The organism is Lysobacter sp. CCNWLW3 (assembly GCF_036697405.1).
Taxonomy (GTDB): domain Bacteria; phylum Pseudomonadota; class Gammaproteobacteria; order Xanthomonadales; family Xanthomonadaceae; genus Lysobacter.
Map to the genome: position 1 here is coordinate 1 of NZ_JBAHWA010000025.1, position 43,024 is coordinate 43,024.

Genomic DNA, 43,024 nt, shown 5'->3' on the forward strand with positions numbered 1-43,024 from the left:
TTTTCGAATGGACATCCTTGTCCATTCGAAAAACGGCGCGCGTCCTGCGCGCCGCCCTTCGGGTCTACGGTTGATCGCGTGGGTGCGGGGCTATGGATTCCAATGCTGGGGCAACAGCAACAGCAACAGCAACAGCAACAGCAACAGCAACAGCAACAGCAACAGCAACAGCAACAGCAACAGCAACGGCAACGACAACGGCAATGGCAACGGCAACAGGGCAGTCGGCGTTGCGCCGCCTGGTGGGCGTAAAGGGGCGGTGCGCCGTTCTCAGATCAGATGCAGGTAATGCGGGTGGACGATCGGCAGCGCGTACCAATGGCGCTGCGGCCTCCGTTGCGGAATGAACTCGCCCAGCGCGAACACCCGCAGCCCGATGGGCGGCGTCTGTGCCAGCGCGGCCAAGCGGGCCTGCAGCGCGGTGCCGGCGCTGCCGTGCTGGAAGCTGATGCTCTGGACCCAGATCGTGAGATCGCGGCCGTCGGCGTTCTTCTCGGTCAGGGTCAGCACGTAACCGGTCTTCACCGCCAGCACCGTCGCCAGCACGCCGCCGAAGATGCGTTCGCCCACGCCGACCACGTCGGTGGTCGGGTGGTAGCCGATCGAGTGCACCGCCGAATGGTAGGTGCCGCCGGGATTCCACGGCGCGGTCAACGGCGTGGAGCGCTGCAGCGTCGCATTCATGGCCAGCCATTCGTCGGCGAAGCGTGCGACCAGGGCCGACTGGGGCTGGCTGGTGCCCGAGCCGTGGCCCAGGCGTCCGGCGCCGCTCTTCCCGGATCCGCCGCCGCCGCTGGGCGCGCCGGCCACCACGGGCGAGCCCGGCATGGCGGGAGGGATCCATACGGTCGGTATCTGGCCGCGGTTCGGGCTGGCCGGAACGGCCGCGACGACCGGCACGGGCGCCGCCATCGTCGCTACCGGCGCACGCGTGCAACCGGATTTGTGGCGGCCGCGGAAATAGGCGCCCGGGCTGGTCTTGCGGCCGGATTTGGACGGTGCCGGAATCACGCAGCGCACGCTCACGTTGCAGTGCTGATCGGCGCAGCGGAACGTCGCGGCGGCGTTGGCCGACGCCGAGTCGGCGTAATGGCGCTCGACCATGCCGATGGTAACCGGCGTGCCGGCCGCGCCGAGCAGTGGATGGTTCGCTACCAGGACCGCCTGTTCGTGCATCGCCCGATATCCTTATCGTCCCGGTCGGGAGTGTGGCATGGCGCCAATACGCGCACGAGAGCCGGTTCCTTGCGCGGCAATGCCGCGCCGGCGGCAAGGCTCGCAGGATGCGATGAGCCGCCGGCGAACCGCATCGCCGCGAGAGACCGGCGCCGCGATACGCCCTAGCGCTTGGGCGCCTGCGCGATGCATTCCACCTCGACGCGCGCGTCCATCGCCAGGCCCGACGCCGCCAGCGCGCTGCGCGCCGGATAGGGCGCCTGGAAATGGCGGCGGTAGACCTCGTTGAAGGCCGGCCACTCCTTGATGTCGGCCAGGAACACGGTGCACTTGATCACGTCGCCCATCGACGCGCCGTGGCGCTTGAGCACGTCCTCGATGCGTTGCAGGGTGCGGTCCGATTCGGCCGCGATGCCGCCGGGCACGAGTTCGTTCTTGCCTTCGGCGGTGCCGATCTGGCCCGACAGGAACAGCAGGTCGCCGCTGCGCACCGCCTCGGAGAACGGCAGGCTGGCCGCGGCGGGGTCGGGCGATTTCAGGAACTCGGGCCGTTCGCCGCTGCAGGCCGAACCGGCCGCGAACAGGGCGGCGACGAAGACGCTACGCGACAAGACGAGGGAGGCGGGCATGGGCGGGTCCTGGGGGCGGGGATTCGCACCATCCCGCAACCGTCGCGGACGCGCAATCCCGTTGCCGCTTGCGCCGTGCGCCGCTCAGGGCGTGGCGATCTGCAACGAAACTTGCTTGCGGCCCTCGGCGACCCATTGGGTGCCCACTTCGCTGAAGCCGAACTTGGCGTGGAAGCGGCTGGAGCCTTCGTTCAAGGGCTGGCTGTAGAACTCGCAGGCCACCGTGCCGACGCCGCAGGCGCGCGCGAACTCGAACAGATCGCGGTACAGCACGGCGCCCAGCCCGCGTCCCTGCTGGGTCGACGCCACCGCGATCCGGTCGATGTAGAGAAAGCGCGGGTAACGCGCCTGGAACCAGCGGTAGTTCGGGCTGTCGTAGCCGCAGCCCTCGCGGAATGCGAGCAGGAAGGCCAGTACCTGCTCGCCGTCGACCAGCACGCGCCGGTAGGCCGTCTCGTCCAGCAGGGCGCGCAGGCGCGCCGCGTCCATCGGGCTGAGCAGCGCTTCGGATTCCAGGTTCAAGGCCAGCACCGCGGCATGGTCGCCGGGAGCGATGTCGCGGATGCGCAGCGCGCGGTGTGGGTCCGAGGTCATGGCGGGGCTCAGCCTTCCAGCAAGGCCTTGATTGCGGCGAAGCCGGCGCTGGCGCGTTCCTGCTTGCGCGCCGCGTCGGCGACCGGGTCGGCGCCGTCGCGCTGCAATTCGCCCACCGGCAGTTCGTCGATGAAGCGGCTGGGCTGCAGGCGGATGCGGTCGCCCCAGCGCTGGGTCTCGCGCGAGTGCGACAGGTACAGCGCTTCCTTGGCGCGGGTGATGCCCACGTACATCAGGCGACGCTCCTCGTCGAGGCGGCCCTCCTCGATGCTGGCCTCGTGCGGCAGGTTGCCTTCCTCGACGCCGACGATGAACACGTAGCGGAACTCCAGGCCCTTGGCGCCGTGCAGGCTCATCAGCCGCACCTGGTTGCCGGCCTCCCCCTTGTCGGCGTGCGACAGCAGGGCCAGCTGCGCGGCCAGTTCGCCGGGGCCGGCGCCCTTGCCGCCGTCGAACCAGTCCGACAGCTCCTCCAGGTTCTGCTTGCGGCGTTGGAAGCTGGCCTCGTCCTTGCACTGGGCGCGGATCGAGGCGAGCAGACCGCTGCGCTCGCCCAGCACGCGTACCAGTTCGGCCGGGCTGATGCGCTGGGCTTCGCCGCGCAGCGAGCGCACGATGTTGACGAAACCGTCCAGCGCGTTGGCCGCGCGCGGCGGCAGCTGCTTGAGCGCGCCGACCGACTCGGCCGCGCGCGACATCGGCATGTGCGCCTGCTGCGCCAGTTCGGCGAGCTTGGCCAGCGTGGTCGCGCCGACTTCGCGCTTGGGCGAGGTGACCGCGCGCAGGAAGGCGGCGTCGTCGTCGGGGTTGGCGATCAGGCGCAGCCAGGACAGCGCGTCCTTGACCTCGTGCCGTTCCAGGAACGCGGTGCCGCCGCTGAGGTGGTAGGGCACGCGCAGCAGCTGCAGCGCCTTCTCCAGCGCGCGACTTTGGTGGTTGCCGCGGAACAGGATGCAGAAATCGCTCCAGGGCGCGCTGTGCTTCTGGGCCAGGAAATGGATCTCGCTGGCGACCTTTTCTGCCTCGTGGGCGCTGTCGCGGCACTCCCAGACCCGGATGCGCTCGCCGTCGGCCTGGTCGCTCCACAGGGTCTTGGGGTGTTCGTGCGGGTTGTTCGCGATCAGGGTGTTGGCCGCGCGCAGCACGCGGTTGCTGCAGCGGTAGTTCTGCTCCAGCTTGACGATTTCCAGCGCCGGGTAGTCCTTGCCCAGCTCCAGCAGGTTGTCGGGATTGGCGCCGCGCCAGGCGTAGATCGACTGGTCGTCGTCGCCCACGCAGGTGAACAGGCCGCGCGTGCCGGCCAGGCACTTGAGCAGGCGGTACTGGGCGTCGTTGGTGTCCTGGCACTCGTCCACCAGCAGGTAGCCGATGCGCTCGCGCCAGGCCAGCTGCAGGTCCTCGTCGGCTTCCAGCATCTGCACCGGCAGGCGGATCAGGTCGTCGAAGTCGACCGCGTTGAAGGTGCTCAGGCGCTGTTGGTAGCGCTGGTACAGCAGCGCCGCCTCCATCTCGCGCGGGCTGGCGGCCAGGTTCAGCGCCTCCTCGGGCGAGAGGCCGGCGTTCTTGGCGCGCGAGATCAGGTTGCGCATGTTGTCCAGCACGTCGGGCTTGCTGCCGGGCGGCAGCAGGTCCTTGATCTGGGCGGCGGAGTCGTCGCTGTCGAACACGCTGAAACCGCGCCGCAGCCCAGCCTTGGCGTGGTCGATCTGCAGGAAGCGCAGGCCCAGGGCATGGAAGGTGCAGATCGTCAGGCCTTCGGCGGCGTCGCCCCGGATGCGCTTGGCGACGCGCTCCTTCATTTCCTTGGCGGCCTTGTTGGTGAAGGTGATCGCCGCGATGCGCTTGGCCGGCATCCGGCCGGAGGCGATCAGGTGGGCGATCTTCTCGACGATCACGCGGGTCTTGCCGCTGCCCGCGCCGGCGAGCACGAGCAGGGGGCCGTCGGTATGCAGGACGGCGGCGCGTTGGGGGGGGTTGAGGCCGTGCATCGTTGTCATCTTTCGGCCGGTGGGCCGGTCTATCTAGCCCATGAGTTTACCCGTTCGGGCCGCCGCGACCGGTTAACCTGTCCCCTTGGGACCTACAGAAACGAAAAAGAAGGAACTGAAGCTAATGCGTATGACGATCCTCCTGCTGGCCTTGCTGCCGCTGTCGCTGGGGGCCGTCGCGGCCGAGAAACGGGCCGCGCCGCCGCCGGACCCGGTGGATGACCCGCTGATGATCAGCGCGGGCTTCCTCACCTATCACCCCGACCTGCGCTACCGGTTGCTCGGTCTGGACGCGTACAAGGCGCAGAGGTTCGAAAAGGCGCTGATGTTCTTCAAGCGCGCCGGCTACTACTCCGACAAAGCCTCGCAGGGCATGGTCGCCGAGATGCTCTGGAAGGGCGAGGGCGCGCCGCAGGACCGCGCGCTGGCGTACGTCTGGATGGATTTGGCCGCCGAGCGCGGCTATCGCGGCTTCCTCGGCTTGCGCGAGAAGTATTGGAACGATTTGAGCGAAGCCGAGCGCGCCCGCGCGCTGAGCGAGGGGCCGGAACTGTACGCGGTCAACGGCGATACCGCCGCGCGCGCGCGCCTGGACCGTGAGTTGCGCCGCGGCCGTCGCCAGACCACCGGCAGCCGTACCGGCGCCACCGGCAACCTGCAGATCATCGTGCCCGGTCCCGGCGGCAGCGAGCAGGTCATCTCCGGCACCAAGTTCTACGACGAACGCTATTGGGATCCGAAGCAATACGCGCAGTGGCACGACCAGATCTGGATGAAGCCGCGCGTCGGCCGCGTCGACGTCGGCGATGTCGAAAAGGTCGAAGCCGGGCAGGCGGTGGGTACCCGCATTCAGTCGGGTACGCCGAATATCGACGCGCCGGCGCCCGAAGTCCCCGACGAGCCGGCGCCCAAGCCGACGCCCTGAGTCGGGCGGGCCGAGCCCGCCCGACCACACGTCGGCGACGGCGCGAAATGCCGACGCCGGGCATTGTTCCGGCCGGCAGCCGGTGCTAAACCGGCCGACACGAACGCAGCCGCGTCCGTGTCGCGCCGGAGGCGCCCGCCATGCCGATACCCAATCGCAGCCGATGGCCGCTTCTGGCTTGCGCGCTTGGCTGGGCGCTGGCCGCGGCCGCGGCCGAGCCGCTCAAGCTCACCGACGCCCGCTACATGGACATCGATTCCATGGTGCTGGCCGCCAAGGGGCGTCCGAACGAAGAGCATCGCCTGTACGGCCTCAAGGCCTACGTGCAGGGCCGCTACGGCGAGGCCGACGAACGCTTCCGCCATGCCGCGCAATACGCGGACAAGTACTCGCAGCACTATCTGAGCCTGATGTGCTGGCACGGCGTGGGCCGCGCGCCCGATCGCGTGCAGGGCTACATCTGGGCCGACCTCGCGGCCGAGCGCGGTTCGCGCCGGCTGCTGGCGATCCGCGAGAACATGTGGGCGCAGCTCACCTCGGAGCAGCGCGCGCAGGTCGAGGCCCAGGGCGGCGACTACTACGCACGCTACGGCGACCAAGCCGCCAAGCCGCGCGCGGAAAGCCAGATCCGCGGCTTCGCGCGCGACATGACCGGCAGCCGCGTCGGCTATCGCAATCAGCCGCTGACCATCTCCGGCGCGCCGGTCAACGGCGCCTTCGCGGTCGGCGCCGGCAGCAACGCCGCCGCCTATGCGATCGCCGCAGCGGCTTCCCCGGACGAGCTTTACGGCAAGCAGGGCGGCCTGCAGCGGCTGGACGCGTACTGGAAGGAGCAGGACCGCCAGCTCGACCTGGGCACGGTCGAAGTCGGTAGGCCGAGCAAGGTTCGCAGCCCGCCCGATCGTTGAGCATTCACGGGCGGCAACGCACTCCGGCGACGCCGCCGTCCGACCCTAAGAGCTTCGCCGCGAACAGACATCCACAAGGAGCCGTAGATGAAAACCCGCCCGCTGCTGTTGCTGTCCTGCCTGTTGCCCCTGGCCGCCTCGGCCGCACCGTTGGCGCAGCAGCGCGAGCGCGCCACCAATCTGGACATCTACCAGTCCGCGATACTGCAGTCGGCGGGCCACCCGAACGAGCTGCATCGCTGGCACGGCATCTGGGCCTACGACAACGGCCGCCATGGCGAAGCGATCAAGCAGTTCCAGCACGCCGCGCGCTATGCCGACAAGTATTCCCAGCACTTCCTGAGCATGATGCACTGGTACGGGGAGGGCACGCCGCGCGATCCCGTCCTGGCCTACGTCTGGGCCGACCTCGCGGCCGAGCGCGGCGACAATCCCGAGCTGCTGGCGATGCGCGAGAAGATCTGGGAATCGTTGACGCCGGAGCAGCAGGTGCAGGTTGCCGTGCAGGGCGAGGCCCACTACGCCCGTTACGGCGACGCGACCACCCTGCCGCGCATCAACTCGCACATCCGCCACTTCGCCCGCAGCCAGACCGGCAGCCGCGCCGGCGCCCAGACCGCGCGCCTGGACGTGGGCCTGGGCAAGCCCGACATCTGGGCCGGCGGAGGCGGCAGCGCGGTCTCGACCCAGGCCCTGCGCGGCGTCAGCCCGGGCGAGTTCTATGGCCCGCACCGCACCCGCACCGACGCCTACTGGAAGGACCAGGGCCTGCTGCTGCGCACCCTGACCGGCCAGGTCGAGGTCGGCGAGGTCAAGAAGGTCGAGGCGGCGGAGGGCGAGTAGGGTCGGGTCGCAGAAGCAAATCCCCCTCCCCCCCCCTTTTCCAAAGGGGGAGGCAGAGCGCGGCGGGATCGTCTTCCCAGCACCTACCTCCAACCCCGGCGGTTCCCCCCTTTAAAAAAGGGGGGCTAGGGGGGATTTGCTCCACCCACCCGGCCGCACCCAAGCCGCTTCAACCCCCGCACAAGCACGCCCCCGCCCCCCGCGCAATCTCGGAACTTGCGCCGCGGATGCCTACACTAGGCCCATGGCCAAGCTCTATTTCTACTACTCGGCGATGAACGCCGGTAAGACCACCACCCTGCTGCAGTCCGCGCACAACTACCGCGAACGCGGCATGCGCGTGGCCATCCTGACCCCACGCCTGGACGACCGCGCCGGCAGCGGCACGGTGGCCTCGCGCATCGGCCTGCAGGCCGACGGCATCGGCTTCGGCCACGACCAGGACCTGGAGGCGCTGATCCGCGCCGACATCGCCGCCCACGGCGCCCTGCACTGCGTGCTGGTCGACGAAGCCCAGTTCATGACCCGCTCGCAGGTCTGGCAGCTCAGCGAAGTCGTCGACCAGTTGCGCATCCCGGTGCTGTGCTACGGCCTGCGCACCGACTTCCGCGGCGAGCTGTTCGAAGGCAGCCAATACCTGCTGGCCTGGGCCGACGAGCTCACCGAGATCAAGACCATCTGCCACAGCGGCAAGAAAGCGACCATGACCGTGCGCGTGGACGAACGCGGCCGCGCGGTGCTCGACGGCCCGCAGGTCGAGATCGGCGGCAACGACCGCTACATCTCGGTCTCGCGCGCGGAGTACAAGCGGGTGATGCGCGGCGAGGGGACGATCGAACCATTGCAGGCGTCGTTGCCGTTGTAGCGTTTAGCCGCTTGCACTGAATGTTTTGGAGTTAGCAACAACGCGGGAATTGAAGCTGTGAGCACGATGCTTGGTTCGAGTTCGCAGCGATAAAGATTTCGTGAGGGATGCTCGTGCGGGGTCTATCAGCTAGACGCCGCAATTCGCCCTGATCCCCTCGATCTCCCGCCCGATCACGCTGCCGTCCGGCCGTTGCGTGGATAGCGTGCGATGCAGGATGTCGAGGCGCTCGCGCGCCGGGGCGCGAGCGGTGCCGACGCAACGCACGCGCGCGGCGTAAGCCTGCGCCAGCCAGCCGATCTTGCGCAGTTCGGCGTCGGAGTTGGGCAGGGCCGATAGCGCGTCCAGTTGCGCGAGCGCAGCGGCGTCGCCGGCCAGGGCCTGGGCATTGGCCAGGCTGAGTTCGGCGCGGCGCGTGTGCGAATGCGTGCCGCCGTAGCCGCTGCGGGTCTGGCGCACCGCTTCGCCGAGCAGGGCCAGGCCGCGGTCGCGTTCGCCTAGGGACAGCAGCACTTCGCCTTCGAGGCGGTCGGTGTCGCCCAGCAGCGGGTGGTCGACGCCGTAGCGCGCGTCGCGCAGGCGGCGCGATTCGGTGAGCAGGGCCAGGGCTTCGCCGTTGCGGCCCTGTTCGTGCAGCACCATCGCCAGGTTGAACAAGGTGCCGGAGAGGCGGCCGGTGTCGCCGTGCTTGCGGGCGATCTCGATCGCGCGCCGCAGGGCGGACACGGCTTCGGACAATCGGCCGCGTTCCCAGGCGATCACGCCCAGGCTGTTGTAGGTGGCGCTGAGGTCGGTGTGGTCGGCGCCCAGGCGCGCGATGAGCAGATCGCGGATCTGGCGGAATTCGTCCTCGGCCAGGGCGAAGCGGCCTTGATCGACATGGATGGCGGCGAGTTGGCGGCGCGCGGACAGGGTGGTGGGGTGCTGGCGGCCGTTGACTTCCAGGGCGATCGCCAGCGCGTTGGCGGCTTCGCGTTCGGAGGCGTCGGTCATGCCCAAGTCGCGCTGGCGCGCGGCGATGTTCCAGCCGATCTCGACCAGCAGTGGGTGCTTCTCGCCGCCGTTCTGGCGCAGTTGGCTGCGCGCGCGTTCGAAGCCTTCGAGCGCGGCGCGGGTTTCGCCGACGTCGGCCTGCAAGCCGGCCAGGTCCATCAGGTTTTCGACTTCGCCGGCTTCGTTGTGCAGGACTTCGCGGCGTAGCGCCAGCGAGCGTTCGAACAACTGGCGCGCACCCTGGCGTTCGCCGTTGACGCGGCGACAGCGGCCGAGCTGGGAATAGAACTCGGCCGCCTGGGTCGGCAGTTGCGCCTGTTCGCGGCGCGCGCTGTCCAGCCAGGGCTGCATGAGTTCGATGCAGGTGCGCGATTCGCCCAGCAGGCGCAGCACCTGGCCGCGCTGGGTCAGCGATTCCAGGCGCAGGCTGGGCGGAATGTCGTCGGTGAGGTCGATGATGTTGGCCTGGCGGTCCAGCAGGACCTTGGCTTCGTTGTAGTCGCCCAAGCCCGTGCGCAGGCGCGCGACCACGCCCAGCAGCTCGGCGCGCGCGCGCGGCTGGCGCGCGAGTTCGCGGTTGCCGCGCGCGACCGAGGCGTCGAGCAGGCCGCGCAGGTCCAGGGCCTCGCCTTCGGGCGTGCCGCGTGCGTTTTCGAACAGGCCGACCATGAAGTCCTGCATCGCCTGCGCGCGGCTGGCTTCGCGCACGGCCTGGCGCGCCTGCCAGGCCACGATCGCCAGCGCCGCGCCCAGCACCAGGGTCACCAGGGTCGCGGTCGCCAGCGCCCAGCGATGGCGTTGCACGTACTTGTTGAAGCGATAGCCCAGGCTCTGCGCGCGCGCCTGCACCGGACGGCCGGCCTCGAAGCGTTGCAAGTCCAGCGCCAGCGCCTCGACCGAGGGGTAGCGCTGCTCGGGGCGCTTGGACAGGGTCTTGAGCACGATGTTGTCGAGGTCGCCGGCGAGCTGGCGCGCATGCCGGCGCAGCGCCGCGCTGTCCGGCGGCGGGCCTTCCTCGCCGGTGCTCTCGGCGTTGCGCAACACCGTTTGCGAAGGCCGCAGCGGATCGGCGGCCAGGATCGCCTCTTCCCACTCGGCGTCGGTCTGGCGCTTGAGCCGGTAGGGCTTGGTCTCGGTCAGCAGTTCGTACAGCACCACGCCCAGCGAGTAGACGTCGGTCATGGTGGTGACCGGCTCGCCGCGCACCTGCTCCGGCGCGGCGTAGTGCAGGGTGAAGGCGCGCACGCCGGTGCGGGTCTGCTCGGGCACCGGCGCTTCGCTGTCCAGCAGTTTGGCGATGCCGAAATCGAGCAGGCGCACGTCGCCGCCCGGCGTGACCATGATGTTGGACGGCTTGAGGTCGCGGTGGACGATCAGGTTGGCGTGGGCATGGCTGACCGCATCGCAGATCTGCCGGAACATGTGCAGCCGCTTGTCCAGCGGCGTGGACTGGTTGCGGCAGTAGTCGGTGATCGGTTCGCCTTCGACGTATTCCAGCGCCAGGTAGGGCAGGCCGTCGGTGCTGATGCCGGCGTCGAGCAGGCGGGCGATGTGCGGATGCGCCAGGCGCGCCAGGATCTGGCGTTCGCGGGTGAAGCGGATGCGCAGGTTGGTGTCGGCCAGGCCGGGGCGCAGCAGTTTCAGCGCGACCCGGCGCTGGTACAGGCCGTCGGCGCGCGAGGCCAGCCAGACCTGGCCCATGCCGCCTTCGCCGAGCATGCTTTCCAGCCGATAGGGACCGACCGTGCTGCCGGCGCGCGCGCCGGCCAGGGCCGCGACCAGCGGTTCGGCGAGGAAGTCTTCGTGACCTTCCTCCAGCGCGATCAGGGTCTGCAGTTCGTCGGCGAGTTCTGAATCTTCATCGCGCAGCTCGCTCAGGCGCGCCGCGCGCGCCGCTGGATCGAGCTCGAACAAGGCGTCGAGCAGGGGGGACAGCCGTTGCCAACGCTCGGCGTCCACGGGCGGCGATGCTCAGCTGTCTTTGAGCGACGCCAACAGGAACAGGCGGGCCTTCTGCCAGTCGCGGCGGATGCTGCGTTCGGAGCGCTGCAGCAGGGCGGCGATCTCCAGCTCCGACAATCCGGCGAAGTAGCGCAGCTCGACCACCTGGGCCAGGCGCTGATCGACCGCGGCCAGCTTGGTCAGCGCGGTGTCCAGGCCCAGGGTGTCCTCGTCCAGGCGCAGGCCGCCTTCGACGTCGTCGGGCAGTTCGGTGACCCGGTGCAGGTCGCCGCCGCGCTTCTGCGCCAGGCGCTGGCGGGCGTAGTCCACGACCACGCTGCGCATGGCCGAGGCGGCGTAGGCGAAGAAGTGGGCGCGGTCGTCGAACTGGGCCTCGCGGCGCCCGACCAGCTTGAGGTAGGCCTCGTGCACCAGCGCGGTCGCGTCCAGGGTCTGGCCGTGCTGGCCGGCGAGCTGGCGCCGCGCCATGGTGTGCAGCTCGTGGTACAGGGTCGCCAGGACGCGGTCCAGCGCTCCGCGATCGCCCTCGCGCGCGGCGTCCAACAACAGGGTGATGTCAGCGCTTTCGGCCATCGTGTTCCCCGGGGCAAGGCGCGACTATAACGTGTTCATCTTGGCACGGCGCATCCGCCGAGTTGGCATCAAAATTGCCTAGACACCCCTGCCAAGTCAACGTTGGCAGTGACCGCACCAGACCGTCGTACGTTGGCCCACGGAGGCCTGCTTCAGGGCCCGGCCGCAGCGCGGGCAGGGCTCGCCGCCGCGGCCGTAGGCGGCCAGTTCCTGTTCGAAGTAGCCCGGCGCGCCGTCGGGGCTGATGAAGTCGCGCAGGGTGGTGCCGCCGCGCTGGATCGCGTAGCCCAGGATGGTCTTGATCGCGCCGGCCAGCTCGCCATAGCGCTCGCGCGAGACCTTGCCGGCCGCGCGCAGCGGCGACACGCCGGCCGCGAACAGGGCCTCGGCGACGTAGATGTTGCCGACCCCGACCACCACGCTCTGGTCCATCAGGAAGGTCTTGACCGGCGCCTTGCGGCCGCGGCTGAGCTCGAACAGGTAATCGCCGTGGAAGTCGTCCGACAGCGGTTCCGGGCCGAGCGCGCGCAGCAGTTCGTGGGTTTCGCCGGGGCGCTGCCAGAGCAGGCAGCCGAAGCGGCGCGGGTCGTTGAAGCGCAGCACGCGCTCGGAATCCAGCAGCAGGTCGACGTGGTCGTGGGCGCGCACCGGCGTATCGGCGGGCAGCACGCGCAGGCTGCCGGACATGCCCAGGTGTAGCAGCGCGCTGCCGGCCGCGGTGTCCAGCAGCAGGTACTTGGCGCGTCGGCGCACGGCCGCGATGCGCTGGCCGGGCAGCTCGGTCTCGATCTCGTGCGGAATCGGCCAGCGCAGGTCGGGCCGGCGCAGGATCGCGGCGACCACTTCGCGGCCTTCCAAGTGCGGCGCCAGGCCGCGGCGGGTGGTTTCGACTTCGGGCAATTCGGGCATGGCGCAAGCGTACTATCGTCGCGCCGGACCGCCACCCGCGCGGCCGCCGTCGGAGCTCGCGTGTCGGACCCTGCCGCAGACAGCGCCGCCTCGTCCGCGAATACGCGGCTCGCGTTCGCGTTGCGCGCCTATGCGCTGGGCGAACTCGACGCCGCCGCCGCTCAGCTCGCGCGCCGCGGCGGGCAGGTGCACGAGGGCGTGCACCTGGCGCGCAAGAGCCTGCGCCGCGCCCGCGCCACCCTGGCCCTGGGCGATGCGGCCCTGGGGCCTGGGCAGGCCCTGGTCGACCGCGAACTGCGCCGGCTCAACCGCGGCCTGTCGACGTTGCGCGATGCCCATGCCCTGGTCGAGACCCTGGACCGACTGGCTGCGCGCAGCGCCGATCCCGAGGCCGTGCGCCTGCTGCGCCGCGCCCGCCGGGTGGCCGCGGGCGCGCGCGCCGAACGCGCGCGTCAGGCCCTGGCCGCCGATCCCGAGCTCGGCGGCCGTCGCGCCCTGCTGGCGGTGCTGCGCGCCGCCGCCGCCGCGCTGGCCTGGGGCCGGCTGGACTCCGAGGGCCTGCAGCAGGCGGTCGCCGCCAGCCGCGCGCGCATGGACCGCGCCGGCGCGCACGCCCGCGGCGACGGCGACGACGAGGCCTGGCACCGCTGGCGCCGGCGCGCCCGTCGCCTCTCGCAACAGCGGCGGGCGCTGAAGGCGGCCGGGCTGAAGGTGCGTGCTCCCGATCTGGACAAGCGCATCGCCGAGCGCCTGGGCGTGGCCCAGGACCTGGCCCTGCTGCTGGATCACTGCGGCCGCGGCTCGCCGTTCGCGCCCGCCGATCGCAAGGCGCTACGGCGCTACGGCCAGGACCAGCAGGCACGCGCCCGCCAGCGCATCGCGGCGGCGCTGCTGGAGTCGTCGGGGCCCAAGATGCATGCCAGAGCCGAGCCCGGCCCGGTGCCGGAAAAGCCGCAAGATCGCGGTAGTTGAGTCGAAATCGCGCGCCAGGGCGCTGAGTATCGCCGAAGTTGGCCGCTGGCCCTGCCCGGGCGATGGCCGGCGGCCCCCGCCCGCGCCGCGATCCCGAAGACCCTACGCAGGCTGAAGCTCAGGCCCCCGCGGCGCCTCGATGCCGTCTTGCGCGCCGGCCCGGCGACCCCCATCACAGAACCAGCCCGTACCGGCGCGAACGGTATGGCCGGGGTGGCATCATCCCGCGCGGGAGCCCGTCTCCAAGCGGCTCCCCTCCGGCTCGCACGCGGGCCGGTCGTCGGTTTTCAGATACGCCCCGGAGTTCCATCCAATGCCCGCTTCCTTGCTCGATTTCCTCGCCGGCGGCCTGATCCAGGCCAGCTTCTGGGAACTCGCCGTCTATTTCCTCGTGGTCACCCAGCTGACCATCATGTCGGTGACGCTGTACCTGCACCGCTCGATGGCGCACCGCTCGGTCGACTTCCATCCGGCCCTGGCTCACCTGTTCCGCTTCTGGACCTGGCTGACCACCTCGATGATCACCAAGGAGTGGGCCGCGATCCATCGCAAGCACCACGCCAAGTGCGAGACCGAGGAAGACCCGCACAGCCCGCAGTTCAAGGGCATCGACACGGTGATGTGGCGCGGCGTCGAGCTCTACCGCGCGGCGCGCGGCGAACGCGAGGACATCGAGAAGTACGGCAAGGGCTGCCCGGACGATTGGATCGAACGCAAGCTCTACACCCCGCACGCCACCAAGGGCCCGACCCTGCTGCTGCTGATCAGCTTCGCCCTGTTCGGCTTCGCCGGCGTGGCGATCTGGGCGCTGCAGATGCTGTGGATTCCGTTCTGGGCCGCCGGCGTGGTCAACGGCCTGGGCCACTGGTGGGGCTACCGCAATTTCGAAACCACCGACACCGCGACCAACCTGACCCCGTGGGGTTTCTGGATCGGCGGCGAAGAACTGCACAACAACCACCACGCCTTCCCCAGCTCGGCCAAGTTCGCGCTGCGCAAGTGGGAGTTCGACATCGGCTGGTTCGCGATCCGCGGCCTGGAGAAGCTGCGCCTGGCCAATGTGCTGCGCGTGGCGCCGTCGCTGGACGTGCGCCCCAACATCGCCATGCCCGACGCCGAAACCCTCAAGGCCCTGCTCGCGATCCGCTTCCAGGCCATGACCGATTACTACCGCAGCGTCACCCTGCCGGCGCTGCGCGAAGAGGCCGGCAACGCCGGCGACCGCATGCGCGCGCTGCCGCGCAAGCTGCGTAAGGGCCTGGCCGACGGCGGCCGCTGGCTCGACGGCGACGCCCGCGAGCGCCTGCAGAACTGGGTCGCCGAGCGTCCGCGCATGGCCACCCTGGCCGATTTCCGCCAGCGCCTGGCGCAGGTGCTCGACGATCGCTCGCACGACGCTCAGGCGACGCTGCAGAAGCTGCACGCCTGGTGCGCCGAGGCCGAGGCCAGCGGCATCCAGGCCCTGCAGGCGTTCTCCGCACGCCTCAAGGGCTACGCGCTGGCGCCCGCGCGCGCCTGATCCTGCCGCGCCGCAGCACGCCCTGAAGCCCGCGCAGCGATGCGCGGGCTTTTGTTTGCGCGCCGCGCGCCGTCGCGTCTTCACACCGAAGTCTCACTGTTGCGCATTCGGTTGCGGCGTTCGCGCGGGCGGTGTTAGCTTCGATGCAAGGACGCGATCGGCGCGGCATGCGCGCGATACGCAGGCGACAGCCACAGGGAGGTGCGTGTATGCGCAGGGAGAGCTATGCCTATGTCGCTTTGGCGCTGGCCTGCGCCCTGGTCGTGGCGCTGGGAGTGCAGAACCGCCAGCTGCGCCGCGACTACGCCGCACTGATCGACGAAGGCGTCCGGCCGCAGGTCGGCACCTGGCTGCCCAGCGCCGAAGCCGCCACGCTTTCCGGTGCTTCCGTCGTGCTCGGCCGCGCCGCGGGCGAGCGCCAGGTGCTGTATTTCTTCGATCCCAGCTGCCCGGTCTGCGAGGCCTCGGTGCCGGCGATCCTCGACATCGCGCGCGACCTGCAGCGACACGATCCCGCCCAGGTGCAGATGCTGGGCGTCGCGCGCCCGGATGCGCCGGGCCTGAACGCTTATCTGCGCGCACGCGGCTTCGGCTTTCCGGTCGCCCTGTCGACGCCGAAGATCCGCGCGCTGTTCAAGGTCAACCTGGTGCCGCTGCTGGTCGTGGTCGACCGCGACGGCCGCGTCGTCTATTCGCATGTCGGAAAACTAGATACCAAGGAGCAGGTACCCACCATCCTGACCGCGTTGCGCGCCACGGAACGGCATGTGGCGGTCGGATCATCGCAATGGAGAGAACGATGAAGGCTTTGTCTAAGCGTCTGCAGGCGGTCGCGTTCGCGATCGCTATCGTCGGCACCCTGGGATTCGGCGCCGCCCAGGCGTTCGGCACCGATCCCGACACCGGCTGCCCCACCAAGCCGGGTTGCAAGTACGGTGGTCACCGCACCGGCGGCTGCTGCCAGTTGCCGTAAGCGGCTGCGTCACCCGCTCCCCCAGGGCGATTCCCCTGTTATCGCCCACGTACGGCCGGCCCTCGTGGCCGGCCGTACGTCCTTGCCGGCCCCGCAGCCTGAATCGTGTCCCATACGCCGCGCGGGCGGGCTTGTCTGCGCCGCGCGCGCAGGTCAGGCTGCGCGACAACCTCGGTCCGGTTCCCGCGCATGCGTCGTCCGCTCATCGCCCTCGCGTCCTGCCTGTTCGTGCTGGCGCCCGCCATCGGCGCGGCCCAGGTGCGGTCCACCGGCGACTACCTCTCGCGCATGGACAGCGACGGCGACGGCAAGATCGCCCTGGTCGAATACCAGGACTGGCTGAGCTACGGCTTCGACGCCATGGACAAGAACCGCGACGGCGTGCTCGAGCCCGGGGAGTTTCCGCCCGGCCGTCGCAGCGCCACCAGCGCGCTCACCCGCGACCAGCACCGGGCGCAGTTGGCCGACACCTTCCGCAAGCAGGATCGCAACCGCGACGGGTCGCTGGACGCGCGCGAACTGGCCTCGCCGCCGCAGTAGACTCGCGCCCATTCCACACCCGCAGGGCCGCGCATGAGCCGATACCGTCTTCTGCTGGTTGCGATCGCGTTGTCGGGCGCCTTGCTCGCGCCGTCCGCGCGCGCGGCCGATGCGCCCCGGGCCGCGGGCGAGTCCTGCTTCCTGCTGTACGAGGTCGGCGTCGGCGAGCTGCGCCGCGATCCCGCCCAGGCCTGCGCGCAACGCTACAGCCCGGCTTTCACCTTCAAGGTCGCGCACGCCCTGTTCGCGCTGGATGCGGGCGCGGTCTCCGGCCCCGCGGAGCGCATGGTCTACGACGGCCAGGGCGATTGGCCGGCGTCGTCGCGGCGCGATCACGATCTGGCCTCGGCGATGCGCCATTCTGTGGTGTGGTACTTCCAGCGGATCGCCCAGCGGCTGGGCCCGAAGCGCGAGGCCGACTACCTGCGCAAGCTGCACTACGGCAACCAGGACGCGAGCGGCGCGCCGACCCGGTTCTGGCTGGGCGACACGCTGACGATCTCGCCGCAGGAGCAACAAGGCTTCCTGCTGGATCTTTACGCCGATCGCCTGCCGCTGTCCAAGCGCGCGCAGGCCCAGGTCAGGGCGATGCTGGTGCAGCCGCAGGGCCAGGTCGTCAATGCGCGCGGCGCGCAGGCGTTCGCCGCGCCCTGGCCCGCCGGCGCCGTGCTCGGCGCCAAGACCGGCTCGACCAGCGACCGCGAAGGCCGCGGCGTGCGCTGGCTGATCGGCCACGTCCAGCGCGGCCGGCGCGCCTATGTGTTCGTCAGTTGCGTGGTCGGCGCGCGCGATCTCGACGCCAACGCCGCCATCGACCTGGCCGCGCGCAGCCTGCGCGACGCCAAGGTGCTGTAACGCGGCTCAGTCGCAGCCGTCGCGTTCGCCGTCGAAGTAGGTTTCGAGCACGCGGCCGTCGCCGTCGATCAACTGGATCGACAGGCGCTCATGGTGGGCCTTGACCACGATCCATTCCCTGGCCTCGTCCTGCGCATAGGCCGCGACCTGGCCGCCGCCGGTCAGCAGGGTTTTGCCGACCTGCGGCACGCGCCGGTAGTGGCCGAGCAGGCGCGCGTCCAGGGCCTGGTAGTTCGGAATCGGCCGGCGCAGGCCCAGCGTGCTGCCGTCGCGCGCGAACATCAGGTCCAGACGCGACACCGGCGGGTCGCCGCCGGCGCTCATGGCGTGTCCGCTGAGCACGCCTTCGACCTCGCGATCGGGCAGCAGGCGCAGGAACCCGTCGACCGGGCCGCCCGGGGTCGCGCGCGTGGCCCAGCAGCCGCGCACGAAATCGATGTCGTCGGCGGCCCGGGCGGTGGCGGCCGGCCAGGCGCTCAGCAAGAGCGTGGCGGACAAGAGGGCGGTGCGGATCGGGATCATGGCGTGCTCCGGCGTCTGCGCACCCTAGCATCGGCGTGAGCGCGCGGCATCGACGCGCACGCGCGTTTGCCGGCGTCGTTCAGCGCGTGGCGGCGCCGCGCTGCTGGTGCCGGCGCGCCTTGGCGACGTTGCCGCAGGTGGCCATATCGCACCAGCGCCGGCGCCCGTTCTTGGAGGTATCGATGAACACCCAGCCGCAGTCGTGGCCGTCGCAGATGCGCAGGCGATCGAGCTGGGCGTCCTTGAGCAGATCGATCGCATGGGCGACCACGGTGTGCGCGATCAGGTCGGGGCCGCAGCGCTCGACCGACCACTCGGCCCGCAGGCGGCCCTGGCGCGCGACCAGCCTGGCCGCGGACGACGCGGCCAGGCGCGCCTTGTCCAGGATCGCCAGATCGCTCTCGGCCGGCGCCGTGCCTTGCGAGAGCGCGTACAGGATCGCGCACAGCGCCTCGCGCAGGGTCTTGCAGCGGGCCAGCGCGGCGGCCGCCTTGGCCGGCTCGGCCCGGCTCCGTTCCTCCAGCCAGGCCAGATCGGCGCGCGCGTAGTGGCCGGATTGGCGCGCCCAGCGCAACAGGGCGTCGTAGTCGTCCAGCCAGTCGCGCGGCTGGGTATCGCGCGCGGTGACCGTGTTGACCAGGTCGAGGGCGAGATGGCCGGCGACCAGATCGGCGGGCTTGAACGCGTGGTGTTCGATGCGCATGCGTAACCTGCTAAGCGATATTGACAGGTTATGCTCGCGCGCCTATAACCGTCAAAACTTAATTTAGAGGTTATTCGGCATGAGCCGGAATCTGCGCCTCGCGCGTCGCTGCCTGGAAACCGGCCTGCTCGCCGCCGGCATGGGCATGGCCGGCAGCGCCTGCGCGCCGGCCGCATCCGCCGGTACCGAATCGAACGCCACAGTGCCGGCGACGCGCATCGTCGCCGTCGATGCGCCCAGCAACCTCGGCCTGCGTCCGCCCGCACCGGGCGTCGAGCCCGGCGCGCGCAAGGCGCCCGCCGCGCTGCGCGCGACCGGCCTGCTGCAGCGCCTGGGCGCGCGCGATGCCGGGCGCGTCCAGGCGCCCGTGTACTCGCCCGATCCCGATCGTGTTGTCGGCTTCCGCAACGGCAGCGCCCTGGCCGGGTATTCGCGCACGCTCGCCGACCGCCTCGGGCCGTTGCTCGACGGCGACGAGTTCGTGCTCGTGCTCGGCGGCGATTGCAGCGTGCTGCTCGGTTCCGGTCTGGCGCTCAAGCGCCGCGGCCGTTACGGCCTGGCCTTCGTCGATGCGCACGACGACTACTCCTACGCGCGCGACCGCAAGCGCTACCGGGGCTACTACACCGCGGCCGGCCTGGACCTGGGCCTGGCGACCGGACACGGCCCTGCGGCCTTGACCGATATCGATCGTCTCTCGCCCTACCTGCGCGAGTCCGACGTGGTCCAGCTCGGCCTGTCGCGCACGCAGCAAGACAGCGACTACGCCGAGACCGAATCCTTCGACGCTTCCGGCATCCACACCATCGGCGTCGATGCGATACGCCGCAGCGCGCGGGCGGCCGGCGCCGACGCGCGTGCGCGCCTGGAGGCCACCGACACCCAGGGCTACTGGATCCACGTCGACGCCGACGTGCTGGATGCAAGGGCGATGCCCGCGGTGGATTCACCCAACGGGCGCGGGCTGAGCTACGCGCAACTGCGCGCGCTGTTGGCGCCGCTGCTGGCGAGCCCGAAGGCAGTGGGCCTGGAACTGACTATCTACGACCCGGATCTGGATCCGGACGGGCGCTACGGCGCGCGCCTGGCGCGCGCGATCGAAGGCGCGTTCGCCGACAGCGGGCGATTCGCGGTCGCCGCAGACGGCTCGCCGCGCGCCGGCGGCGGGCGACGCTAAGCGTCGTCGAAGCTGCAGGGCAGCGGCGCTTCGTCGACGTCCTCGTAGGCCTCGGGGCGGAAGCGCGGCGTGCAGATCGCCAGGAACACCAGGTCGCCATGGCCCAGATTGGCGATGCGCTGCCGGCAGCCCGGCGGGATCAGCACCACGTCGCGCGGTCCCACTTCCTGCGGTGGCAGATCGCCGATCTCGATGCACCCGCGCCCCTCGACGATCACATAGCGCTCGGCGGTGCCGACGAGCCGGTGCCAGCGCGTGGTCACGCCCGGGGTCACTCGCACCTGCGCGATCGACAGCTCGGGATCGTCGTCGCCGTTGGACAGCTCGACGACGTGGCATTGCTCGGAGATGTAGAACTCGCTGGCGGGATCGTAGGGGCGGATAGCCGGTTTCATGTCGAGCGTCCGGAGCCGGCCGCGGTCGCGCCGTCGCGCGACTCCAGCCAGTGCTGATGGGTATTGGCCGCGATCTCGCAATCGCAGTGGCCGCCATGCCTCTGGCACCAGTCGAGCAGGGCGTTCGCTTCGTCGTCGGTCAGGGCCATGGCGTCGATGCTGCGCATCGCGTGACGGGTGTCGTGGAAGCAGCCGTGGCGGGCGCGTAAGGCTTCCACCTCGTCGAAGAATCGCGCCAGTCGCACCTCGTCTAGCGGGAATTCGGCGCGCGCGCGTTGGCGCTGGCCTTGCTTCCATTGTTTGAGCAAGGCACGTCGTGTGGCGGCGTCTGGCCGGTTCATGGCTACGGTTCCCTGCGCTACCAGTCGCCGTTCGCGGGCGGGTTCAGCACGGTCTTGAGATGAGCGAAGTACTTCGGGTCTTCGTGCTCGAAGATGTCCGGGCCGCCGCCCATGTAGGCGCGCGTGAGTTCGTCGTCGGCGCGCTCCAGGTTGCCCAGTTCGAACTGCGACTGGCCCAGGCGCAGATGCAGGAAGGGATTGCCGATCGCATCCGGGCAATGCATCGCGTCGGTGAGCGCGGCGCGCGCGTGGTCGTACTCGCCGGCGAGGAAGTGCGCATCGCCGATCGCCGCCAGCAGCCAGGTGGCGGCTTCCCAGTCGGTGATCGGCTCTGGCAGCAGGCCCAGGGCCTCGACGTACCTGTCCACGGCCTCGCGATAGCGCCCCTGTTCCGCGCTGGCGTCGCCCTGTGCGGACAGCGCCTGCACGCGTTCATGAACCTGATCGGATAGTTCCATGATCGACATTCCCTTGTTCCCGCGGCCGCGGTCGTCGGAAGCATAAGCGCAGCTCCGCGATAGGCGCCAGAGTGCCCCTAAAAAGAACAACGCCGGCTTGCGCCGGCGTTGTCCTTACCGCATACGACGTGGGGGTCGTTCGGGGGGCGACCTCAGTCGCGGATGTCGACGTCCTTGGTTTCCGGCAGGAACAGCGCGCCGATCACCACCGTCATCGCGGCCACGATGATCGGATACCACAGGCCGCTATAGATGTTGCCGGTGGCCGCCACGATGGCGAAGGCGGTGAACGGCAGGAAGCCGCCGAACCAGCCGTTGCCGATGTGGTAGGGCAGCGACATCGAGGTGTAGCGGATGCGGGTCGGGAACAGCTCGACCAGCCAGGCCGCGATCGGTCCGTAGACCATGGTCACCAGCAGCACCAGGAAGGTCAGCAGCGCGATCACCACCGGCGTGTTGACCTGGGCCGGGTCGGCGCTCGAAGGATAACCGGCGGTCTTCAGCGCATCGCCCAGCTGTTTGGCGAACGCGTCGGACTGGGCCTTGAACTCGTCCTTGCCCAGCGCTTCGCCTTCGAAGCTGCTCAGGTTGATGCCGCCGACCGACACCGTGGCCACGCTGCCGGCCGCGGCCGGGGCGTTGACGTAGGGAATGCCCTTCTTGGCCAGCGCGGACTTGATGATGTCGCAGGACTGCTTGAAGGTGGCCTTGCCGACTGGGTCGAACTGGAACGCGCAGCGGTCCGGATCGGCGTTCACCGTGACCGGCGACTTCGCCACCGCCGACTCCAGCGCCGGATTGACGTTGTGGGTCAGCGCCTTGAACACCGGGAAGTAGGTGAACACGGCGATCAGACAGCCCGCCAGCACGATCTTCTTGCGGCCGATCTTGTCCGACAGCCAGCCGAAGAGGATGAAGCCGCCGGTGGCCAGCGCCAGTGCGATGGCGATCAGGATGTCGGCGCGGTTCGGATCCAGGCCCAGGGTCTTGGTCAGGAAGAACAGCGAGTAGAACTGGCCGCCGTACCAGACCACGGCCTGGCCGGCGGTGGCGCCGAGCAGGGCCAGCAGGGCGATCTTGCCGTTCTTGGAGAAGAAGCTCTCGGTGATCGGCGCCTTGGAGGTCTTGCCTTCAGCCTTCATCTGCTGGAACAGCGGCGATTCGGCCAACTGCAGGCGGATCCACACCGACACGCCCAGCAGCACCACCGAGACCAGGAACGGAATGCGCCAGGCCCATTCCTCGAACGCTTCCTTGCCGAAGTAGTTGCGGCAGCCCCAGATCACCAGCAGCGACAGGAACAGGCCCAGGGTCGCGGTGGTCTGGATGAAGCTGGTGTACAGGCCGCGCCGCCCGTGTGGCGCGTGCTCGGCGACGTAGGTCGCCGCGCCGCCGTACTCGCCGCCCAGGGCCAGGCCCTGGGCCAGGCGCAGGGTGATGAGGATGATCGGCGCGGCGATGCCCATGGTGGCGTAGCTGGGCAGGATGCCGACCAGGAAGGTCGCCAGGCCCATGATCACGATGGTGACCAGGAAGGTGTACTTGCGCCCGATCATGTCGCCCAGGCGGCCGAAGACCAGCGCGCCGAACGGACGTACCGCGAAGCCGGCGGCGAAGGCCAGCAAGGCGAAGATGAACTGGCTGGTGTCGTTGAGGCCGCCGAAGAACTGCTTGCCGATGATTACGGCGAGCGAACCGTACAGATAGAAGTCGTACCACTCGAATACGGTGCCCAGGCTGGACGCGAAGATGACCTTCTTGTGGCCTTTGGTGAGCTCGCCGGATCCGGGCGACGCGGTGGCGGTGACGCTGGACATGATGCGTTCCCCTAGAGGTTAGAAGCTGTACTTGACGTGCGTCTGCAGGCGGTTGAGCTCGCCGGAGTCGCCGTTCTCGAGTTCGCGCTTGCCCCAGATCAGCTCCGCGCCGATATCGAGCTTGGGCAGCGGAGAATAGATCAGGTTGACGTGCGCCGATTGCGCCGACTTGGTGATGCCCAGGCCGGTCAGCGCGGTCTCGTTGTCGTACTCGGCGCGCGAATAGAACAGGTTGGTGCGCAGCTTCGGACTGAACACGTGACGCCAGCCGACGAAGCCGCTGATCAGGTCGATGTTCTCCAGGTTGCCGGTGGCGTCCAGGACGGCGTCGTTGTTCAAGGCCAGGCCTACGTAGCGGCCGATGCCGCTGCCGGCGGTGACCATGTAGCGCAGGTCGTCGTTCTTGCCGAGATTGAACTTGCCCGAGACGCTGGCGCCGTAGCCGGTGCTGCTGTCGTTGACCGGGCCGGTCTGGTACTTGAGCTGGCGCGCGAGCAGGCCGACGCCGAAGTGGCCCCAGTCGCCCTTGGCGGTGTAACGCGCGGTCAGGTCCGGCATGCTGCCGTCGTCGCCGGCGACCTGGGCCATGTTGCCGCGGAACGGGGTGTACACCGTCTCCGGGTTCTCGATCGAGAACGACCACGGGCCCTTGGTGTAGCGCAGCTGGGCCTGGCGCACGAACACCGTGCCTTCGGTGGGGCCGAGGAAGTCGACCGTGTCCGGCAGCGCCGCGGTGTCCTGGAAGTTGGACCAGGCCTGGCCGGCGAGCCAGTTGTTCCAGGTCACGTAGGCCTGGCGCAAGGTGAGGGCATAGGTGTTGGTGGCGATCTCGTTGCCGGTGAAGGCGGTGGTGCCGCCGCCGAACAGGTCGAACTCCAGGTAGGCCTTGAGCTTGTCGCCGCTGTCCAGGTCGGTGTCGGCCGCGAACCAGAAGCGCGAGAAGTTCGCGCCCATGTCGGTGTCGGTGCCGCCCTCGCGGGTGCGGCCGCCGCCGACCGGAATGGCCTTGGGCACGTAGAACAGGCGCCCGACCGAACCGTCGGCGATGTCGCCGTCGTTGGTCTGGGTGACCGAGGCGTCGAGCTTGATGAAGCCGCCGTAGCTGAAGCGGGTGCCCGGATTGGCGCCGGGCGTGATCGCGGCGGTCTGCAGCGCGGGCTTGCCGGGCGTCGCGGCCGGCGCCGCGGGCGCGGTTGCTTGCGCGGTCTTGACCTCGGCGATCTGGCTTTGTTGCTGCTGCTGTTGCGAGACCAACTGCTGGACCATGGCTTCGAGCTGGGCGACGCGCGCCTCCAGCTCCTTTTCCTTCGCCGTCTGGGCGTAGGCCATACCGGGCAACGTCAGCGCGACCAGCAAAGCCGCGGCCAGCGGGCGCCGCCGGATCGCGCTCCCCGCCGGCGATGCGATGCGAATGGACATGATTCCCTCCCGAGGAATGCCGCGCAGGGCGCGCGACTGCGGCCAGACTGCGCGCCGGGCCGGGGAGGGGCCATTCGCCATTGGTCGTAAAAACCCGCGTTCAGACGCCGCGTACGACCATGGTCTAAACCGCGGTCACGGCGGCTATCGTGGCGGATGCGGCACACTGGAGGTTCGCCTGCGCCTGCGCGCGAACCTTAGTCGGTCCACCCCCCTTCCACCTCGACCCGTCCCATGTCCAACCGCCGGAGCGCCCCATGAACCAACCCGCCACCGTCTATCCCGTTGTCGCGGACTTCGCCGCCCAGGCGCGGATCACGCGGGAAGACTACGAGCGCCTTTACGCCGAGTCGGTGCAGCAGCCCGAGGCGTTCTGGGCCCGGGTCGCGCAGCGTCTGGACTGGTACCGGCCGCCGACCAAGATCAAGGACGTCAACTACGCCCTGGACGATTTCCGCATCCGCTGGTACGAGGACGGAGAGCTCAACGCCAGCGTCAACTGCCTGGACCGCCACCTGGCCACGCGCGGCGACAAGACCGCGCTGCTGTTCGAGCACGACGACCCCAACCTGCCCGCCGAGCACGTGACTTACCGCGACCTGCACGCGCGGGTCTGCCGCCTGGCCAATGCGCTGCGCGCGCTGGGCGTGCGCAAGGGCGACCGCATCACCATCTACCTGCCGATGATCCCGGAGGCCGTGGTCGCGATGCTGGCCTGCGCGCGGGTCGGGGCGATCCACTCGGTGGTGTTCGGCGGCTTCGCGCCCAACTCGATCGCCGACCGCGTCGCCGACTGCGGCAGCAAGCTCATCATCACCGCCGACGAAGGCCTGCGCGGCGGCAAGAAGATTCCGCTCAAGGCCAACGTCGACGCCGCGCTGAAGCTGCCGGGGACGAATTCGGTCGAGACCGTGCTGGTGGTGCGCCATACCGGTGCCGCGGTCGACATGCAGATGCCGCGCGACCGCTGGTACGACGCGGTGGTCCATGGCCAGCCCGAGACCTGCGAGCCCGAGCGCATGAACGCGGAGGATCCGTTGTTCATCCTCTATACCTCCGGCAGCACCGGCAAGCCCAAGGGCGTGCTGCACACCACCGGCGGCTACCTGGTCTACGCCAGCTACACCCACGAAGCGGTGTTCGACCTGCGCGAGGACGACATCTACTGGTGCACCGCCGACGTCGGCTGGGTCACCGGCCACAGCTACATCGTGTACGGGCCGCTGGCCAACGGCGCGACCGCGCTGGTGTTCGAGGGCGTGCCCAACTATCCGAACGTGTCGCGCTTCTGGGAAGTGATCGACAAGCATCAGGTCACGATCTTCTACACCGCGCCGACCGCGATCCGCGCGTTGATGCGCGACGGCGACGAGCCGGTCGCGCGCACCTCGCGCAAATCCCTGCGCCTGCTCGGCTCGGTGGGCGAGCCGATCAATCCCGAAGCCTGGCGCTGGTACTACGAGGTGGTCGGCGATTCGCGCTGCCCCATCGTCGACACCTGGTGGCAGACCGAGACCGGCGGCATCCTGATCACCCCGCTGGCCGGCGCGATCGACCTCAAGCCGGGCTCGGCGACCAAGCCCTTCTTCGGCGTGCAGCCGGCCCTGGTCGACGCCAACGGCGCCGCGCTCGAAGGCGCGGCCGAGGGCAACCTGGTGTTGCTGGATTCCTGGCCCGGCCAGATGCGCACCGTCTACGGCGACCATGCGCGTTTCATCGAGACCTACTTCAAGACGTATCCGGGCAGCTACTTCACCGGCGACGGCTGCCGCCGCGACGCCGACGGCTACTACTGGATCACCGGCCGCGTCGACGACGTGATCAACGTCAGCGGCCACCGCATCGGCACGGCCGAGGTCGAGAGCGCGCTGGTCCTGCACCCCAAGGTCGCCGAGGCCGCGGTGGTCGGCTTCCCGCACGACCTCAAGGGCCAGGGCATCTACGCTTATGTGACCCTGATCGCCGGCGAGGCGCCCAGCGAGGACCTGCGCAAGGAACTGGTGGCCTGGGTGCGCAAGGAAATCGGCCCGATCGCCACCCCCGATCACCTGCAGTGGGCGCCGGGCCTGCCCAAGACGCGCTCGGGCAAGATCATGCGCCGCATCCTGCGCAAGATCGCCGAGAACGCGCCGGACCAGCTCGGCGATACCAGCACCCTGGCGGATCCGTCGGTGGTGGACAGCCTGGTCAACGATCGGTTGGGTAAGTGATCGGGCGGGGCAAAAGCGAATCCCCCCTAACCCCCCTTTTTCAAAGGGGGGGGACTGGATGCATCGCCGTTTGTGGCTTCGCGCGGCGTTTCGAGTACATCGTCCCCAACCCCGGCGCCTCTGTTTTTCCCCCCTTTGAAAAAGGGGGGCAGGGGGGATTTGCCTTTAGCGATTTCCGCAAGGCAACCGCAATCGCTGCGCCACCATTTCCAAAATCACCGACATAACGCTTTCGGTCTCCAACAGCGCCTGTCTGTTGTCGAATCGCAGCACACGCAAACCTCGCTCAGCCAAAGCAGCGGCGCGGCGAATGTCGGAAAGTGCGCAGACATCATCGAAGTGCTGATTCCCGTCCACTTCGATCACCAAACCAGCGACCGGTGCGTAAAAGTCCACGATGAAGTTCAACAGCGGCTTCTGCCTATAGAACTGAACGCCCAGGATCTGCTTCCTGCGCAGCCGAAACCACAGGGTCCGTTCGGCGTCGGTCATGGCCGTCCGCAATCGACGTGCCGGGTGTTTGAGCTGGCGTCGGTACGGTTGCATGCGGCTATTGCATCGCGCCACGCTCGGTTTGAGGCAGTCGGTACATGCTGCGTGTCGGACTCAGAAAACCCCTACCCAGGAGCGCAGCCGTGGCCACCTTGCTGATCGCCGACGACCACCCGCTGTTCCGCGAAGCCCTGCGCGGCGCGGTGGCGCGGGTGCTGCCCGATGCCTCGCTGCGCGAGGCCGACAGCGTCGACGCGCTGTACGCACTGGTCGAGGCCGAGTCCGACGCCGACCTGTTGCTGCTGGACCTCAACATGCCCGGCGCGCAGGGCTTCAGCGCCCTGGTGCATCTGCGCGCCTTGCATCCGCAGCTGCCGATCGTGGTGGTATCGGCGCGCGAGGAGCCGGCGGTGATGCGGCGCGCGCTGGATCATGGCGCGGTCGGCTTCATCCCCAAGTCGGCCGACGCGGCGACCCTGGGCGAGGCAATCGCCAGCGTGCTCGCCGGCGATCGCTGGGCGCCGGCGGCGGCCTTGTCGGCGCCGGCCGCGGCCGAGGACGAACACGACGCCGCGCAGCGCCTGCGCGACCTGACCCCGCAACAGTTCCGCGTATTGCAGATGCTGGGCGCCGGCCTGCTCAACAAGCAGATCGGCTACGAGCTGGGCGTGTCCGAGGCCACTGTGAAGGCGCACGTGACCGCGATCCTGCGCAAGCTCGGCGCCAACAACCGCACCCAGGCGGTGCTGATCGCCGGGCGCCTGGCCCTGGACCCGGGCACGATCGTGCTGCCAGCGGAAGAGAGCGAGTAGCCGGGCGTCGCTGCGCAGGCAAGAGGTGCTCTTGTACGATTGGAGCCCGCCTTGGTGCCCGGCATGCGTAACGGAGTCCGTGTGGGATCTCGCAAGCTATCGATGCTGTGCGCGTTGCTGGTCCTGTGCACGAGTCCGTCGCTGCGTGCCGGCGAGGACGAATGCACCTTCGACCAGGACTATCAGATCAAGCAGGTCGCCCGGATGGCCGCGCGCCATCCGGGCGGACGCATGAGCGAAGACCTGCGCATGGTGTCCTGGCGCAGCGCCGACGGCAGCGTGCTGAGCGTGGCCCACGGAGGTTGCGTGGATCTGGGGACGACGGTCAGGCTTCGCTATCCCTCCGATCGGCGGCCCGACAACCGAATCGCCTTGCGCCGATTGTTCGCGGCGGTGTCGACGTACTGGTCGCCTGCCGATGCCGAGAACATGATCGCCGCATTCGCGAGCGGCGCATTCACCGTCCGCGCCCAGGACGGCGAACGGGTGGAGCTGGACCTGACGCGCGGCGAGCATTCGCGGTTTCCGCTCGGTCTCAGTTTGTCGATCGCGCCTACGGAGCTTGCGGTCACTTGGACGGAAGGCTGATGCGCGCCGACAGCGCGGGTGCCCGCGTATGACCGCCGAAGCGGATGGCAGCTACCCGCAGCGCGTCGAGAAAGCCATCGTGATCCAGGCGCCGCCCGACAGGGTCTGGCGCGCCTTGACCGAGGCGCGCGCGCTGGAAACCTGGATGTCGGACGAGGACTTCGCCGCGGAGACCGATTGGGCGCTGGGCGGCCCGGTGGTGTTCCGCGGTCTGCTGCACGGCCGTCTGCGCTTCGAGAATCGGGGCGTGGTCCAGGCCTTCGAGCCGCCGCGCCTGCTGCAGTACACGCATTGGAGTTCGCTCTCGCGGCGGGCGTTCCCCGATCTGCTCGAGCACCATGTCGTGCTGCGCTTCGAACTGACGCGCTCGGACGATGCCACACGCGTGGACCTGGCCTTGAGCAACCTGGGCAACTACGCCGTGTACGGGCATATCAACTACTACTGGGAAATCGCCCTCGTCGCATTGAAGCGCTATTGCGAAGCCGCGCGCTTTGCGCCGGACGCGAGCTAGCGGCCCTCCGCTTGAAGGCATCGCGTTGAAGGCATCGCGCCGCTGCGCACCGATAGCCTAGGAATGCGCGCGTTCAGACCTGCACGGTCTGCCGCTGCGCGGCCAGGAAGGCGCGCAGCGAGGCCGGCTTGATCGGCTTGGTCAGCACCCGGCAGCCGCGTTCGCGCGCGGCCAGCTTGAGCGCGTCGCTGCCGTCGCCGGTGAGCAGGGCCGCCGGCAGGGCGCGGCCGGCGCGCGCGCGCAGGGCCTCGACCACGCCCAGTCCGTCGAGGCGGTCGTGCAGGTGGAAATCGATCAGGGCGACGTCGGGGCGCTGATCCATCAGGGCCAGGGCTTCGTCGACCGTCGCCGCGACCAGGGCGGTGGCCTGCCAGCGCCCGAGCAGGGTGCGCATGCCGTCCAGGATTTCCAGATCGTTGTCGACGCACAGCACGCGCAGCCCGGCCAGGGAGTCGGCGATCGCGGGCGCCGCGGCGATGCGCACGCGCGCGGTACGGCCGCAGGGCACGGCGATCGAGAACACGCTGCCGCGGCCGACCCGCGAGCGCACGCGCAGCGGATGGTCCAGAGTGCGCGCGATGCGCTGGCAGATCGACAGGCCCAGGCCGAGGCCGCGCTCGCCGCCGACGCCGGGCTGATCGAAACGCCGGAACTCGTCGAAGATCTGCTCCAGGTGGTGCTCGGGTATGCCGGGGCCGGTGTCCCAGACCTGCAGTTCGACCTGGCCCTGGCGCGCGCGCGCGGCCATCAGCACGCCGCCCTCGCGGGTGTAGCGGAAGGCGTTGGCGATGAAGTTCTGCAGCGCGCGCCGCAGCAGGCGGCGGTCGCTGCGCACCGGCATTTCTTCCATCGGCACGCGCACGCGCAGCTGCAGGCCGCGGCCGGCCGCGCTGGGCGCGTATTGCGCAGCCAGCTCGCGCAGCAGTTCGCCGGCGTCGAAATCGGTGGGTTCCGGGCGCAGCGCGCCGGCGTCCAGGCGCGAGACGTCGAGCAGGCCGTCGAGCAGATCCTCGGCCGCGCGCAGCGAGGCGTCGACGCGTTCGGCCAGGCGGGTCTGCTCGTCGGCGTCGGTGGTTTCGCGCAGCGCGGTGGTGAACAGGCGCGCGGCGTTCAGGGGTTGCAGCACGTCGTGGCTGACCGCGGCCAGGAAGCGGGTCTTGGATTGCTGCGCGGCCTCGGCTTCCTGGGTGCGCAGTTCGACGCGCTGCTCCAGGGTTTCGTTGGCTTCGCGCAGGGCCTGCTCGGCGCGTTTGTAGTCGGTGACATCGCTGTAGCTGGTGACGTAGCCGCCGCCCAGCAGCGGGCGGCCGACCATCTCGATCACCTGGCCGTTGGCGCGCACGCGCTCGAACACGTGCGAGGCGCCCGCGCGCAGGTGGGCGAGGCGGCGCCGCACCTGCGCATCGATGTCGCCCGAACCCATCTCGCCGCGCTCGGCGTTCCAGCGGATCAGGTCGCTGACCGGGCGGCCGACGTAGAGCATGCCGTCGGGGTAGTCGAACAATTCCTGATAACGGCGGTTCCAGGCCACCAGGCGCATGTCGCGGTCGACCACGCTCACGCCCTGGCTGATGTTCTCCAGGGTGGTCGACAGCACCTGGCGGTTGAAGCGCAGTTCCTGGTTGGCCTCGTCCAGCAGGGCCACCACTTCGCCCAGTTCCATGCCCGAACCGCGCAGCGCGCTGGTCAGGGTGAGGCGGGCCGAGGCCGCGCCGATCGCCGAGGCCAGCAGGCGTTCGGTGAATTGGGCCAGGGCGCGATCGGCGGGCTGGTCGGGCAGCCAGGGGCGGCCCTGGGCCTGCGCGTACTCCTCGAACGCGCGCCGCGCATGGCGTTCGCCGACGATGCGTTCGGCCAGGGTCAGCAGCTCGCCGCTGCGCACGCTGCCGGCCCAGCCGCCCGGTCCCAGCGCGGGGCGCTGCACGTAGGGGTCCAGGTAGGTCGCCGCCAGCAGCTGGTCCTGCAGGCGCGGGCGCTGACGCACCGAGACGAACAGGAAGGCGCCGATGTTGAACAGCAGCGACCAGAAGGTGCCGTGGGTCAGCGCGTCCCAACCGGTCAAGCCGAACAACTGCTCCGGCCGCAGCCAGGACACGCCCAGCGGGCCGTGCTCGATCCAGCCGGTGTCCAGCCAACCCACCCGCGCCAAGGCCGGCAGCAGCAGGGTGTAGAGCCACAGCGAGGCGCCGGCGAGCAGGCCGGCGAACGCGCCGGCGCGACTGGCGCCGCGCCAGTACAGGCCGCCGATCAGCGCCGGCGCGAATTGCGCGACCGCCGCGAACGCGAGCAGGCCATGCTGGGCCAGGCTGTCGGCGCCGATCGAGGCGCGGTGGTAGGCGTAGGCCATCATCGCCAGCACCAGGATGGTCGCGCGCCGCACCCACAGCACCTGGCGGTCGATGCCCTGGGTTTCGCGCAACGCGCCGCTGCGCAGCAGCAGCGGCACGATCAGGTCGTTGCTGACCATGGTGGCCAGGGCGACGCTGGCGACGATCACCATGCCGGTCGCGGCCGAGAAGCCGCCGATGTAGACCATCAGGGCCAGGGTTTCCTGCTTCAGCGCCAGCGGCAGGGCCAGCACGTAGGTGTCGGGCGATACCGAGCTGCCGCCGAGCACGGCTTGGCCGGTCAGGGTGATCGGCACCACCAACAGGCTGATCAGGGCGAGGTAGCCGCCGAACAGCCAGCGCGCGGGGCGCAGATCGTTGGGGTCCTGGCACTCGACCACGGCGACATGGAATTGGCGCGGCAGGCACAGGATTGCGGCGAAGGCCAGCAGGGTCTGGGCGACGAAGCCCGGCGGCAAGCCGGGCTCGGTGACCACCCGCGCGGCCTGGCCCACGCGCGCGGCCAGGTTGCCGTCGCCGGGCAGGTGGGCGAGCGCGAACACGCCGATCGCGACGAAGGCGACCAGCTTGACCAGCGACTCCAGCGCGACCGCGAGCACCATGCCGTGGTGGTGTTCGGTGGCATCGATCTGGCGGGTGCCGAACAGGATCGCGAACACCGCCAGCATCAGGGCGACGTAGAACGCCGGGTCGGCGAGCAGGCTGGCGTCGGACGGCACGCCGGCCAGCACCTCCACGCTCATGGCCACGGCCTTGAACTGCAGGGCGACGTAGGGCACCGCGGCGGTCAGCGCGACCGCGGCCACCAGCGCGGCCAGGCCGGGCGCGCGGCCGTAGCGCGAGGACAGGAAGTCGGCGATCGAGACGATGCGGTGCTCGCCGGAGATCAGCACCAGGCGTTCGAGGATGCGCCAGCCGAAGGCCAGCATCAGCAGCGGGCCCAGGTAGATCGGCAGGAAACCCAGGCCGGTGCGCGCGGCGGTGCCGACCGCGCCGTAGAAGGTCCAGGACGAGCAGTACACCGCCAGCGCCAGCGAATACACGGCCGGGCGCAGCCAGCGTAGCTTGGGCGTGCGCGCGGTGCGCTGGTCGCCGTAGTAGGCGACCGCGAACAGCAGGCCGACGTAGCCGGCCGACACCAGCAGCAATATCCAGCCTGGGATCACCGCAGGGCTACTCCGCGTTCGGACTAGCGAGTGTACGGCGGGCGGGACGGGGGCGGCTTGGGGGCTACGAAAGTCGTAGGCGGGCGGCCCTCACCCCAGCCCGACCGCACAGCGGCCGGGCGTTCTCGCAAGCGCTGTCCTCATCCCGCAGGCGGGAGAGGGGTTAAAGCGGAGCGCATTCGAAGGAGACGATGCGTAGCTGGGCCTGGGCGACCAACGCGGTTTTTGCTTTTTTTGCCGTCATCCCCGCGAAGGCGGGGATCCAGTGACTTTAGCGGGCGGCCACGGGAGCGATGTTGCGCCGAAGAACTCGAATCGCAGGCAAAAAGAAACCCGCCTTGCGGGCGGGTTTCTCGGAGGCCTGGATCCCCGCCTTCGCGGGGATGGCCTTCCGGCAAAGCCGTTCGCGCGCCGCGCGAACGGGCCGGAAGGTCACTTGATCTTGCCTTCCTTATAGATCACGTGCTTACGAACGACGGGGTCGTACTTCTTGACCTCCATCTTGTTCGGGGTGTTCTTCTTGTTCTTGTCGGTCGTGTAGAAGTGACCGGTGTTGGCCGAAGAGATCAGACGGATCTTGTCGCGCTTGGAAGCCATGGGTCAGGTCCTCAGATCTTTTCGCCGCGGGCGCGGAGATCGGCCAGAACGGCGTCGATGCCGTTCTTGTCGATGGTGCGCATGGCGTTGGCGGAAACACGCAGCTTGATCCAACGGTTCTCACTGGCGACCCAGAAGCGGCGCTCGTGCAGGTTGGGGAGGAAGCGGCGGCGGGTCTTGTTCATGGCATGCGAGACGTTGTTGCCGGTCGTCGTTCGCTTGCCCGTTACTTGGCATACGCGGGACATGTGCACCTCGAAAGGATTGGATGCTTCCCTTGGCCAGGGAGGCGGCGGCCCCGCCGTCGGCGCGGAACTCCGCGGACAGCGCGCGACACGGGTGGAAACCTCAGCCGATCGAGGCGGCCGGAATCGCGCTTCCGGAACCGCTCGGACCTGCCCCTAGGGGTGGGTCGGACACAGCGAGCCGCGCATTATGCCGGAAAATTCAAGCCTGGACAAGAACTTGGGCGCCGGTCAGGGCGCTCGGGCCGGCCGTCGCGGTATTCTTTGGGCCGTCGACCCCTCCCAGACCGACCCGAGGTGCCCATGATCCGTCTAGCCACCTGTTCCTGCGGCCAGCTGCGACTGGCCTGCGAGGGCGAGCCGGTGCGGATTTCGGTCTGCCACTGTCTGGAGTGCCAGCGCCGTACCGGCAGCGTGTTCGCGGTGCAGGCGCGCTACCCGCGCGAGCGGGTGCGGCGGCTGGAGGGCGAGTCCGGGCGCTTCGAGCGCACCGGCGACAGCGGCACCACGGCCCGCTTCCATTTCTGCCCCGCCTGCGGCTCGACCGTGTACTGGGAGCCGCAGTCGATGCCGGACTCGATCTCGGTCGCGGTGGGCGCCTTCGCCGATCCGGGGTTCCCGCCGCCGCGTCACTCGGTCTACGAGGTCCGCCGGCACGCCTGGGTCCGGATGCCGGACGAGATCGAGCACTACGACTGAGGGGCGCGCGACGGCGCGGTTGTCAGCGCGGCCTCCGGCTGCACGGGTCGGGGCGGTAAGCCGGAGGCGCGCCGCGCCGCCGGGACTCGCCGAACTCAGTGCCCGGCCCGATCCCGGCGCCAGCCGCGATGCTTGATGTCCAGGTACAGGCTGTAGGCGGCGGTGAAGGCCGGGAACAGGTTCTGGATCACGCCCACCGAGTCCTGCTTCTGCGAGAACACGAAGTAGCTCAGGGTCATCGCGCTGCCGACCAGGCTCATGTACCAGAACGCGCGCGGGATCACGGGCTTGCCCTGGCGTTTGCTGGCGAGGAACTGGACCAGCCAGCGGCCGCCGAACATCAGCGCGCCGGTCAGGCCGATCAGCTTCCACGGCGACATGTGCAGGCCGGTCCAGGCCAGCCATTCGATCGGCGAATTCATGAAGTCCATGCGGCTCAGACCTCTTCGGTGGCGGTGACCTTGCCGCGCTTGATCAACCAGGCGACGCCGCGCAGGTCGCTGATGCCGACCAGGGCGCGGTTGAGATTGTTGTACTTGGACACGCCGGTGGAGCGCGCGCGATGGTTGACCGGCACGCTGACCGTCTTCCAGCCGGCGCGCTGCATCAGCGCGGGCAGGTAGCGGTGCATGTGGTTGAAGTGCGGCAGGTCGAGGAAGGCCTCGCGCTCGAACAGCTTGATGCCGCAGCCGGTGTCGGGGGTGTCGTCGCGCAGCATGCGGCTGCGGATCGCGTTGGCCCATTTCGAGGCCCAGCGCTTGCTGCCCGAGTCCTGGCGGTTCACCCGCCAGCCCGCGAACAGCTTGATGTCGGGCGCCGACTCGGCACGCTTGGCCAGCAGCTTGGGGATGTCGGCCGGATCGTTCTGGCCGTCGCCGTCCAGGGTCGCGATCCAGGCGCCGCGCGCGGCCTTGACGCCGTTGCGGATCGCCGTGCTCTGGCCGCTCTGGCTGAGGTGGTGGACCACGCGCAGTTCGGGCACCTGCGCCTTCAGCGCGCGCAGCGCGTCCAGGGTGCCGTCGCGCGAGCGGTCGTCGACGTAGACGATCTCGAAGTCGCCGCCGTCGTCGGGCGCGCGGCCGCGCAGCGCGGCGGTGATCTCGTGGATCAGCGGGGCGACGTTGTCCTGCTCGTTGAACACGGGGACGACGACGGACAGTTGCGGCGTATGGCTTGCGGTCATCTAACGGACTCGTCGCGGCTCATCGGAGCCGGGATTGGCGGTGCAATGCCCTCTGCGCACCGGGAGAGGGGCGGACAGCGTGCGCGCCCGCTCCGGTGCGGCGGGGCGGCGTGGCTTCAGGCCCGGGCGCCGAAATAATCCCGGCACCAGGCGACCACCTGCGGCAGCCCGGTTTCGATCGAAGTCGTCGGCTCGAACCCGAACGCCGCCTTGGCGCGCGCAGTATCGGCCATCGTCTCGATCATGTCGCCCGGCTGCATCGGCTTGTAGACCTTTTCGGCGGCGCGGCCGGCCGCGGCCTCGATCACGCCGATGAAACGCTCCAGTTCGACCGGGGTGTGGTTGCCCAGGTTGAACACCCGGTGCGGCGGATCGTCCTGGGCCGGATGCGCGAGCGCGCCGAGCACGCCGGCGACGATGTCCTCGACCCAGGTGAAGTCGCGGCGCATGCGGCCGTGGTTGAAGACCTCGATCGGGCGGCCCGCCAGCACCGCGCGCGAGAACAGCAGCGGCGCCATGTCGGGCCGGCCCCAGGGGCCGTAGACGGTGAAGAAGCGCAGGCCGGTGGCGTGCAGGCCGTAGAGGTGGGCGTAGGTGTGCGCCATCAGCTCGTTGGCGGCCTTGGTGGCCGCGTACAGCGAGCGCGGGCGGTCCACGCGCTGGTCTTCCGAGAACGGCGCCACCGCCGAATCGCCGTAGACCGAGGACGAACTGGCGTAGACCAGGTGCTGCACGCCGCGGTGGCGGCACAGCTCCAGCAGATTGACGAAGCCGGCCAGGTTGCTGTCGACGTAGGCGTGCGGATGGGTGAGCGAGTAGCGCACGCCGGCCTGCGCGGCCAGGTGGATCACCTGGGTCGGCGCGAACTCGTCGAACAGCGCGGCCAGGCCGTCGCGGTCGCCCAGGTCGATCGCGCGGATGTCGGTGTCCGGACACAGCGCGGCGACGCGGTCGCGCTTGAGCTGCGGGTCGTAGTAGTCGTTGTAGTTGTCCAGCCCGACCACGGCCTGGCCGCGGGCGCGCAGGGCGCGGCAGACGTAGCTGCCGATGAAGCCGGCGGCGCCGGTAACGAGGATGGTCATGGGGCGATGGTGGCGGATTCGGGGGCGGGAAGCATGCGCTGGCGGCGGTTACCGTATCGACAGTGTCCGCGAACCCGGGTCGGAACCGCGTCGGGGCCGCTGCGACCGGTGCGCGGGCGACAGCTTGGCCGCCCGCGCCTGAAGCGCAGCAGACTCCGCGCCCGCCGGAGCCCGCCGCGCCGGTCGCGTCACTTCACCGCGAGCTGCTTGGCCAGGCCGAAGGCTTCGTTGAGTTCGTCCTGGCTGGCCGCGTCGATCCAGACATAGACGCGGACCTTGCTCTTGGGCTTGTCGCCGGGCAGGGCGATGATGGCTTCGCGCGAGTACGGGCGCGTGGCGCTGGCCTTCTTGTACCAGACCACCGCCTGGCTGCCGACCGTGCCCTTCTCGGCGCGGTTGTTCTTTTCCGGCTTGAAGCTGCGCGCGCCCAGGTACACGCCGAAGCCCTTGCCGGCAGCGATCGCGGACGGCAGCTCCAGATAGCACAAGGTGTAGTCGTCGCCCTGGCGCTGGGTCCAGGCCAGGTCGGCGTTGTTGAGGTTGGGGCAGCTCGCGCCGGCTTGGGCGAAAGCCAGGGACGGGGCCAGCAGCAGGGCCGCGAAGGCTATCCGTTTCATATGCATCTCCTTGGGTGGGGTACGGTTTGGTTGGGTAATCGGTGGAACGAGGCGGCCGTGTCGCCTGAGCTTATCGTGCCTGGCGGTCAGAACAGGCCGAAGCGCTTCTTGGCGACGTTGCGCCGTTTGGGGTCGATGATGTCGTCCAGGTCGGCGAACTTGTCCAGCAGGCCGTCGGTGCCTTTGCGCAGCTTGAGCTCGCGCTCCTCCGGGTACAGCGGCACCACGGCCAGGAACTGGATCTGCTTGTCGTCGTCGATGCGCAGGCGGTGGAAATCGTCGGGCACGCTGACCGAGGGCAGCAGGATGGCCGAGTCCAGGCGGGTGCCGGCGGCATAGGGCTCGGGCGGGTCGCCGTTGGCGATCGAGTGGCCCCAGCCCAGCCAGGTGCGGTGCTTGTGCGGAAACCGCGCCAGCATCTTCAGCAGCCGCACCGGCCAGTACCAGCGCTCGTCCTGCATCGAGGCCTGGTCCAGCCGCCAGTCGGCCGGCAGGGTCGCGATCAGCTCCAGGTGGCGCGGCGCGTCGGAGCCCTCGGGCACCGCCATCGCCAGGTCGCTCATGCCGGAGGTCACCAGCCGCACGTAGGGGTAGCGCTCGTTGGCCGGCAGGAAATGCACGTCGATATGGACCAGGTCCGAGACCAGCTCGTGGAACACGCTGCCGATCGGGCCCAGGTGGGCTTCGATGTGCTCGGAAATGCGCTCCAGGCAGATCTCGCCCTGGACCGGCTCCCACTCGGGCGCCTGGTCGTAATGGTAGATCGGGCTACCGCTGAGGCTGACCACCTCGGCCTTCTTGCTGTCCGTCATCGCCGCCTCCCCCCGAGGCCCGTCCGCGCCGTGGCGCGGCCGTCATTCGACCTTGCCGCGCAACTTTTCCAACACGCCATCCAACGAGTCCAGGTCGCTGTAGTGAATCACCAGGCGGCCCTTGCCGCCGCGGCCGTGCAGCACGTTGACCTTGGTGTTCAGCGATTCCGACAGCTCGCGCTCGAGCGTGGCGATGTCGGCCTGCGGCTTGGCCTTGGCCGGCTTGGGCTTGCCGCTGCCGGGCACCTTGCCCGCGGCCAGCTGTTGCACGCGGTGCTCGACGTCGCGCACCGACCAGCCCAGTTCGGCGGCCTGGCGCGCCAGCGCGATCGCGGCCTGCGGGGCCAGGGTCAGCAGCGCGCGCGCATGGCCCATGTCCAGGGCGCGGGTCTCGACCAGCACGCGGATCTCGGCCGGCAGTTCCAGCAGGCGCAGCAGGTTGGAGACCGCCACCCGCGAACGGCCGACCGCTTCGGCGGCCTGGGCGTGGGTGAGGTCGAATTCGTCGATCAGGCGCTGCAGCGCGTTGGCCTCTTCCAGCGGGTTGAGGTCTTCGCGCTGGATGTTCTCGATCAGCGCCATCGCGACCACGGTACGGTCGTCGACTTCGCGGATCACCACCGGGATTTCGGTCAGCCCGGCCAGCTGGGTCGCGCGCCAGCGGCGCTCGCCGGCGATGATTTCGTAACGCTTGCCGCCGATGTCGCGCACCACGATCGGCTGGATCACGCCCTGGGCCTTGATCGACTCGGCCAGCTCGGCGAGCTTGTCGTGGTCCCAGGTCTTGCGCGGCTGGTACTTGCCGGCGGTCAGCGCGTCCACCGGCAGGGTGCGCATCACGTCGGCTTCGGTGGCTTCCAGGATCGGGGCCTCGGCGGCGGCCTTGGGGCCGAGCAGGGCTTCCAGCCCGCGGCCGAGGCCGCGCTTCTTCGCCGCGCTCATGCCACGGTCTCCTTGTGGTCGCGTTGCGCCGTCTTGGCGGCCTGTTCGCGCTCGCGCTGGCGGCGCAGCACTTCGCCGGCCAGGCCGAGGTAGGCGATGCCGCCGCGGCTGGCCTTGTCGTAGCCGACGATGCTCTGGCCGTGGCTGGGCGCCTCGGCCAGGCGCACGTTGCGCGGCACGATGGTGCGGAACACGCGGTCGCCGAAGTGATTGGTCAGCTCGGCCGAGACCGCGTTGGCCAGGTTGTTGCGCACGTCGAACATGGTGCGCAGCACGCCTTCGATCTCCAGCTCGGGATTGAGCCGGGCCTTGAGCGCGTTGATGGTGTCGAGCAGGGCGCTGATGCCTTCCAGCGCGTAGTACTCGCACTGCATCGGCACGATGATCGAGTCGGCGGCGGTCAGCGCGTTGAGCGTGAGCAGCGACAGCGCCGGCGGGCAGTCGATCAGGATGTAGTCGTAGTTGGCGCGCAGCGGGGTCAGCGCGGCCTTCAGGCGCTGCTCGCGCGCGTCCTCGCCCATCAGGCGGATTTCCGCCGCGGTCAGCTCGATGTTGGCCGGCAGCAGGTCGAAGTCTTCCGGGGTGCGCAGCAGGATCGAGGCGGCGTCGGTCTCGCCCAGCATCACGTCGCAGATCGAATCCTCGATCGTGCGCTTGTCGATGCCGCTGCCCATCGTGGCGTTGCCCTGCGGATCCAGGTCGACCAGCAGCACGCGCTTGGGCGCGCGCGCGAGCGCGGCGGCCAGGTTGACCGCGGTGGTGGTCTTGCCGACCCCGCCTTTCTGATTGGCGACGGCGATGATGCGGGCCATGCGGCTCGTCCCCTGCTATACGGGCTGTGTGATGTGGCCGGACGGCGCCGGGCGCCGGTCGGACTGGGGATTATGCCCGGACGGGGCGCGTTCGCGCTCCGTCATGCCGGAATTCGGTCCGCGTCCGGCCCGAGGCCGGCCCCGGCGCGGGCGACCACGACCAGATGGCGCTCGGCGTCCAGCCCGGGCACCGCCAGCGGGTGCGAGGCGCGCAGCGTCCAGCCCGCGGGCAGGGCCGCGATCTCCTCGACCGGGTGGGCGCCCTTCATCGCCAGCAGCACGCCCTCGGGCTTGAGCAGGTGGCCGCCCAGTTCCAGGATCAGCGGCAGGGTCGCCAGCGCGCGCGCGGTGATCGCGTCGTAGGCGCCGGGCTCGTCGAAGGCCTCGATCCGCGATTCGGCCACGCGCGCGTCCTTCAGTTCCAGGGTGCGCAGGGCCTCGCGCATGAAGCGCGCCTTCTTGCCGTTGCTCTCGACCAGGCTCACGCGCAGGCCCGGCTTGACGATCGCCAGCGGGATGCCGGGCAGGCCGGCGCCGGTGCCCAGGTCGGCCAGGGCGCCGCCGCGCTGCGCGATCGCGTCGACGTAGGGGTGCATGGCCAGCGAATCGAGCAGGTGCTTGGTCACCATCTCCTGCGGATCGCGCACGGCGGTGAGGTTGTAGGTGCGGTTCCAGCGCGCGAGCAGGGCCAGGTAGTCCAGCAGCGGCGCGGCCAGGGCCGGATCCAGGGCCAGCGCGGACAAGCCGGCTTCGAGCTCGCGACGGAGCCCGGGCGGGAGGGGGGCGGGTGCGTTCATTGGCGACAGTATCGCCGATGGCGGCGACCGGCTCAGCGCGCGCTGTCCAGGGATTCGGCCGGCGCGCCCGGACGCGGGCGCCAGGCCAGGGCGCCGACGTAGCCCGGCGCCGGCGTCAGCTCCTGCAGCCGCCATTCCCGCGGCGAACCCAGCGCGGGGTCGCTGTCGACCAGATGCAGCACGCCCTCGTGTTCCTCGAAGCGCAGCCGGTGCAGGCCGAAGGACAGGCCGTGGCCGTGCGCCTTGAGCACCGCTTCCTTCAGGCACCACAGGCGCAGGAAGGCGCGGTCGCGCTCGCGCTGGGCATCCAGCCAGGCGGTCTCGGCGGCGGTGAAGTAACGCTCCGACACCGCCAGCGCGCGCGGCCGCGGGCGCAGCCGTTCCAGGTCGACCCCGACCCGGCCGTGCTCGGTCAGGGCGATCAACAGGCTGTCGCCGCTGTGGCTCCAGTTGCAGTCCCAGGCCTGATAGGGCGCTTGCAGGTAGGGCCGCTGACGCTCGTCGCGGCCCAGGCCCAGGCTGTGCGGCAAGGTGCCCAGCTGTCCGGCCAACCAGGCCCGCGCCTGCGCTTCGGCGGCATGGCCGGGCGTGTGCGGCTGCCAGGTCCAGCGCGGCGATGGGGGCGGGGCGGGCGAAGTCATGGCTGGCTCAGGGACATGAACGTGGCGTTTGGCGGAACGCCGGCGCGCCAGCGTAAGCTAAAGCAGGGGACGCGGCGCTGGCCGCGATCGATGCCGCCGCCGCAAGGCCGGCGCTTAAGGGGAGGCGGCGCAGGCCGTCGGCGCCGGGTCCTGTGCGGGGATGCGGTCGGAGTAACGAATGGCGAACGATGTCAGCGGTTGTTGATCACGATGCGGTGCCGGGGGACGAACGCGTCGCCCTGGTGACCGGAACACAGGCACGACTGCTCGCGTACGCGCGCAACGACGCGATCGCGCAGGCGCGCTTCGAAGGCGAGGTGCGCGCGCTGGCCGCGGCGCTGCCGGCGGCGCGTTACGCGATCAATCTGTGCGAGGACCGCTATCGCTTCCTGGTCGCGTTCTGCGCGGCCGCGCTGCGCGGGCAGACCACGCTGTTGCCGTCCTCGCGCGCGCCGGCGGTGATCGGCGACGCGCTCGCCCAGCACGCCGACAGTTATTGCCTGGGCGACGGCGCCCTGGATCCTTCGCCGCCGCGCTACTGGCGCCTGCCCGACGCGCTCGCGCAGGCCGAAGGTCCGCCGCCGACGATCGCCGCCGGGGCGTTGGTCGCGATCGGCTTCACCTCCGGCAGCACCGGCCAGCCCAAGCCCAATCCCAAGACCTGGCGCGCGTTTCGCGCCAGCACCGCGCAGAACCTGGCCGCGCTGGACGACCTGCTCGCGCCGGGTGCGATCACGCCGCTGGTCGCGACCGTGCCGCCGCAGCACATGTACGGCATGGAGATGTCGGTGCTGCTGCCGCTGCTGGGCCCGGTCGCGGTGCACGCCGCGCGCCCGTTCTTCCCCGACGACGTCGCCCGCGCCCTGGCCGACGCGCCTTCGCCGCCCTTGCTGGTCACCACGCCGGTGCACCTGCGCGCGCTGGTCGAATCCGGCATCGTGCTGCCGCCGCTGGCCGGCATCGTCTCGGCCACCGCGCCGCTGGCGCAGGAGCTGGCCCTGGCCGCGGAGACGCGCTACGGCTGCGAAGTGCGCGAAGTGTTCGGCTCCACCGAAACCTGCGTGATCGCGCGCCGCCGCACCGCGCGCGAACAGGCCTGGACGCCGCTGCCGGGCGTGCGCGTGTCGCCGCAGCCCGACGGCACCGCGGTGCATGCGCCGCACCTGCCCGAGGCGGTGGTGCTGGCCGACCTGATGGAGGTCGGCGCCGACGGACGCTTCGTCTTGCGCGGCCGCAGCGCCGACCTGCTCGAGATCGCCGGCAAGCGCGCCTCGCTGGGCGATCTCACCCGCAAACTGTTGGCCATCGACGGCGTCGAGGACGGCGTGGTGTTCCAGCTCGATGCCGCCGAGGGCGCGGTGCGCCGGATCGCGGCGCTCGCGGTCGCGCCCGGCCTGGACGAGGCGGGCATCCTGCATGCGCTGCGCGCGAGCATCGATCCGGTGTTCCTGCCGCGGCCGCTGCGTCGCGTCGACGCGCTGCCGCGCAACGAGACCGGCAAACTGCCGCGCGATCTGTTGCTGCAACTGCTGCACGGCAACGGCGGCTGAACCGCGCGCGAGGTGTCTACGCCGCGTGACGCGCACGCCTCCGCGCAGACATCGCCATCACGAAGCCGCGCCCAGACTGATCGTGTCCCGGAGCGGCCGACGACCGGTGTCGATCGGCGCGAATACGCATCGGGCGTCCTGTGAACGAAGAGGAGACACGATCATGATGGGCATCATCATTTGGCTGGTCGTAGGCGGCGTCATCGGCTGGATCGCCAGCATGATCATGAAGACCGACGGCCAACAGGGCATCTTCCTCAACATCATCGTCGGCATCGTCGGCGCCTTCCTGGGCGGTTGGCTGGGCGGCGTGCTGGGCTTGGGCGCGGGCGATATCAACGACGGTAATTTCAGCATCAACGGTCTGCTGTTGTCGCTGGTCGGCGCGATCGTGCTGTTGGGCATCGTCAATCTGTTCCGGCGCGGGCGCGTGCGCTGAGCCGCAGGTTGTGCTCGACGAAAAAGCCCGGCCTCGCCGGGCTTTTTCGCATCCGCGGCTTCTGGTTCTCGGCTCATCGGCGGATTCGCGGACGCACGCGTGGGCGGCGGCACGCCGCGGGCAGGCCGCGGCACGCGACAAGGCGCTTTCTCTCGCCCGGACTCCCTGTAGGAGCGGCGCAAGCCGCGACCGCGAATTCCAGCCACGTCGCAGGATCCGAACGGGCTGGCTTTCTGTGGGAGCGGCGTGAGCCGCGATCGCGAACTCCGGCTATTGCGTGGGCAGGGCGGTTGGGGATCTGCTGTTGCCCTTGCTCTGCATGGCTGCCCCGAAGGTCAACGGCTCCCGCCCGCTGCGCGTGCGGGTCACTTTCTCTCGCCAAGCTCCCTGTAGGAGCGGCGCAAGCCGCGACCGCGAATTCC

46 protein-coding genes are annotated in these 43,024 nt (G+C 69.8%); 18 read left to right on the forward strand and 28 right to left on the reverse strand.

From position 1 onward, the window contains the following. Positions 1–90: 90 nt before the first annotated feature. The 5 genes from V1318_RS20505 to V1318_RS20525 form a co-directional block, all read right to left on the reverse strand. Positions 91–216 (reverse strand): hypothetical protein, encoded by a 126-nt coding sequence (locus tag V1318_RS20505; RefSeq protein ID WP_332941624.1) that lies wholly within the window; start codon positions 214–216, stop codon positions 91–93. Between the two features lie 54 nt (positions 217–270). Then, positions 271–1,176, reverse strand: coding sequence for a hypothetical protein (locus V1318_RS20510; RefSeq protein ID WP_332941625.1), 906 nt, complete (start codon positions 1,174–1,176; stop codon positions 271–273). A 164-nt stretch (positions 1,177–1,340) separates the two neighbouring features. Then, positions 1,341–1,805 (reverse strand): RidA family protein, encoded by a 465-nt coding sequence (locus V1318_RS20515; protein ID WP_332941626.1) that lies wholly within the window; start codon positions 1,803–1,805, stop codon positions 1,341–1,343. An 84-nt stretch (positions 1,806–1,889) separates the two neighbouring features. Next, positions 1,890–2,399 (reverse strand): GNAT family N-acetyltransferase, encoded by a 510-nt coding sequence (locus tag V1318_RS20520; RefSeq protein WP_332941627.1) that lies wholly within the window; start codon positions 2,397–2,399, stop codon positions 1,890–1,892. Between the two features lie 8 nt (positions 2,400–2,407). Beyond that, positions 2,408–4,387: a UvrD-helicase domain-containing protein gene (locus V1318_RS20525; protein ID WP_332941628.1), complete on the reverse strand. Its 1,980-nt coding sequence runs from the start codon at positions 4,385–4,387 to the stop codon at positions 2,408–2,410. A 124-nt stretch (positions 4,388–4,511) separates the two neighbouring features. Between V1318_RS20525 and V1318_RS20530 the strand changes: the two genes are divergently transcribed. From V1318_RS20530 to V1318_RS20545, 4 genes are all read left to right on the forward strand, one after another. Next, entirely contained in the window at positions 4,512–5,312 is an 801-nt protein-coding gene (locus V1318_RS20530) for a hypothetical protein (RefSeq protein WP_332941629.1), read from the forward strand. A 140-nt stretch (positions 5,313–5,452) separates the two neighbouring features. After that, positions 5,453–6,220, forward strand: coding sequence for a hypothetical protein (locus tag V1318_RS20535; protein ID WP_332941630.1), 768 nt, complete (start codon positions 5,453–5,455; stop codon positions 6,218–6,220). 87 nt (positions 6,221–6,307) lie between these two features. Further along, the gene (locus V1318_RS20540) at positions 6,308–7,063 is read left to right on the forward strand and encodes an SEL1-like repeat protein (protein WP_332941631.1); all 756 of its coding nucleotides are present in this window, start codon (positions 6,308–6,310) and stop codon (positions 7,061–7,063) included. Positions 7,064–7,307: 244 nt separating this feature from the next. Beyond that, positions 7,308–7,928 (forward strand): thymidine kinase, encoded by a 621-nt coding sequence (locus V1318_RS20545; RefSeq protein ID WP_332941632.1) that lies wholly within the window; start codon positions 7,308–7,310, stop codon positions 7,926–7,928. A 129-nt stretch (positions 7,929–8,057) separates the two neighbouring features. On the opposite strand, the gene V1318_RS20550 is transcribed toward V1318_RS20545, so the two are convergent. The 3 genes from V1318_RS20550 to mutM all read right to left on the reverse strand — a co-directional run bounded on the left by V1318_RS20550 (position 8,058) and on the right by mutM (position 12,365). Continuing rightward, a complete protein-coding gene (locus V1318_RS20550; protein ID WP_332941633.1) occupies positions 8,058–10,880 on the reverse strand; it encodes a serine/threonine-protein kinase in 2,823 nt (940 codons plus the stop codon). A 12-nt stretch (positions 10,881–10,892) separates the two neighbouring features. Further along, positions 10,893–11,456, reverse strand: coding sequence for an ECF-type sigma factor (locus tag V1318_RS20555; protein ID WP_332941634.1), 564 nt, complete (start codon positions 11,454–11,456; stop codon positions 10,893–10,895). 96 nt (positions 11,457–11,552) lie between these two features. Continuing rightward, positions 11,553–12,365 carry a bifunctional DNA-formamidopyrimidine glycosylase/DNA-(apurinic or apyrimidinic site) lyase gene (gene mutM, locus V1318_RS20560; RefSeq protein ID WP_332941635.1) on the reverse strand — a complete coding sequence of 271 codons (813 nt, stop codon included), beginning with the start codon at positions 12,363–12,365 and terminating at the stop codon, positions 11,553–11,555. A gap of 60 nt (positions 12,366–12,425) precedes the next feature. On the opposite strand from mutM, the gene V1318_RS20565 reads away from it, so the two are divergent. From V1318_RS20565 to V1318_RS20590, 6 genes are all read left to right on the forward strand, one after another. Then, the gene (locus V1318_RS20565) at positions 12,426–13,337 is read left to right on the forward strand and encodes a CHAD domain-containing protein (RefSeq protein WP_332941636.1); all 912 of its coding nucleotides are present in this window, start codon (positions 12,426–12,428) and stop codon (positions 13,335–13,337) included. Positions 13,338–13,650: 313 nt separating this feature from the next. Continuing rightward, positions 13,651–14,856 carry a fatty acid desaturase gene (locus tag V1318_RS20570; protein ID WP_332941637.1) on the forward strand — a complete coding sequence of 402 codons (1,206 nt, stop codon included), beginning with the start codon at positions 13,651–13,653 and terminating at the stop codon, positions 14,854–14,856. Positions 14,857–15,065: 209 nt separating this feature from the next. Beyond that, entirely contained in the window at positions 15,066–15,659 is a 594-nt protein-coding gene (locus V1318_RS20575) for a redoxin family protein (RefSeq protein WP_332941638.1), read from the forward strand. After that, the gene (locus V1318_RS20580) at positions 15,656–15,829 is read left to right on the forward strand and encodes a hypothetical protein (protein WP_332941639.1); all 174 of its coding nucleotides are present in this window, start codon (positions 15,656–15,658) and stop codon (positions 15,827–15,829) included. Before V1318_RS20575 ends, V1318_RS20580 begins: the two co-directional genes overlap by 4 nt. A gap of 189 nt (positions 15,830–16,018) precedes the next feature. Further along, complete coding sequence (locus V1318_RS20585) at positions 16,019–16,369, forward strand: EF-hand domain-containing protein (RefSeq protein WP_332941640.1); 351 nt, start codon at positions 16,019–16,021, stop codon at positions 16,367–16,369. Positions 16,370–16,402: 33 nt separating this feature from the next. Continuing rightward, positions 16,403–17,224, forward strand: coding sequence for a penicillin-binding transpeptidase domain-containing protein (locus V1318_RS20590; RefSeq protein ID WP_332941641.1), 822 nt, complete (start codon positions 16,403–16,405; stop codon positions 17,222–17,224). Positions 17,225–17,230: 6 nt separating this feature from the next. On the opposite strand, the gene V1318_RS20595 is transcribed toward V1318_RS20590, so the two are convergent. Together V1318_RS20595 and V1318_RS20600 are read right to left on the reverse strand one after the other, a co-directional pair. Beyond that, positions 17,231–17,746 carry a hypothetical protein gene (locus tag V1318_RS20595; RefSeq protein ID WP_332941642.1) on the reverse strand — a complete coding sequence of 172 codons (516 nt, stop codon included), beginning with the start codon at positions 17,744–17,746 and terminating at the stop codon, positions 17,231–17,233. Between the two features lie 79 nt (positions 17,747–17,825). Further along, positions 17,826–18,449, reverse strand: coding sequence for a CGNR zinc finger domain-containing protein (locus V1318_RS20600; protein ID WP_332941643.1), 624 nt, complete (start codon positions 18,447–18,449; stop codon positions 17,826–17,828). A 79-nt stretch (positions 18,450–18,528) separates the two neighbouring features. On the opposite strand from V1318_RS20600, the gene V1318_RS20605 reads away from it, so the two are divergent. Then, positions 18,529–19,626, forward strand: a complete 1,098-nt coding sequence (locus V1318_RS20605; protein WP_332941644.1) for an arginase family protein — start codon at positions 18,529–18,531, stop codon at positions 19,624–19,626. Here V1318_RS20605 and V1318_RS20610 read toward each other — a convergent pair. From V1318_RS20610 to V1318_RS20630, 5 genes are all read right to left on the reverse strand, one after another. Continuing rightward, positions 19,623–20,021 carry a cupin domain-containing protein gene (locus tag V1318_RS20610; protein ID WP_332941645.1) on the reverse strand — a complete coding sequence of 133 codons (399 nt, stop codon included), beginning with the start codon at positions 20,019–20,021 and terminating at the stop codon, positions 19,623–19,625. The genes V1318_RS20605 and V1318_RS20610 overlap by 4 nt on opposite strands. Beyond that, the gene (locus V1318_RS20615; protein ID WP_332941646.1) at positions 20,018–20,362 is read right to left on the reverse strand and encodes a DUF2695 domain-containing protein; all 345 of its coding nucleotides are present in this window, start codon (positions 20,360–20,362) and stop codon (positions 20,018–20,020) included. The genes V1318_RS20610 and V1318_RS20615 overlap by 4 nt, the downstream gene beginning before the upstream one ends. 17 nt (positions 20,363–20,379) lie before the next feature. After that, positions 20,380–20,820, reverse strand: a complete 441-nt coding sequence (locus tag V1318_RS20620; RefSeq protein WP_332941647.1) for a tetratricopeptide repeat protein — start codon at positions 20,818–20,820, stop codon at positions 20,380–20,382. Between the two features lie 152 nt (positions 20,821–20,972). After that, a complete protein-coding gene (locus V1318_RS20625) occupies positions 20,973–22,637 on the reverse strand; it encodes an MFS transporter (RefSeq protein WP_332941648.1) in 1,665 nt (554 codons plus the stop codon). 18 nt (positions 22,638–22,655) lie between these two features. Continuing rightward, positions 22,656–24,056, reverse strand: a complete 1,401-nt coding sequence (locus tag V1318_RS20630) for a DcaP family trimeric outer membrane transporter (protein WP_332941649.1) — start codon at positions 24,054–24,056, stop codon at positions 22,656–22,658. Between the two features lie 257 nt (positions 24,057–24,313). Here V1318_RS20630 and acs point away from each other — a divergent pair, with 257 nt between their 5' ends. Further along, positions 24,314–26,266: an acetate--CoA ligase gene (gene acs / locus V1318_RS20635; RefSeq protein WP_332941650.1), complete on the forward strand. Its 1,953-nt coding sequence runs from the start codon at positions 24,314–24,316 to the stop codon at positions 26,264–26,266. Positions 26,267–26,431: 165 nt separating this feature from the next. Here acs and V1318_RS20640 read toward each other — a convergent pair whose 3' ends face one another. Further along, complete coding sequence (locus V1318_RS20640) at positions 26,432–26,812, reverse strand: endonuclease domain-containing protein (RefSeq protein ID WP_332941651.1); 381 nt, start codon at positions 26,810–26,812, stop codon at positions 26,432–26,434. Between the two features lie 89 nt (positions 26,813–26,901). Between V1318_RS20640 and V1318_RS20645 the strand changes: the two genes are divergently transcribed. From V1318_RS20645 to V1318_RS20655, 3 genes are read left to right on the forward strand one after another with little or no spacing between them, the layout of a single operon-like run. Further along, positions 26,902–27,570, forward strand: a complete 669-nt coding sequence (locus tag V1318_RS20645; protein ID WP_332941652.1) for a response regulator transcription factor — start codon at positions 26,902–26,904, stop codon at positions 27,568–27,570. 51 nt (positions 27,571–27,621) lie between these two features. After that, on the forward strand, positions 27,622–28,158 hold the full coding sequence (locus tag V1318_RS20650) for a hypothetical protein (protein WP_332941653.1): 537 nt from the start codon (positions 27,622–27,624) through the stop codon (positions 28,156–28,158). 28 nt (positions 28,159–28,186) lie between these two features. Further along, entirely contained in the window at positions 28,187–28,672 is a 486-nt protein-coding gene (locus V1318_RS20655; protein WP_332941654.1) for an SRPBCC domain-containing protein, read from the forward strand. A gap of 73 nt (positions 28,673–28,745) precedes the next feature. Here the strand turns inward: V1318_RS20655 and V1318_RS20660 are convergent, their stop codons facing one another. The 3 genes from V1318_RS20660 to rpmB form a co-directional block, all read right to left on the reverse strand. Further along, positions 28,746–32,186 (reverse strand): PAS domain-containing hybrid sensor histidine kinase/response regulator, encoded by a 3,441-nt coding sequence (locus tag V1318_RS20660; protein ID WP_332941655.1) that lies wholly within the window; start codon positions 32,184–32,186, stop codon positions 28,746–28,748. 432 nt (positions 32,187–32,618) lie between these two features. Continuing rightward, entirely contained in the window at positions 32,619–32,783 is a 165-nt protein-coding gene (rpmG, locus tag V1318_RS20665; RefSeq protein ID WP_036168663.1) for a 50S ribosomal protein L33, read from the reverse strand. 11 nt (positions 32,784–32,794) lie between these two features. After that, entirely contained in the window at positions 32,795–33,031 is a 237-nt protein-coding gene (gene rpmB, locus V1318_RS20670; protein WP_055907473.1) for a 50S ribosomal protein L28, read from the reverse strand. A 300-nt stretch (positions 33,032–33,331) separates the two neighbouring features. On the opposite strand from rpmB, the gene V1318_RS20675 reads away from it, so the two are divergent. After that, the gene (locus tag V1318_RS20675; protein ID WP_332941656.1) at positions 33,332–33,727 is read left to right on the forward strand and encodes a GFA family protein; all 396 of its coding nucleotides are present in this window, start codon (positions 33,332–33,334) and stop codon (positions 33,725–33,727) included. A gap of 95 nt (positions 33,728–33,822) precedes the next feature. Here the strand turns inward: V1318_RS20675 and V1318_RS20680 are convergent, their stop codons facing one another. The 9 genes from V1318_RS20680 to V1318_RS20720 all read right to left on the reverse strand — a co-directional run bounded on the left by V1318_RS20680 (position 33,823) and on the right by V1318_RS20720 (position 40,613). After that, positions 33,823–34,158, reverse strand: a complete 336-nt coding sequence (locus V1318_RS20680) for a lipid-A-disaccharide synthase N-terminal domain-containing protein (protein WP_332941657.1) — start codon at positions 34,156–34,158, stop codon at positions 33,823–33,825. A gap of 5 nt (positions 34,159–34,163) precedes the next feature. Then, complete coding sequence (locus V1318_RS20685; protein ID WP_332941658.1) at positions 34,164–34,910, reverse strand: glycosyltransferase family 2 protein; 747 nt, start codon at positions 34,908–34,910, stop codon at positions 34,164–34,166. A 116-nt stretch (positions 34,911–35,026) separates the two neighbouring features. Beyond that, a complete protein-coding gene (locus V1318_RS20690) occupies positions 35,027–35,992 on the reverse strand; it encodes an NAD-dependent epimerase/dehydratase family protein (protein ID WP_332941659.1) in 966 nt (321 codons plus the stop codon). A 188-nt stretch (positions 35,993–36,180) separates the two neighbouring features. Next, positions 36,181–36,609: a hypothetical protein gene (locus tag V1318_RS20695; protein WP_332941660.1), complete on the reverse strand. Its 429-nt coding sequence runs from the start codon at positions 36,607–36,609 to the stop codon at positions 36,181–36,183. An 86-nt stretch (positions 36,610–36,695) separates the two neighbouring features. After that, the gene (locus V1318_RS20700) at positions 36,696–37,421 is read right to left on the reverse strand and encodes a suppressor of fused domain protein (protein ID WP_332941661.1); all 726 of its coding nucleotides are present in this window, start codon (positions 37,419–37,421) and stop codon (positions 36,696–36,698) included. A 42-nt stretch (positions 37,422–37,463) separates the two neighbouring features. Next, positions 37,464–38,363, reverse strand: a complete 900-nt coding sequence (locus tag V1318_RS20705) for a ParB/RepB/Spo0J family partition protein (protein ID WP_332941662.1) — start codon at positions 38,361–38,363, stop codon at positions 37,464–37,466. Further along, positions 38,360–39,175 (reverse strand): AAA family ATPase, encoded by an 816-nt coding sequence (locus tag V1318_RS20710; RefSeq protein ID WP_332941663.1) that lies wholly within the window; start codon positions 39,173–39,175, stop codon positions 38,360–38,362. Before V1318_RS20710 ends, V1318_RS20705 begins: the two co-directional genes overlap by 4 nt. Positions 39,176–39,276: 101 nt before the next feature. Further along, complete coding sequence (gene rsmG / locus V1318_RS20715; protein ID WP_332941664.1) at positions 39,277–39,972, reverse strand: 16S rRNA (guanine(527)-N(7))-methyltransferase RsmG; 696 nt, start codon at positions 39,970–39,972, stop codon at positions 39,277–39,279. Positions 39,973–40,004: 32 nt separating this feature from the next. Further along, the gene (locus tag V1318_RS20720; protein WP_332941665.1) at positions 40,005–40,613 is read right to left on the reverse strand and encodes a 4'-phosphopantetheinyl transferase superfamily protein; all 609 of its coding nucleotides are present in this window, start codon (positions 40,611–40,613) and stop codon (positions 40,005–40,007) included. Between the two features lie 188 nt (positions 40,614–40,801). Between V1318_RS20720 and V1318_RS20725 the strand changes: the two genes are divergently transcribed. Together V1318_RS20725 and V1318_RS20730 are read left to right on the forward strand one after the other, a co-directional pair. Further along, positions 40,802–42,163: an AMP-binding protein gene (locus V1318_RS20725; protein ID WP_332941666.1), complete on the forward strand. Its 1,362-nt coding sequence runs from the start codon at positions 40,802–40,804 to the stop codon at positions 42,161–42,163. Positions 42,164–42,329: 166 nt separating this feature from the next. Beyond that, positions 42,330–42,602: a GlsB/YeaQ/YmgE family stress response membrane protein gene (locus tag V1318_RS20730; protein WP_332941667.1), complete on the forward strand. Its 273-nt coding sequence runs from the start codon at positions 42,330–42,332 to the stop codon at positions 42,600–42,602. Positions 42,603–43,024 lie beyond the last annotated feature (422 nt).

Excerpts from the sequence above, each read along its gene's own strand:
- V1318_RS20535 (WP_332941630.1), top strand. The coding sequence starts at position 5,453 with ATGCCGATACCCAATCGCAGCCGATGGCCGCTTCTGGCTTGCGCGCTT.
- V1318_RS20705 (WP_332941662.1), bottom strand. The coding sequence starts at position 38,363 with ATGAGCGCGGCGAAGAAGCGCGGCCTCGGCCGCGGGCTGGAAGCCCTG.
- rpmB (WP_055907473.1), bottom strand. The coding sequence starts at position 33,031 with ATGTCCCGCGTATGCCAAGTAACGGGCAAGCGAACGACGACCGGCAAC.
- V1318_RS20540 (WP_332941631.1), top strand. The coding sequence starts at position 6,308 with ATGAAAACCCGCCCGCTGCTGTTGCTGTCCTGCCTGTTGCCCCTGGCC.
- V1318_RS20520 (WP_332941627.1), bottom strand. The coding sequence starts at position 2,399 with ATGACCTCGGACCCACACCGCGCGCTGCGCATCCGCGACATCGCTCCC.
- V1318_RS20720 (WP_332941665.1), bottom strand. The coding sequence starts at position 40,613 with ATGACTTCGCCCGCCCCGCCCCCATCGCCGCGCTGGACCTGGCAGCCG.
- V1318_RS20615 (WP_332941646.1), bottom strand. The coding sequence starts at position 20,362 with ATGAACCGGCCAGACGCCGCCACACGACGTGCCTTGCTCAAACAATGG.
- V1318_RS20690 (WP_332941659.1), bottom strand. The coding sequence starts at position 35,992 with ATGACCATCCTCGTTACCGGCGCCGCCGGCTTCATCGGCAGCTACGTC.
- V1318_RS20680 (WP_332941657.1), bottom strand. The coding sequence starts at position 34,158 with ATGGACTTCATGAATTCGCCGATCGAATGGCTGGCCTGGACCGGCCTG.
- mutM (WP_332941635.1), bottom strand. The coding sequence starts at position 12,365 with ATGCCCGAATTGCCCGAAGTCGAAACCACCCGCCGCGGCCTGGCGCCG.
- V1318_RS20730 (WP_332941667.1), top strand. The coding sequence starts at position 42,330 with ATGGGCATCATCATTTGGCTGGTCGTAGGCGGCGTCATCGGCTGGATC.
- V1318_RS20515 (WP_332941626.1), bottom strand. The coding sequence starts at position 1,805 with ATGCCCGCCTCCCTCGTCTTGTCGCGTAGCGTCTTCGTCGCCGCCCTG.
- V1318_RS20580 (WP_332941639.1), top strand. The coding sequence starts at position 15,656 with ATGAAGGCTTTGTCTAAGCGTCTGCAGGCGGTCGCGTTCGCGATCGCT.
- V1318_RS20575 (WP_332941638.1), top strand. The coding sequence starts at position 15,066 with ATGCGCAGGGAGAGCTATGCCTATGTCGCTTTGGCGCTGGCCTGCGCC.
- V1318_RS20700 (WP_332941661.1), bottom strand. The coding sequence starts at position 37,421 with ATGACGGACAGCAAGAAGGCCGAGGTGGTCAGCCTCAGCGGTAGCCCG.
- V1318_RS20530 (WP_332941629.1), top strand. The coding sequence starts at position 4,512 with ATGCGTATGACGATCCTCCTGCTGGCCTTGCTGCCGCTGTCGCTGGGG.
- V1318_RS20590 (WP_332941641.1), top strand. The coding sequence starts at position 16,403 with ATGAGCCGATACCGTCTTCTGCTGGTTGCGATCGCGTTGTCGGGCGCC.
- V1318_RS20710 (WP_332941663.1), bottom strand. The coding sequence starts at position 39,175 with ATGGCCCGCATCATCGCCGTCGCCAATCAGAAAGGCGGGGTCGGCAAG.
- V1318_RS20525 (WP_332941628.1), bottom strand. The coding sequence starts at position 4,387 with ATGCACGGCCTCAACCCCCCCCAACGCGCCGCCGTCCTGCATACCGAC.
- acs (WP_332941650.1), top strand. The coding sequence starts at position 24,314 with ATGAACCAACCCGCCACCGTCTATCCCGTTGTCGCGGACTTCGCCGCC.
- V1318_RS20570 (WP_332941637.1), top strand. The coding sequence starts at position 13,651 with ATGCCCGCTTCCTTGCTCGATTTCCTCGCCGGCGGCCTGATCCAGGCC.
- V1318_RS20585 (WP_332941640.1), top strand. The coding sequence starts at position 16,019 with ATGCGTCGTCCGCTCATCGCCCTCGCGTCCTGCCTGTTCGTGCTGGCG.
- V1318_RS20555 (WP_332941634.1), bottom strand. The coding sequence starts at position 11,456 with ATGGCCGAAAGCGCTGACATCACCCTGTTGTTGGACGCCGCGCGCGAG.
- V1318_RS20675 (WP_332941656.1), top strand. The coding sequence starts at position 33,332 with ATGATCCGTCTAGCCACCTGTTCCTGCGGCCAGCTGCGACTGGCCTGC.
- V1318_RS20625 (WP_332941648.1), bottom strand. The coding sequence starts at position 22,637 with ATGTCCAGCGTCACCGCCACCGCGTCGCCCGGATCCGGCGAGCTCACC.
- V1318_RS20725 (WP_332941666.1), top strand. The coding sequence starts at position 40,802 with ATGTCAGCGGTTGTTGATCACGATGCGGTGCCGGGGGACGAACGCGTC.
- V1318_RS20510 (WP_332941625.1), bottom strand. The coding sequence starts at position 1,176 with ATGCACGAACAGGCGGTCCTGGTAGCGAACCATCCACTGCTCGGCGCG.
- V1318_RS20605 (WP_332941644.1), top strand. The coding sequence starts at position 18,529 with ATGAGCCGGAATCTGCGCCTCGCGCGTCGCTGCCTGGAAACCGGCCTG.
- V1318_RS20655 (WP_332941654.1), top strand. The coding sequence starts at position 28,187 with ATGACCGCCGAAGCGGATGGCAGCTACCCGCAGCGCGTCGAGAAAGCC.
- V1318_RS20695 (WP_332941660.1), bottom strand. The coding sequence starts at position 36,609 with ATGAAACGGATAGCCTTCGCGGCCCTGCTGCTGGCCCCGTCCCTGGCT.
- rsmG (WP_332941664.1), bottom strand. The coding sequence starts at position 39,972 with ATGAACGCACCCGCCCCCCTCCCGCCCGGGCTCCGTCGCGAGCTCGAA.
- V1318_RS20640 (WP_332941651.1), bottom strand. The coding sequence starts at position 26,812 with ATGCAACCGTACCGACGCCAGCTCAAACACCCGGCACGTCGATTGCGG.
- V1318_RS20685 (WP_332941658.1), bottom strand. The coding sequence starts at position 34,910 with ATGACCGCAAGCCATACGCCGCAACTGTCCGTCGTCGTCCCCGTGTTC.
- V1318_RS20595 (WP_332941642.1), bottom strand. The coding sequence starts at position 17,746 with ATGATCCCGATCCGCACCGCCCTCTTGTCCGCCACGCTCTTGCTGAGC.
- V1318_RS20620 (WP_332941647.1), bottom strand. The coding sequence starts at position 20,820 with ATGGAACTATCCGATCAGGTTCATGAACGCGTGCAGGCGCTGTCCGCA.
- V1318_RS20545 (WP_332941632.1), top strand. The coding sequence starts at position 7,308 with ATGGCCAAGCTCTATTTCTACTACTCGGCGATGAACGCCGGTAAGACC.
- V1318_RS20610 (WP_332941645.1), bottom strand. The coding sequence starts at position 20,021 with ATGAAACCGGCTATCCGCCCCTACGATCCCGCCAGCGAGTTCTACATC.
- rpmG (WP_036168663.1), bottom strand. The coding sequence starts at position 32,783 with ATGGCTTCCAAGCGCGACAAGATCCGTCTGATCTCTTCGGCCAACACC.
- V1318_RS20600 (WP_332941643.1), bottom strand. The coding sequence starts at position 18,449 with ATGCGCATCGAACACCACGCGTTCAAGCCCGCCGATCTGGTCGCCGGC.
- V1318_RS20630 (WP_332941649.1), bottom strand. The coding sequence starts at position 24,056 with ATGTCCATTCGCATCGCATCGCCGGCGGGGAGCGCGATCCGGCGGCGC.